This is a genomic window from Pseudoduganella aquatica (assembly GCF_009857595.1).
GTDB lineage: Bacteria > Pseudomonadota > Gammaproteobacteria > Burkholderiales > Burkholderiaceae_D > Rugamonas > Rugamonas aquatica_A.
Map to the genome: position 1 here is coordinate 1 of NZ_WWCU01000046.1, position 42,944 is coordinate 42,944.

At 65.4% G+C, this 42,944-nt stretch carries 41 protein-coding genes; 29 read left to right on the top strand and 12 right to left on the bottom strand.

The window, feature by feature from the left end:
- Together GTP77_RS26195 and GTP77_RS26200 are read right to left on the bottom strand one after the other, a co-directional pair.
- The coding region (locus tag GTP77_RS26195; protein ID WP_161075100.1) for a DEAD/DEAH box helicase at positions 1–1,293 on the bottom strand (1,293 nt) is incomplete at its 3' end.
- 206 nt (positions 1,294–1,499) lie between these two features.
- Positions 1,500–2,282, bottom strand: a complete 783-nt coding sequence (locus tag GTP77_RS26200) for an inositol monophosphatase family protein (protein WP_161075139.1) — start codon at positions 2,280–2,282, stop codon at positions 1,500–1,502.
- A gap of 169 nt (positions 2,283–2,451) precedes the next feature.
- On the opposite strand from GTP77_RS26200, the gene GTP77_RS26205 reads away from it, so the two are divergent.
- Positions 2,452–3,237 (top strand): RNA methyltransferase, encoded by a 786-nt coding sequence (locus tag GTP77_RS26205; RefSeq protein ID WP_161075101.1) that lies wholly within the window; start codon positions 2,452–2,454, stop codon positions 3,235–3,237.
- Here the strand turns inward: GTP77_RS26205 and GTP77_RS26210 are convergent.
- Positions 3,234–3,932, bottom strand: coding sequence for a DUF8198 family protein (locus GTP77_RS26210; RefSeq protein ID WP_161075102.1), 699 nt, complete (start codon positions 3,930–3,932; stop codon positions 3,234–3,236). The genes GTP77_RS26205 and GTP77_RS26210 overlap by 4 nt on opposite strands.
- Before the next feature lie 178 nt (positions 3,933–4,110).
- On the opposite strand from GTP77_RS26210, the gene GTP77_RS26215 reads away from it, so the two are divergent.
- The 7 genes from GTP77_RS26215 to GTP77_RS26245 all read left to right on the top strand — a co-directional run bounded on the left by GTP77_RS26215 (position 4,111) and on the right by GTP77_RS26245 (position 13,837).
- Complete coding sequence (locus GTP77_RS26215) at positions 4,111–4,629, top strand: hypothetical protein (protein ID WP_161075103.1); 519 nt, start codon at positions 4,111–4,113, stop codon at positions 4,627–4,629.
- Complete coding sequence (locus GTP77_RS26220) at positions 4,629–6,290, top strand: GMC family oxidoreductase (protein ID WP_161075104.1); 1,662 nt, start codon at positions 4,629–4,631, stop codon at positions 6,288–6,290. The genes GTP77_RS26215 and GTP77_RS26220 overlap by 1 nt, the downstream gene beginning before the upstream one ends.
- Positions 6,291–6,297: 7 nt before the next feature.
- On the top strand, positions 6,298–7,248 hold the full coding sequence (locus GTP77_RS26225; protein ID WP_161075105.1) for an esterase/lipase family protein: 951 nt from the start codon (positions 6,298–6,300) through the stop codon (positions 7,246–7,248).
- Positions 7,249–7,404: 156 nt separating this feature from the next.
- Positions 7,405–8,520 (top strand): PAS domain-containing sensor histidine kinase, encoded by a 1,116-nt coding sequence (locus tag GTP77_RS26230; protein WP_161075106.1) that lies wholly within the window; start codon positions 7,405–7,407, stop codon positions 8,518–8,520.
- A gap of 14 nt (positions 8,521–8,534) precedes the next feature.
- A complete protein-coding gene (locus GTP77_RS26235) occupies positions 8,535–12,167 on the top strand; it encodes an EAL domain-containing protein (RefSeq protein ID WP_161075107.1) in 3,633 nt (1,210 codons plus the stop codon).
- Between the two features lie 4 nt (positions 12,168–12,171).
- Positions 12,172–12,984 (top strand): substrate-binding periplasmic protein, encoded by an 813-nt coding sequence (locus tag GTP77_RS26240; protein ID WP_228895870.1) that lies wholly within the window; start codon positions 12,172–12,174, stop codon positions 12,982–12,984.
- 85 nt (positions 12,985–13,069) lie between these two features.
- Positions 13,070–13,837, top strand: a complete 768-nt coding sequence (locus tag GTP77_RS26245) for a substrate-binding periplasmic protein (RefSeq protein ID WP_229202379.1) — start codon at positions 13,070–13,072, stop codon at positions 13,835–13,837.
- Position 13,838: 1 nt separating this feature from the next.
- Here the strand turns inward: GTP77_RS26245 and GTP77_RS26250 are convergent, their stop codons facing one another.
- Positions 13,839–15,824, bottom strand: coding sequence for an SDR family oxidoreductase (locus GTP77_RS26250; RefSeq protein WP_161075109.1), 1,986 nt, complete (start codon positions 15,822–15,824; stop codon positions 13,839–13,841).
- Positions 15,825–16,017: 193 nt separating this feature from the next.
- Here GTP77_RS26250 and GTP77_RS26255 point away from each other — a divergent pair, with 193 nt between their 5' ends.
- From GTP77_RS26255 to GTP77_RS26275, 5 genes are all read left to right on the top strand, one after another.
- Positions 16,018–16,725, top strand: a complete 708-nt coding sequence (locus tag GTP77_RS26255) for a phasin family protein (protein ID WP_161075110.1) — start codon at positions 16,018–16,020, stop codon at positions 16,723–16,725.
- An 85-nt stretch (positions 16,726–16,810) separates the two neighbouring features.
- A complete protein-coding gene (locus tag GTP77_RS26260) occupies positions 16,811–18,025 on the top strand; it encodes a patatin-like phospholipase family protein (protein ID WP_161075111.1) in 1,215 nt (404 codons plus the stop codon).
- A 70-nt stretch (positions 18,026–18,095) separates the two neighbouring features.
- On the top strand, positions 18,096–18,761 hold the full coding sequence (locus tag GTP77_RS26265) for a TetR/AcrR family transcriptional regulator (protein ID WP_161075112.1): 666 nt from the start codon (positions 18,096–18,098) through the stop codon (positions 18,759–18,761).
- A 10-nt stretch (positions 18,762–18,771) separates the two neighbouring features.
- Positions 18,772–19,548, top strand: coding sequence for a tetratricopeptide repeat protein (locus GTP77_RS26270; RefSeq protein WP_161075113.1), 777 nt, complete (start codon positions 18,772–18,774; stop codon positions 19,546–19,548).
- Positions 19,549–20,082 carry a TIGR00730 family Rossman fold protein gene (locus GTP77_RS26275; protein WP_161075114.1) on the top strand — a complete coding sequence of 178 codons (534 nt, stop codon included), beginning with the start codon at positions 19,549–19,551 and terminating at the stop codon, positions 20,080–20,082.
- 27 nt (positions 20,083–20,109) lie between these two features.
- Here the strand turns inward: GTP77_RS26275 and GTP77_RS26280 are convergent, their stop codons facing one another.
- Positions 20,110–20,616, bottom strand: a complete 507-nt coding sequence (locus GTP77_RS26280) for a YgjP-like metallopeptidase domain-containing protein (protein WP_161075115.1) — start codon at positions 20,614–20,616, stop codon at positions 20,110–20,112.
- A gap of 94 nt (positions 20,617–20,710) precedes the next feature.
- Here GTP77_RS26280 and modA point away from each other — a divergent pair, with 94 nt between their 5' ends.
- From modA to GTP77_RS26300, 4 genes are read left to right on the top strand one after another with little or no spacing between them, the layout of a single operon-like run.
- On the top strand, positions 20,711–21,457 hold the full coding sequence (gene modA, locus GTP77_RS26285) for a molybdate ABC transporter substrate-binding protein (RefSeq protein ID WP_161075116.1): 747 nt from the start codon (positions 20,711–20,713) through the stop codon (positions 21,455–21,457).
- 3 nt (positions 21,458–21,460) lie between these two features.
- A complete protein-coding gene (gene modB / locus GTP77_RS26290; RefSeq protein WP_161075117.1) occupies positions 21,461–22,126 on the top strand; it encodes a molybdate ABC transporter permease subunit in 666 nt (221 codons plus the stop codon).
- A 1-nt stretch (position 22,127) separates the two neighbouring features.
- Entirely contained in the window at positions 22,128–22,820 is a 693-nt protein-coding gene (locus tag GTP77_RS26295) for an ATP-binding cassette domain-containing protein (protein WP_161075118.1), read from the top strand.
- Positions 22,813–23,637, top strand: a complete 825-nt coding sequence (locus GTP77_RS26300) for a TOBE domain-containing protein (protein ID WP_161075119.1) — start codon at positions 22,813–22,815, stop codon at positions 23,635–23,637. Before GTP77_RS26295 ends, GTP77_RS26300 begins: the two co-directional genes overlap by 8 nt.
- Before the next feature lie 21 nt (positions 23,638–23,658).
- Here GTP77_RS26300 and GTP77_RS26305 read toward each other — a convergent pair whose 3' ends face one another.
- Positions 23,659–23,979 (bottom strand): KGG domain-containing protein, encoded by a 321-nt coding sequence (locus tag GTP77_RS26305; protein ID WP_161075120.1) that lies wholly within the window; start codon positions 23,977–23,979, stop codon positions 23,659–23,661.
- A 100-nt stretch (positions 23,980–24,079) separates the two neighbouring features.
- Positions 24,080–25,096 (bottom strand): NADP-dependent oxidoreductase, encoded by a 1,017-nt coding sequence (locus GTP77_RS26310; protein ID WP_161075121.1) that lies wholly within the window; start codon positions 25,094–25,096, stop codon positions 24,080–24,082.
- Positions 25,097–25,244: 148 nt separating this feature from the next.
- Between GTP77_RS26310 and purU the strand changes: the two genes are divergently transcribed.
- From purU to GTP77_RS26350, 8 genes are all read left to right on the top strand, one after another.
- Positions 25,245–26,114, top strand: a complete 870-nt coding sequence (gene purU / locus GTP77_RS26315) for a formyltetrahydrofolate deformylase (RefSeq protein WP_161075122.1) — start codon at positions 25,245–25,247, stop codon at positions 26,112–26,114.
- Positions 26,115–26,140: 26 nt separating this feature from the next.
- Positions 26,141–26,683, top strand: coding sequence for a YaeQ family protein (locus tag GTP77_RS26320; RefSeq protein ID WP_161075123.1), 543 nt, complete (start codon positions 26,141–26,143; stop codon positions 26,681–26,683).
- A gap of 28 nt (positions 26,684–26,711) precedes the next feature.
- Positions 26,712–27,434, top strand: coding sequence for a M48 family metalloprotease (locus GTP77_RS26325; RefSeq protein WP_161075124.1), 723 nt, complete (start codon positions 26,712–26,714; stop codon positions 27,432–27,434).
- 32 nt (positions 27,435–27,466) lie between these two features.
- Entirely contained in the window at positions 27,467–27,859 is a 393-nt protein-coding gene (locus GTP77_RS26330) for a DUF2946 domain-containing protein (RefSeq protein WP_161075125.1), read from the top strand.
- Between the two features lie 55 nt (positions 27,860–27,914).
- A complete protein-coding gene (locus GTP77_RS26335) occupies positions 27,915–28,370 on the top strand; it encodes a copper chaperone PCu(A)C (RefSeq protein ID WP_161075126.1) in 456 nt (151 codons plus the stop codon).
- A gap of 8 nt (positions 28,371–28,378) precedes the next feature.
- On the top strand, positions 28,379–28,891 hold the full coding sequence (locus tag GTP77_RS26340; RefSeq protein WP_161075127.1) for a YcnI family copper-binding membrane protein: 513 nt from the start codon (positions 28,379–28,381) through the stop codon (positions 28,889–28,891).
- Positions 28,892–28,898: 7 nt separating this feature from the next.
- Positions 28,899–31,178 (top strand): TonB-dependent receptor, encoded by a 2,280-nt coding sequence (locus tag GTP77_RS26345; protein WP_161075128.1) that lies wholly within the window; start codon positions 28,899–28,901, stop codon positions 31,176–31,178.
- 109 nt (positions 31,179–31,287) lie between these two features.
- On the top strand, positions 31,288–32,358 hold the full coding sequence (locus tag GTP77_RS26350; protein ID WP_161075129.1) for an Rpn family recombination-promoting nuclease/putative transposase: 1,071 nt from the start codon (positions 31,288–31,290) through the stop codon (positions 32,356–32,358).
- Between the two features lie 50 nt (positions 32,359–32,408).
- Here GTP77_RS26350 and GTP77_RS26355 read toward each other — a convergent pair whose 3' ends face one another.
- Positions 32,409–33,194: a head GIN domain-containing protein gene (locus GTP77_RS26355; protein ID WP_229202380.1), complete on the bottom strand. Its 786-nt coding sequence runs from the start codon at positions 33,192–33,194 to the stop codon at positions 32,409–32,411.
- 169 nt (positions 33,195–33,363) lie between these two features.
- On the opposite strand from GTP77_RS26355, the gene GTP77_RS26360 reads away from it, so the two are divergent.
- Positions 33,364–34,011 (top strand): class I SAM-dependent rRNA methyltransferase, encoded by a 648-nt coding sequence (locus tag GTP77_RS26360; RefSeq protein ID WP_161075131.1) that lies wholly within the window; start codon positions 33,364–33,366, stop codon positions 34,009–34,011.
- A 40-nt stretch (positions 34,012–34,051) separates the two neighbouring features.
- A complete protein-coding gene (locus GTP77_RS26365) occupies positions 34,052–35,167 on the top strand; it encodes a type IV pilus twitching motility protein PilT (RefSeq protein WP_161075132.1) in 1,116 nt (371 codons plus the stop codon).
- A gap of 66 nt (positions 35,168–35,233) precedes the next feature.
- Here the strand turns inward: GTP77_RS26365 and GTP77_RS26370 are convergent, their stop codons facing one another.
- Together GTP77_RS26370 and GTP77_RS26375 are read right to left on the bottom strand one after the other, a co-directional pair.
- Positions 35,234–36,508: a c-type cytochrome gene (locus tag GTP77_RS26370; protein ID WP_161075133.1), complete on the bottom strand. Its 1,275-nt coding sequence runs from the start codon at positions 36,506–36,508 to the stop codon at positions 35,234–35,236.
- Positions 36,505–37,242 (bottom strand): c-type cytochrome, encoded by a 738-nt coding sequence (locus GTP77_RS26375; RefSeq protein WP_161075134.1) that lies wholly within the window; start codon positions 37,240–37,242, stop codon positions 36,505–36,507. Before GTP77_RS26375 ends, GTP77_RS26370 begins: the two co-directional genes overlap by 4 nt.
- A 103-nt stretch (positions 37,243–37,345) precedes the next feature.
- Here GTP77_RS26375 and GTP77_RS26380 point away from each other — a divergent pair, with 103 nt between their 5' ends.
- A complete protein-coding gene (locus GTP77_RS26380) occupies positions 37,346–38,764 on the top strand; it encodes an aminotransferase-like domain-containing protein (protein WP_161075135.1) in 1,419 nt (472 codons plus the stop codon).
- A gap of 7 nt (positions 38,765–38,771) precedes the next feature.
- On the opposite strand, the gene GTP77_RS26385 is transcribed toward GTP77_RS26380, so the two are convergent.
- Positions 38,772–39,452 carry a 3'-5' exonuclease gene (locus GTP77_RS26385; RefSeq protein ID WP_161075136.1) on the bottom strand — a complete coding sequence of 227 codons (681 nt, stop codon included), beginning with the start codon at positions 39,450–39,452 and terminating at the stop codon, positions 38,772–38,774.
- Positions 39,452–39,910, bottom strand: coding sequence for a ProQ/FINO family protein (locus GTP77_RS26390; RefSeq protein ID WP_161075137.1), 459 nt, complete (start codon positions 39,908–39,910; stop codon positions 39,452–39,454). The genes GTP77_RS26385 and GTP77_RS26390 overlap by 1 nt, the downstream gene beginning before the upstream one ends.
- A gap of 343 nt (positions 39,911–40,253) precedes the next feature.
- Between GTP77_RS26390 and rpoD the strand changes: the two genes are divergently transcribed.
- Positions 40,254–42,782 (top strand): RNA polymerase sigma factor RpoD, encoded by a 2,529-nt coding sequence (gene rpoD, locus GTP77_RS26395; protein ID WP_161075138.1) that lies wholly within the window; start codon positions 40,254–40,256, stop codon positions 42,780–42,782.
- The last annotated feature ends 162 nt before the right edge of the window (positions 42,783–42,944 follow it).

Here is a 42,944-nt window from a genome sequence, read left to right on the forward strand (position 1 = left end):
TGCGCTGCGCGGTTTGCCGGCGCCTGCCGCGCCTGCGGCTGGCTTGTTGCGGCCGTTGCCGCCGCCACCGCCGCCCTGGCGCGGGTTGCGGTGCTGGCCGGCGCCGCTGCGCAGCTGGATAGGCTGGGCGCGCGCGTTCGGGTCCGGCTCGAAGCCGGGTATCACTTCACGCGTCAGCGTCTGCTTGATCAGCTTTTCGATGTCTTTCAGCATGCCGTGCTCGTCCACGCACACCAGCGAGACCGCTTCGCCGGTGGCGCCGGCGCGGCCGGTGCGGCCGATGCGGTGCACATAGTCTTCCGGCACGTTGGGCAGGTCGTAGTTCACCACGTGCGGCAGCTGGTCGATGTCGATGCCGCGCGCGGCGATGTCGGTGGCCACCAGCACTTGCAGCGTGCCGTCCTTGAACTCGGCCAGCGCGCGGGTGCGCGCCGCCTGGCTCTTGTTGCCGTGGATGGCCATGGCGCCGATGCCGTCGCCGCCCAGCTGTTCCACCAGCTTGTTGGCGCCGTGCTTGGTGCGGGTGAACACCAGCACTTGCGTCCACTTGTGGGCGCGGATCAGGTGCGACAGCATGGGGTGCTTCTTGTCGCGGTCGACCGGGTGGATCTTCTGCGCGATCACTTCCACCGTGGAGTTGCGGCGCGCCACTTCGATGGTGGCCGGGCTGTCCAGCAGAGTGTCGGCCAGGGCCTTGATCTCGTCCGAGAAGGTGGCCGAGAACAGCAGGTTCTGGCGCTTCGGCGGCAGGGCGGCCAGCACTTTCTTGATGTCGCGGATGAAGCCCATGTCCAGCATGCGGTCGGCTTCGTCCAGGATCAGGATCTCGACCTTGCTCAGGTCTATGGTCTTTTGCATCATGTGGTCCAGCAGGCGGCCCGGGGTGGCGACCAGGATGTCGACGCCATGCTTGAGCTGCTTGATCTGCGGGTTGATGCTGACGCCGCCGAAAATCACGGCGGAGTTCAGATTGGTGTACTTGCCGTACACGCGCACGCTTTCCTCAACCTGGGCCGCCAGCTCGCGGGTCGGGGTCAGGATCAGCGCGCGGATGGGACGGGCGGCGGTGCGGTTGCCCAGCTTGGCGCCATTCGCGTCGGTGGACAGGCGGTGCAGGATGGGCAGGGTGAAACCGGCGGTTTTGCCGGTGCCGGTCTGTGCGCCGGCCAGCAGGTCGCCGCCGTTCAGTACAGCCGGAATCGCTTGGGTCTGGATGGGCGTCGGCGTGGTGTAACCGGTTTCGGCGACAGCGCGAACGATGGCGTCAGACAGGCCAAGAGTAGTAAATGACATAGTAACTTTGTGTGAGGATCGGCTCATCGCCTTGTGGGCGCCAGTCAGAGGCAATCTGTAATTTCTCGGGGTGGCGGCCGTGGACTGGTTGAGTTGCCGCACCGCCGAGTATAACAGCTAGTTGTCATTCAAGTTGCGTTGCGGAAATGAAAAAGGGGCCGCAGCCCCTTTTATTTTGTAACAAACTTTGTTGACTTGTGTCTATATCATGCAAACTCAGCAAGCAGGCCGACCATCTGGCCGAAGACCTTCGGGCTGCCGGCGATGATGTTGCCTTTGTGCAGGTAATCGGACTCGCCGTTGAACTCGGCGATAATGCCGCCCGCTTCCGCCACCAGCAGCGCGCCGGCGGCGATATCCCAAGGCTTCAAGCCTTTTTCGTAGAAGCCGTCCAGGCGGCCGCAGGCCACGTAGGCCAGGTCGAGCGCGGCCGAACCGGCGCGGCGCACGCCCTGGCTGCGTTCGGCCATGATGCCGTACATTTTCAGGTATTCGGTCAGCGCGCCCGGGTTGCCGGCCTGGTAGCCGGTGCCCAGCAGGGCTTTGGCGATGCGGTCCAGCTTGCCCACGCGGATGCGCTTGTCGTTCAGGAAGGCGCCGGAACCTTTTTCAGCGGTGAACAGGTCGTTGCGCACCGGGTCGTAGACCAGGGCCAGCGTGATCACGCCGCGGTGCTGCAGCGCCATGGAGATGGCGTATTGCGGGAAGCCGTGCATGAAGTTGGTGGTGCCGTCGAGCGGATCGATGATCCACACGTACTCGCTCTCGTCGTTCACATTGGCCGATGCGCCGGATTCTTCGGCCAGGAAACCGTGGTCGGGGTAGGCTTTGCTCAGCACCTCGATGATGGCCTGTTCAGCAGCGGTGTCGACATCGGTGACGAAGTCGTTGTGTTGCTTTTCATTAACAATGACGCGATCCAGGTCGAAACTGGCGCGGTTGATGACGGCGGCGCCGCGGCGGGCGGCTTTGATAGCCGTGTTGAGCATTGGGTGCATGTAAGCTTCCGATTTAAAAAACGCTGCTGCCCGCCGGGCGCATTGCATCCAGGCAGGTTGGCGTGTGAACAATTATGAGAAAGAGCGGTGCGGGAACGGGTTGGAATGGTTAGAATGCCACCGAAATCCACCTCAGACGCGCGTAATGGCGCTATTTTAAATGAAGCAGCCCGAAAACACAGCGACTCTTTTTCAACGCCTACGAATAATTTTGGTGGAAACTAGTCGTCCTGGCAACATTGGCTCGGTGGCGCGCGCCATGAAGACCATGGGTTTTGCCGAGCTGGTGCTGGTCACGCCGCGCTTCGAAGGCATGCTGGAGCACGAGGAGGCGGTGGCCTTTGCCAGCGGCGCGCAGGACATCCTGGCGTCGGCGCGCATCGTGGGCAGCATGGCCGAGGCGCTGGAGGGCATCAACTTCGCGGCGGCCGTGTCGGCCCGGCTGCGCGAATACTCGCCGCCGGTGCTGGCGCCGCGCCAGTTCGCCGAGCAGGCGGCGGCCGGCGCCGAGCTGAACGCGGCGCTAATCTTCGGCAACGAGCGCTTCGGGCTGCCGAACGAGATCGTGGAAAAGTGCAATGCGCTGATCAATATTCCGGCCAATCCGGATTATTCCTCGCTCAATCTGGCGCAGGCGGCGCAGGTGCTGGTGTATGAATGCCGCATGGCCGCGCTGGCGGCCCAGGGGGCCTCGAAGGCGCCGGTGGCCGCCGAGGCGCCCGCCATCGGCTTCCAGGGCGAGGCGGCCAGCCTGGCGCAGATCGACGGCATGTACGCCCATCTCGAGGAGGCGCTGGTGGCGATCGGCTTCCTGGACGCGAACAATCCGCGCAAGCTGATGCCGCGCCTGAAACGCATGTTTTCCCGCGCCCAGCTGGAGACCGAGGAAGTCAACATCCTGCGCGGCATTGCGCGCAAGATCATGGACGCGAAGTCCAAAAGCTAGTCCAGCTCGAACGGCGCCGCATGGCCGGCGTAGATCCGGTCCATGATGGCCTGTTCGCGCCCCACCACGGCGGCCACGAAGGCGCGCGCCTGCTTCATGCGCTTGAAGGACGAAAATCCCCGCTCCAGGAATTGCTGCAGGCTGCCCAGTCCGGCCAGCTTGGCCGGGCCGCGCATGAGCATCAGCGTGGTGCTCAGCATGGGCACGCGCACCAGCTGGCTGAGCGACTCCCCCAGCGCCTGCACCAGCTCCAGCTGGCGCGCGCGGTCGTCCGGGGCGAGGGCGCCGCGGTAGGCCTGGATGTAGTCGTCCTCCGTGAATTGCGGGCCTAGCAGGCGGGCCATGGCCGTGTCCAGGCGCTCGGCCAGCGCGTCCAGGCGCATCGCTTCGGTGATGGTTTGCAGGGCGTCTGCCGGCAGCACGCGCTGCATGGTGGGGGCGATGCGCTCGAGGTCGGTGTCGCGCTGGCTCAGGTCGTGGGTGCCGTATAGTTCTTCGAGGAAAAACAGCGCCGCGTCGCGGGTGTCCGGCGCGGCCAGCAGGTCGGCGTGGGTGCGCGCCAGGCGGGCGGCCTGGAAGGTTTTCAGCGCCAGGCGGGCCGACGCCAGCGCCGGATCGCGCCCGGCGGCCTGGCGTTCCAGCCGGGCGGCGCGCAGCTGCTGTTCCAGCGGACTTGGGTTGGCTTGTGTCTTCATGCATGCGTTTTTACCAGAAGCAAATAGATGCGTGGCTCTATTTTTGCACGCGGGGCGGGCGGGGGCTTTGGCGTACACTGGGTTTGGCGGTGCATTGGATTCGGCGGGTTACGCTTCGCTAACCCGCCCTACGCCGCGCACGCCGCCCTACGAAAATATTCAGGATATAAATAGAGACATGCTGAAACGCAGAACCTTTTTGAAGACCGGCGTGCTGGGCGCGCTGGCGCTGGCGGCCGGGGGCGCGCTGTACCGCTCGGTGCAGGGCGCCGCGCCGCTGCAGCGCTACGTGCTGGACGGCGAGGCGCGCGCCGTGCTGGTGGCGATTATTCCGGCCATTGTCGGCCCCATGCTGCCGCCGGCGGGCGCGGCGCGCGACGCCGCCGTTTCCCGCACCACGGACGGGATTCAGCAGGCGGTTGCCAGCTTGCCGCTGAGTACGCAAAAGGAAGTGCAGGACCTGTTCGGCCTGCTGGCGCTGGCGCCCGCGCGGCGCTTGCTGGCGGGCGTGCCGGCCTGGCGCGACACCACGCCCGAGCAGGCCGCCGCCTTCCTGCAGGACTGGCGCCTGCACCGGCTGGAGATGCTGCAAACGGCTTACCACGCGCTGCATGACCTGGTGCTGGGCGCCTGGTATGCCGACCCGGCCAGCTGGGCCGGCGCCGGCTATCCCGGCCCCATCAAGGAGCTGAGCTGATGAGCGCAACGCATAACATCATCCCCGACCCTATCCGCGCCGGCCTGGCGGCGGGCTGGGATGTGGTGGACTGCTCCGCCCTGGAGCGCGACCGCGGCTTCGACGCCGACGTGGTGGTGATAGGCAGCGGCGCGGGCGGCGGCGTGACGGCCGAGCTGCTGGCGATGGCGGGCCTGAAGGTGCTGATCCTGGAGGAGGGCGCGCTGAAGTCGTCCAGCGATTTCAAGATGCGCGAGGCGGACGCCTATCCCACGCTGTACCAGGAGGCCGGCGCGCGCAAGACGCGCGACAAGGGCGTCAACATTCTGCAGGGCCGCACGGTGGGCGGTTCCACCACCGTGAACTGGACCTCCAGCTTCCGCACGCCGCCGTCCACGCTGGGGTACTGGCAGCGCAATTTCGGCCTGACGGACTACTCGCCGGAAGCGATGGCGCCCTGGTTCGCCATGATGGAGCAGCGCCTGCACGTCACGCCCTGGGAGGTGCCGCCCAACGAGAACAACGACTTGCTGCGGCGCGGCGCGGCCAGGCTGGGCATACCCACGGCGGCCATCCGGCGCAATGTGAACGGCTGCTGGAACCTGGGCTATTGCGGCATGGGCTGTCCCACCAACGCCAAGCAGTCCATGCTGGTGACCACCATTCCGTCCGCGCTGGAGAAGGGCGCCACCTTGCTGACGCGGGTGCGCGCCGAGCAGCTGGTGTTCCGCAACGGCCAGGTGGACCATTTGCTGGCCACGCCGCTGTCGGCCAGCGGGCAGGCGCCCACCGGCAAGCGGGTGATGGTAAAGGCGCGCCATTATGTGGTGGCGGGCGGCGCCATCAACACGCCGGCCCTGCTGCTGCGCTCGGGAGCGCCCGATCCGCACGGCTTGCTGGGCAAGCGCACCTTTTTGCATCCCACCGTGATTTCGGCCGGCCTGTTCGAGCAGCGCGTGGACGGCTACGCGGGTGCGCCGCAGTCGATTTATTCGGACCACTTCCTGGAAACCCAGGCCATCGACGGCGCCGTCGGCTACAAGCTGGAAGCGCCGCCGCTGCATCCGCTGCTGCTGTCGACCACCATGGCCGGCTTTGGCGAGCAGCACGCGGCCATGATGCGCCAGTTCCCGCACGCGCAAGGCCTGCTGGCGCTGCTGCGCGACGGTTTCCATGCCGAAGCGCCGGGCGGCACCGTGGCGCTGAACCGGCATGGCGAGCCGGTGCTGGACTACCGCATCACGCCGTTCATGTGGGACGGCGCGCGGCGCGCCTTGCTGTCCATGGCCGAGATCCAGTTCGCCGCCGGGGCGCGCAGCGTGCTGCCGGTGCACGAGCTGGCGCAGAGCTACACCAGCTGGAGCCAGGCGCGCGAGGCCATCAACGCGCTGCCGTTCAAGAATTTGCTGATGCGGGTGGTGTCGGCGCACGTGATGGGCGGCTGCGGCATGGCGGCCGATGCGCGCCACGGCGTGGTGGACGGCAAGGGGCGCTATCACGGCGTGGGCAATCTGTCCGTGCATGACGGCTCGCTGTTCCCCACGTCGATCGGGGCCAATCCGCAGTTGTCGATCTATGGCATCACCGCCCGCCTGGCCAGCGGCCTGGCCGAACAGCTGACCGGCAAGCCTGCGCCTAAGTATGCAGCGGGCGCCGCCGTGCCGCTGGTGCGGGCTGCCTGAGGCTGCCATGCTGCGCCGCCTGCTCTTCGCCATCCTGCTGCTGCAGCTGTGCTTTGGCCTGGCGGTGGCCGGCCTGGCGGTGTTCGCGGGTGTGCTGCTGGGCTGGTCCGGTCCGGGCTGGCCGGCCGCGCTGCTGCTGGGCCTGGCCAGCGTGGTGCTGGTCCGACTAGTGATTTCTAGTAACAATTTCCGCATGGCGCGCCGCGCCGGCGGGCCGGTTCCGGCGCCGCACGCGCTGTCGCCGGCCGCTTCGCTGCGCATGTTTTGCCGCGAATTTTCCTCCTCCATGAAGCTGTCCTCGTGGACGGTGTTGCGTCCGCGCAGCACCTTTCATCTTGCTGCCGGCAATGCCGAACTGCCGGTGCTGCTGGTGCACGGCTATGCCTGCAACGGCGCCTATTGGGGCCGGCTGGCCGCGCTGCTGCGCCAGGCCGGGCGCAGCTACCTGGCGGTGGACCTGGAGCCGCTGGGCGCGGGCATAGACGACTACGCGCCGCAAATAGAAGCGGCGCTGCAGCGGCTGTGCGCCGCCACGGGCCAGCCGCAGGCCGTCGTGGTGGGCCACAGCATGGGCGGCCTGGTGGCGCGCGCGCATCTGCGCGCTTTCGGCAGTGCGCGCGTGGCCCGCGTGATCACCGTGGGCACGCCGCACCACGGCACCGCGCTGGCCGGATTCGGTCCCGGCCTGAATGCGCGCCAGATGCGCCGCGGTTCGCCTTGGCTGGCGCAGCTGGCCGCGTCCGAAGCGCCTTCGCTGCGCGCGCTGATCGTTTCAGTGTGGTCGCATCACGACAACATCGTGGCGCCGCAGAATTCCGGCCATTTGCCGGGCGCCCGCAATGTGGAACTGGGCGGCATAGGCCACGTTGAACTCGGCTACCACCCCCAGGTACTGCGTTTTGTTCTGGACGAAATCACCCAAATTTCACCAAATTTTGCAGTTTCAGAAACAAAATAGACAGCCCGCCAGTCCTTAGGTAGACTGCATTGGATAGAGGCAATCCATAGCGTGCTCATCTTGCCCTGGCTGTCCGGGTGCTTGTGACTATTGGTGAGATTCCGCGCGCCCGGTTGCTGTATGGTTATGCATGCATGCCCAGCACAAGGCAAGACGATGCCAACTGACTTCGCTAAGCTGATTCTGGAGGAGTTGCCCGACGCGGTTATCGTAACCAGGGAGGGCGGGGAGATAGTATGCTGGACGCGCCGCGCGCAAGCGATGTTCGGTTACACGCAGCAGGACGCGCTGGGCCGCCGGCTGTATCAGTTGCTGCTGCCGGCCGGGCAGGACGACGATGGCCTGGCCATCGAGCAGCACATCACGCAGCATGGCCACGCGCGCTACGAGGCGCTGTGGCAGCATCAGAACGGCACGCCGCTGCCAGTCGATTGCGCGGCCCAGATCATCAACGCCGACGGCTGTACCCTGATACTGAGCACCGTCCGCGACCGCCACGACCGCCAGCGCCTCGACCTCGCGCTGGCCGCAAAGAATGCAGAACTGGACCATGCCCGGCGCGTCACGGATACCTTCCTGGCGAGCATGTCGCATGAGCTGCGCACGCCGCTCAACGCCATTATCGGCTTTGCCGGCACGCTGCTGATGAAGCTGCCCGGCCCGGTGACGCAGGAACAGGACCGCCAGTTGCGCACCATCCAGGCCAGTGCGCGCCAGTTGCTGGCCTTGATAAACGATTTGCTTGACCTGAGCAAGATCGCTTCGGGTAAAGTGGAGTTGACGCTGGAGCAGCTGGAGTGCCACGCGCTGATCGCGGAGCTACTTCCAGTATTCCAGCCGCAAGCGCACCAGAAGGGATTGCAGTTCGATTTCAACGCACCGAAGGACGCGCTGCATGTATGCTGCGACCGGCGGGCCATGCAGCAGATCGTGAGCCGGCTGGTGAACAACGCCATCAAGTTCACCGACAGCGGCGCGGTGCACATCGAGCTTGGTATGGCCGACGTGGACGGACGGGCTTGCGCCACCGTCAGCGTCAGCGATACCGGCGCCGGCCTGGCCCCGGACCACCAGCGCATGCTGGCGCAGGCGTTCAGCCGGCTTGGCGGCGGGGGGCAGTTCGAGGGCACGGGCCTGGGATTGCAGTTGAGCTTGCAGCTGGCGCAGCTACTGAATGGGCGGATCAGTGTGGCCAGCCACCTGGGGCAGGGCAGCGTGTTTACGCTGGCCGTGCCGCTGGCGGCGGCCCAGTCTGCCGTAAGAATGACTTAACCGGGAGTGCAAACGTGTCCGCACGCATCCTTATCATAGAAGACAATCCGACCAATATGGAGCTGATGGTGTATCTGCTCAACGCCTTCGGCTACACGCCGCTGATTGCGCATGACGGCGAGGAGGGCGTGGCCACCGCGCGGCGCGAGCTGCCCGATCTGATCATCTGCGACGTGCACCTGCCCAAGCTGGACGGCTACGGCGTGGTGGCCCAGCTCAAGCAGGATCCTGCGCTGCGGCCCATTCCGGCGCTGGCCGTGACCGCGCTGGCCATGGTGGGCGACCGCGAGCGCCTGCTGGCGGCCGGCTTCGACGGCTATATCGGCAAGCCCATCGAGCCGGACACCTTCGTGGCGCAAATCGAGTCTTTCTTGCCGGGGGAGATGTCGCCCCCGGTTAAAAACGACATCGCCACCATCCTCATCGTGGACGACCACGTGCTCAACCGCGAGTTCCTGATGACGCTGCTGGGCTACGGCGGCCACCGCCTGCTGGAGGCCTCCAACGGCGCCGAGGGCCTGAAGATGGTCAGCGCCGAACGGCCCGACCTGGTCATCTCCGACATCCTGATGCCGAATATGGACGGCTACGAGTTCGTCACCCGCATGCACAGCAATCCGGACACGGCGCATGTGCCCATCATCTTCTACACCGCCACCTACCGCGAGCGCGAGGCGATGGCGGTGGCCGAGGCCTGCGGCGTGCGCTGGGTGCTGCCCAAGCCGTCCGACCCGGACGTGATATTGCGCACCGTGCGCGAGGCGCTGGGCGTGCTGCCGGACGGCGAGGACGACGTGCCGCAGTTCTCGCCCGAGCCGCCCAGCGGCGGGCGCTATCTCGGCATCGACAACAAGGTGGCCGAGTATCTGGGCGAGCTGGAGTCGAGCAGCGCGCTGCTGTCGCAGATCGCCAGCAACGGCGAGTCGCCGCACGCCAGCGCCGAGCCGCTGACGTCGATGACCGAGCGCCTGTCGCGCTCCCTGTCCAGCCTGCAGGCGGTGAGCCTGCGCCTGACCGCGCTGATCGAGCTGGGCATAGAGCTGGGGGCCGAGCGCGACCCGCAGGCGCTGATCGAAGTGGGCTGCCGCGTGGCGCAGAATATCTGCGTATCGAAGTACGCCTGCATCGGCGTGCTGGAAGCGGGCGCGCAGGAGCTGAGCCATTTCGCCGCCTGCGGCGTGGGCCAGCAGGCGCGCCTGATCGCCTCCACGCCGCGCGCCGGCGTGCTGGGCGGGCTGCTGGAGCAGCGCCAGCCGGTGCGCATCGACGCGCTGGCCGGCGACCCGGCCGCCATCGGCCTGCCGCCCAGCCATCCGCCGGTGCACTCCTTCCTCGGCGTGCCGATCGCCTCGCGCGAACGCATCCACGGCTGGCTCTACCTGGTGGACAAGCTGGGCGCGGACAGCTTCAGCGAAGTGGACGAGCGCGTGGCCGCCACGGTGGCGGCGCAGATTTCGGTGGCTTATGAAAACCTGCTGCTGTACGACCAGATCCGGCGCCACCACGCCCAGCTGCAGCTGGACATGAACGCCCGCATCCGCCTGGACGAGGACCTGCGCCGCTTCCGCCTGGCCATGGACGCCACCGCCGACGCCATCTTCCTGGTGGACCGCGCCGGCATGTGCTTTGTGGACGTGAACGCGACCGCCTGCCGCATGCTGGGCTATTTGCGCGAGGACTTCCTCAAGGTAGGTCCGAACAAGTCGGTGGACGGCGACCTGCGCCGCCTGGAGGACTTGTACGACAAGCTGCTGGCCGGCGACCAGAGCGGCGCCATGGCCGAGCTGCTGCTGCAGCGCAAGGACGGCTCGCCGCTGTCGGTGGAAGTGCAGCGCCGCACGCTGCGCTCGGGCCAGAGCTGGATCCTGGTGGCGGTGGCGCGCGACATCACCGAGCGCAAGGAAGCCGAGCAGCGCCTGCTCAAGCTGGCCCACTTCGACACCCTGACCGGCCTGCCCAACCGCAGCCAGTTCTACGACTCGCTGACGCACTCGCTGCACCAGGCGGCCGAGCACAAATGGGCGCTGGCGGTGCTGTTCCTGGACATGGACCGCTTCAAGAACATCAACGACACGCTGGGCCACACCATAGGCGACGAGCTGCTGCGCCAGTTCTCCAGCCGCCTGGTCGACTGCCTGCGCGTGCGCGACACCATAGGCCGTTTCGGCGGCGACGAATTCGCCGCCATCCTGATGCTGCCCGAGGGGGCGCAGAACGCCATCGCCGTGGTCGACAAGATCCGCGAATCGATGCGCAAGCCCTTCGACCTGAAGGGCCACGAGGTGACGGTGACGGCCAGCATCGGCATCTCCGTCTTCCCCGACGACGGCGCCGACGCCGATACGCTGATACAGTACGCCGACACCGCCATGTACCGCGCCAAGGCGGCCGGGCGCGACGCCTTCCGCTTCTTCACGGCGGAGATGAACGCGCAGTCGCTGGCGCGGCTGGACCTGGAGAACGCGCTGCGGCGCGCCATCGACAACGACGAGTTCGTGCTGTACTACCAGCCCAAGATCGATATCGGCAGCGGCCGCGTGAGCGGCGCCGAGGCGCTGATACGCTGGAAGCGGCCCGGCCACGGCATGGTGTCGCCGGCGCTGTTCATCCCCATCCTGGAGGAGACCGGGCTGATTGTGCGGGTGGGCACCTGGGTGCTGAACGAGGCCTGCCGCAAGATCGCCGAATGGGGCAGGACCCGCATCGGCGCGGTGCACCTGTCGGTCAACGTGTCCGGCATCCAGTTCTTCGTGGGCGGGCTGGAGGAGGAGGTCATGCGCGCCATCAAGCAGCACGATATCGCGCCCGAACTGCTGGAGCTGGAGCTGACGGAAAGTTCGCTGATGTCGAACGCCGAGGAAACCATCACGGTGCTGCAGAACCTGAAGAAGCTCGGCATCCAGATTTCCATCGACGATTTCGGCACCGGCTATTCCTCGCTGGCCTACCTGAAGCGCTTCCCGATCGACAAGCTGAAAATCGATATCGCCTTCGTGCGCGAAGTGACCAGCAATCCGGACGACGCGGCCATAGTGCTGGCCATTATCAACATGGCGCACAGCCTGAAGCTGCAGGTGATCGCCGAGGGCGTGGAGCGCGACGCGCAGCTGGCCTATCTGCGCCGCCACAATTGCGACGAGATGCAGGGCTATTACTTCAGCCGCCCGCTGCCGGAGGACGAGTTCGAGGCCATGATGAGGGAAGGCAAATACCTGCAGGCGCCGGTGGACGAGGTCCAGGCCGACCAGCAGACCTTGCTGATCGTCGACGACGACGCCTTCATGCTCGACGTGCTGAGCGACTTCCTGGCCCAGGACGGCTACCGCATCCTCACCGCGCAGACGGCGGCCGAGGGCTTCGACGTGCTGGCGCGGCACAAGGTGCAGGTGATCCTGTGCGACCAGTGCATGCCTTTGATGAGCGGCACCGAGTTCATGGAGCGGGTGAAAAACCTGGCGCCGGACACCTTCCGCATCATGCTGTCGGCCTATGCGGACCTCACGCCCATCATGGCCGCCATCAATCACGGCGCCATCGACCGCTTCTACACCAAGCCGTGGAAAGGCGCGGTGCTGCGCGAGAACATCAAGGAAGGCTTCCGCCTGCACAGCCAGGTGCACGGCGGGCCTTCGCAAGCGGCGGCGTAAGCCGGTGTGCGCGCAGCGCCTTTCGCGCAGGACGGCGCTGCGGGCGCTGCCGCTGGTACTGTGCCTGGTGCTGCTGGCCGCCGGCGCGGCCAGGGCGCAGGAAGCGCCGCTGCGCATCTACGGCATGGAGAGCAAGCCGGTCAGCTTCATGGGCGCGTCCGGCCCCTCCGGTATCGTGGTGGAGGTCGCGCAGCACATCCAGCAGCGGCTGGGACGCCGCGATCCGATAGAAATCGTACCCTGGGCGCGCGCCAACACGGTGGCCATGAACCAGCCCAATGTCCTGCTGCTGTCCATCATCCGCACGCCGGAGCGCGAACGGCGCCTTACTTTTGTCGGCCCGATTTTTGTCGGCTATATCTCGGTCTTCACCCGCAAGGGCGAGGCGGCCAGGATAGCCGCCATGGGCGACGGCATCTACCAGCTGCGCGGCGGCGCCCGGCGCGGCAGCGTGTTTGTGGAGCGCGCGCGCGGCATGGGCTACACCGTGACCGATGAACCCGTGAGTTCGGAGCTGGCCGCGCGCATGCTGATGAGCCGCCGTTTCGACCTGTGGTTCGACGGCGAGGAAATCATCGGCCATGCGCTGGAACAGGCGGGCTACACGCGGGCCGACGTGGAACTGGTTCGCCAGCTCAGCATGGACGATGTGAATTTCGCCTTTTCCGCCGGCACCGCGCCCGCCACCGTGCAGGCCTGGGACGCTGCGTTGCGCGAGATGAAGCGCGACGGCAGCTTCCAGAAGATCCACCGCAAATGGCTGCCGCACTATCCGCTGCCGGCCGACGCCCGGGGCGGCGAACTCAAACATCCCTGAACGGAAAGAGTAATATTGCGGCTAGGGCGATCACTCTACTGGCGGGAATATGCATGCATCGGGAAGACTATCGCGGTTACTGATTATGCTGGCGCTGACGGCCGGCGCGGCCCGCGCTGCGGACCACGAACCCGCGCTGGTCATCTACGGCATGGAGAGCAAACCTATCTGCTTTACCGAGAACGGCAAGCCGGCCGGCTTTGCCGTTGAACTTGCCCAGCAGGTGACATACCGTTTGAACCGGCACGACGACATCAAGGTGGTGCCCTGGGCACGCGCCAGCGCCATGGCGCTGGCGGCCCCGAATGTGATGGCGCTGACCATGGTGCGCACGCCCGAGCGCGAGCTCACGATGCGCTTTGTCGGCCCCATTTTCAATTCCTATATCGCCATTTTCGCCAGCAAGTCCCAGGCGCCGCAACTGCGCGCGCAGGGCAGGGGGGCCTGGCTGGCGCTGCGCGGCGCCGCCCGGCGCGGCAGCGCTTTTATCGCCATCGCGCAGCGTCATGGCTACCGCATCACGGACGAGACCAACGGCTCCGAATCGGCAGCGCGCATGCTGGTGCAGGGAAGGTTCGACCTGTGGTTCGAGGGAGAGGAAATCGCCATGGAGGCCGCCCGGGCGGCGGGCCTGCGCGATGGCGAGGTGGAACTGCTGCAGCGCCTGGAAACGCAGGAAGTGAATTTTGCCTTTTCCAGGGCCACGCCGGTGGCCACGGTGCAGGCCTGGGAGGCCGCGCTGCGCGACATGAAGCGCGACGGCACCTTCCAGAAGCTGCACCGCAAGTGGCTGCCCGGCTACCCGCTGCCGGGCGAGGCCAAGGCCGGCGTGCCGGCCAAGGCGGGCCACTAGCTTAGAAGTGCACGCCCCGCAGAAGCTGCTGCATGGCGATCTGCTCGGACGACATCTGCGGCGCCTTCTTGCCTTCGCCTTTGGCCGCGTCCGAATCCGGGAACATGCGGAAGCTGGTGTTCAGCACGATCTGCGCCACGCGCGGCATGATGGCGTGCAGCACCTGGCCGAAGATGCCCACGCGGGTGGCGATGCGCACCGGCTTGTACACGATGGCGTTGGCGACCAGGTCGGCCGCTTCCTCCGGCGACAGGGTCGGCACGTTCTGGTAGATCTTGGTCGGCGCAATCATCGGCGTGCGCACCAGCGGCATATTGATGGTGGTGAACTTGATGCCCAGATCCTGCAGCTCCGACGAGGCGCAGCGCGTCCACGCGTCCAGCGCCGCTTTCGAGGCCACATAGGCCGAGAAGCGCGGCGCATTGGTCAGCACGCCGATGGACGAGATGTTGATGACGTGGCCGCGCTTCTTGGCCGTCATCGACGGCAGCAGCGCCATGGTCAGGCGCAGCGCGCCGAAGTAGTTCAGCTGCATGGTGCGCTCGAAGTCGTGGAAGCGGTCGTAGCTCGCTTCGATCGCGCGGCGGATGGAGCGGCCGGCGTTATTCACCAGCACGTCCACGCCGCCGTGGTTGGCGATCAGCACCTGGGCGAAGCGGTCGCAATCGGCCATGTCCGACAGGTCGGCAGGGTAGGTGATCAGCTCGAAGCCGCGCGCTTCCACTTCCTTCTTCGCTTCCAGCAGCTTGTCCTCGTCGCGGCCGCAGATGATGGTGATGGCGCCCGCTTCGGCCAGCTTGTGCGCCGCCGCCAGGCCGATGCCGGACGAGCCGCCCGTCACCAGCACCACCTTGCCGGCCACCTGGCCGCGCAGCGTGTGGTCGATGAACAGGTCCGGATCCAGGTTGCGCTCCCAGTAGTCCCACACCGGCGCGGCGTATTTTTCCAGCGGCGGGCAGGCGATGCCGGTGCCCTTCAGCGCTTGCGCGGTGTCGCGGTTGTCGAAGCGGGTAGGGTAGTTCACGAAGGTCATCAGGTCCGGGGGCAGGCCCAGGTCCTTCATCACGGCGTCGCGCACGCGGCGCACCGGCGACAGCGCGAACACGCCTTTCTTGATCGACTTCGGAATGAATCCGAACAGCGCGGCGTTGATGCGGATGCTCATCGTCGGCGCGTGCGCGGCGCGGCAGAAGGTGTTCAGCACTTCGCCCACGCGCATAGGCTCGGGGTCGGTCAGGTGGAAGGCACGGCCGTCCAGCTTGGGCAGGTGGGAAATGTGGTCCATGGCGTTGACCACGTAGTCCACCGGCACGATGTTGATGCGGCCGCCTTCGATGCCGATGGTGGGCATCCACGGCGGCAGCAGCTGGCGGATGCGCTGTATCAGCTTGAAGAAGTAATAGGGGCCGTCGATCTTGTCCATTTCGCCGGTCTTGGAATCGCCCACCACCAGGCCGGGGCGGTACACCCGCCACGCGCCCTTGGTTTCATTGCGGACGATTTTCTCGGATTCGTGTTTGGTGGCGAAATAGGGATGGTCGAGATTCTCTGCTTCGTCGAACATGTCTTCGCGGAAGATACCTTCGAACATGCCGGCGGCGGCAATCGAGCTCACATGGTGCAGCGTGCCGGCCTGGATGGCGTTGGCGAAATCGACGGTATTGCGCGTGCCTTCCACATTCACCGCGATCTGTTCCCCGGCGTCCGCCAGCATGTCGTAGACGGCGGCCAGGTGATAGAAATGGTCGATGGTTTTGGCTAGCTTCTTGATATCGTCCTTGGAGACGCCGAGCTTGGCGCTGCGCAGGTCGCCGAATACCGGAATGGCGCGGGCTTTGGTGGTGCCCCAATATTCATACAGGCCGGCCAGCTTGTCGCGGCTGCTTTCGCGCATCAGGAAATAGACGACGCTGCCTTTGCGCGCCAGCAGTTTTTTCACGAGGCGCTTGCCGATAAAACCGGTGGCTCCGGTAACAAAATATTGCATCAAGTCTCTCCTTTATTCTTAGGTATTTGCTGCGGACAATCATTACAGGATGGGCAACAAATGGCAAGCGCTGTTGCATAGTTGATTAGAACCGGCGCTCTACCCCATTAGAAGCCCATCTCTAGAAATGGGGCCTAGAATGATTTCATCAAAAGTAACGATCCAACCCAACGAAGTCCCACTGGAGCCCACTATGGTAAAGAAATTGAAATCCCTGGCGAACGCCGACGACAAGCAATTGGCCAGCGCAGTGCGCAATTCGGCCCAGCAAATCTGGCAAGCCGGCCTGGGCGCTTTTGCCAAGGCACAGGAAGAAGGCGGCCGCGTGTTCGCCAAGCTGGTCAAAGAAGGCAATGCGCTGCAGCAGCGCACCCGCGACCTGGCGGAAGACAAAGTATCGGAAGTGCGTGAAACGGTGTCCGGCGTGGGCAAGCAAGCCGCCGGTTCGTGGGACAAGCTGGAGCAGGTGTTCGAAGACCGCGTGTCGCGCGCCCTGGGCACCATCGGCGTGCCGACCCAGAAGGACGTGCAGGAACTGAACGCCCGCGTTGAGGCGCTGACCAAGGCCGTGGAAGCACTGACCGGCAAGAAGCTGGCCCCGGCCAAGGCCGCGCCGAAAGCCGCTGCAAAAACCGCCGCTAAACCAGCAACCAAGCCAGCAGCCAAGCCAGCCGCCAAGGCCGCGCCGAAAGCCGCCAAGCCAGCCGCTAAAGCCGCCAAGCCTGCAGCAAAAACCGCTGCCAAGCCAGCCGCCAAGGCCGCCAAAGCCGCAGCCAAGCCTGCTGCCAAAGCCGCCAAGCCGGCAGTGAAGGCCGCTCCAAAAGCCAAGGCTGCCCCCAAGGCCCCGGCGATTGCCTTCCCAACCGCTGAATCGGTAAGCGCCGCCAATAAAGCCGCTTAAGCAAGCCGGCTGTAACAGTTCCCTCGGTCCTCCTCCCCCGGTCCGTTCGCGGACCGGGTCCGAGGGAAAGCTGCAATGAAAGTCTATGCCTAGAAAACCCGCTGCCGCGCCTGCCGTGGCACCCAAGGTCGGCCTGGCCCTGGCCGGCGGCGGACCGCTGGCCGTCGTCTACGAGATAGGCGCCCTGGCCGCGCTGGCCGAAGCCATTGAAGGCCTGGACCTGAACGACGCCGAAATCTACGTCGGCGTCAGCGCCGGCGCCATCATCAGCGCCGCCCTGGCCAACGGCTACACCCCGCACCAGATGTGCCGCCTGTTCGTCGAGAGCGATGTGGACGATCCGCACGCCCCGGCCGGCGCCATGCTGTTCAAACCCGAAACCCTGCTGCGTCCCGCCCTGCGCGAGTTCGGCCGCCGCGCGCGCATGCTGCCCGGCCTGCTGGCCGGCGGCGCGCTGCACTATGCGCGCCAGCGCGGCAGCCTGGCATCGTCCTTCGAGCGCCTGACCGAAGCGCTGCCGGCCGGCTTCCTGTCCGGTGACGCCATAGGCAATTTCCTGAAGGCCGCCTTCGCCGCCCAGGGCCGCAGCAACGACTTCCGCCAGTTGCCGCGCAAGCTGCGCATCGTCGCCACCGACCTCGATACCGGCAAAGCCGTTTGCTTTGGCGAGCCCGGCTGGGACGACACGCCGATCTCGGTCGCCGTGCAAGCCAGCTCCGCCGTGCCCGGCTTGTTCCCGCCGGTGGAAATCGGCGGCCACCATTTTGTCGACGGCGCGCTGCGCAAGACCATGCACGGCTCCATCGCGCTCGAGCACGGTGTGGACCTGCTGTTGTGCGTGAATCCCATCGTGCCCTACAACGCCCGCTTCAGGCAGGGCGCGCGCAAGCTCACCAACGGCGGGCTGATCGACGTGCTGTCGCAGACCGTGCGTTCCATCCTGCACTCGCGCCTGGAGACCGGGCTGGCCAGTTACCAGGTCAGCCATCCGGACGTGGACATCCTGCTGTTCCAGCCCAGCGAGGACGATGCCGAGCTGTTCTTTACCAATATGTTCAGCTATAACAACCGCCGCCGCACCTGCGAGCAGGCCTACCAGAACACGCGGCTGATGCTGTGGCAGCAGCGCCACGAGCTGGGCCCCAAACTGGCGCGGCACGGCATGCGGCTGAAGCTGAACGTGCTGGAAGACAGCAGCCTGACCCTGGTGCGCCAGCGGCCGCGCCGCAAGGCGCTGGGACGGCTGGATGCGGCCCTGTCCGACCTGGAGCGCTACCTGAAAGTAGCGCATGGGCGCTGACCGGTACGCCGTTTCTAAAAGCGCATCATCGGTGTTATCCTTGCGGGAACAAAAACAAAGATCATCCGCCATGCTACAGAAAGCACCTCGCCGTACCCGCGAACGAATTCTCGAATTATCCCTGCGCCTGTTTAATGAATTCGGCGAGCCCAATATCACGACGACGGTGATCGCCGAGGAGATGAATATCTCGCCCGGCAATCTGTACTACCACTTCCGCAACAAGGACGACATCGTCAATTCCATCTTCACGCAATTCGAAGGGGAGATAGAACGCATACTGCAAGTGCCGGACGGCCGCCGCTCCAATATTGAAGACGTGTGGCTGTATCTGCATTTGATGTTTGAACTGATCTGGCGCTACCGCTTTTTCTACCGCGACCTGAACGACCTGCTGTCGCGCAACCGCAAATTGGAGCTGCATTTCAAGCAGATCCTGGCGCACAAGATCAAGGTCGCCAAGCAGCTGTGCGAAGACCTGCGCAGCGAAGGCTCGCTGGAAGCGTCGGACGCGGTGATCGAGGCCATGTCCACCAATATGGTGGTGGTGGCGACGTATTGGCTGTCCTACGAATATGTGCGCAACCCGCGCAAGTACAGCGAGCAGCAATCGATGGCGGACGCGCTGGCGCGCGGCTGCTACCAGGTGCTGTCGCAAATCGGCCCCTACCTGCGCAATGAAACGCAGCTGCTGTTCCAGAAACTGTCGGAAGAATACCTAAAAAAGATAAGCTAAGGAGATAAGCATGGCATGGAAGACCTTCCCGCATCCTGAAGACACTTACGTCTACACGGCAGCCAGCCTGAAAAAAGCCTGGCCGCGCCTGCACGCCAACGACGCCGAACCTTATCCGGCCAAGGCGGAACTGGTGCAGGCCTGGATCGCCTACCATGCCGGCGAGTTCGAGAAAGCCGCCGAGCTGGGCCTGGCGCTGGGCGCGGACGGCTACTCGGTAGCGCACCGCGCCACCTGCATCTACGCCACCTATCTGGAACCGAGCGAAAAGAAAAAGCTCGCCATCTTCCAGGAAGTGGCCGAGCGCTGCGAACAGCAGCAGCAAGAGCAGCCCAAGAACGCCGCCGCCTACTACTGGCACGCCTACTCGCTGGGCCGCTACGCGCAGGGCATCTCGGTGGTCAAGGCGCTGGCGCAGGGCATAGGCGCCAAGGTCAAGAACAGCCTGGACATGGCCATCAAGCTGGCGCCCAAGCACGCCGACGCGCACATTGCGCTGGGCAGCTACCACGCCGAGATCGTCGACAAGGTGGGCGCCATGATAGGCGGGCTGACCTACGGCGCGAAAAAGGAAGAAGGCTACAAGCTGTTCAAGAAGGCGCTGGAGCTCAATCCCGACAGTGCTATAGCGCGCATCGAATACGCCAATGCGCTGGCCATGCTGGACGGCAAGAAGAAAATGGACGAAGCTGTCGCCTTGTACGAAGAGGCAGCCGCATTCGAGGCGCGCGACGCGAACGAGCGGCTGGACGTGGAACTGGCGAAGGCCGAGATCGAGGAAGAATAAGTGAAATCGTTGTGTGTGTACTGCGGCGCCAATAGCGGCGCCACGCCGCGCTATGCGGAAGCGGCCAGGGCGCTGGCGCGCGGCATGGTGGAGCGCAACCTGTCGCTGGTGTACGGCGGCGGCAATGTCGGCCTGATGGGCGTGATCGCGGACGAAGTGCTGCGCCTGGGCGGCGAAGTGACGGGCGTGATTCCCACCGCCCTGGTCGAGCGCGAAGTGGGGCACACCGGGCTGACGCGCCAGTTCATCGTCAAGGACATGCACGAGCGTAAAGCCATGATGGCGCAGCTGTCGGACGGCTTTATCGCCATGCCCGGCGGCATGGGCACGATGGAAGAACTGTTCGAGATGCTGACCTGGTCGCAGCTCGGCATCCACAGCAAGCGGGTAGGGTTGCTGAATGTGGATGGCTTCTACGACAGCCTGGTAGGCTTCATCGGCCACGCCACCGGGCAAGGCTTCATCCGTCCCCAGCACGCCGAGCTGATGATGGTCGAATCGGTGCCCGGCACGCTGCTGCAGCGTTTCCTTTAACCCTGACCCCTTTTTGCATTTCAGCAGCTACCAGAGCTTGCTGCCGCTGATGTCGAGCTGCGTCAGGTAGAGGCGCAGGTCGAACTCGTATTGGTGGTAGTTCGGTTCCATATAGGTGCACAGCTTGTAGAAGGCTTTGTCGTGCTGCTTTTCCTTCACGTGCGCCAGCTCGTGCACGGCGATCATGCGCAGGAATTCCAGCGGCACTTCCTTGAACATGGTGGCCACGCGGATTTCGTGCTTGGCTTTCAGCTTGCCGCCCTGCACCCGCGAGATGGACGTGTGCAGCCCCAGCGCGTGGTTGATCACGTGGATCTTGCTGTCGAACGCCACCTTGTCGATCGGCGAGGCGTTGCGCAGGTGCTCGGTCTTTAAATCCTGCACGTACTGGTACAGCGCCTTGTCGGTGCGGATGTCGTGCGCGCTCGGGTAGCGTTTTTTCAGCACTTCGCCCAGCCTGTCCTGCGCAATGAGTTGCTGGACTTGCTGCTGCATTTGCTCGGAATAGGCGCTGAGGTACTTCAGGGGCTGCATATACGGACTGCCGGATAGGTGGGGAGGCGAGAATGTATCATATTCCGCTATATAATCAGGTATATTGCGGTTTTCCATCCAGAAGGAGTACTTGATGCTGAAGAAGATTTGTCTCGCCGCCGCGCTCGCGTCGGCCATGGGCGGCGCCTTCGCTGCGGATATCACCGTGTCCGCCGCCGCCAGCCTGACCAACGCCTTCAAGGAGCTGGCGCAGGCTTATGAAGCCGCGCATCCGGGCGACAAGGTGCTGCTGAACTTCGCCGCCTCGGACGCTCTCGTCGCCCAGATCGCCAAGGGCGCGCCGGTGGACGTGTTCGCCTCCGCCGACCAGGATGCGATGGACAAGGCCACGCAGCAGCAGTTGCTGGCCGCCGGCAGCCGCAAGAACTTCGTCAGCAATACGCTGGTGCTGGTGGTCCCGTCCGCCAGCACCTTGCCGCTGAAAACCCTGGCCGACCTGCGCCTGCCCGCCGTGGCCCGCATCACCATGGGCAACCCGGCCGGCGTCCCGGTGGGCCGCTACAGCAAGGAAGCGCTGGAGGCGGCCGGCCTGTGGGCCGCGGTCGAGCCCAAGCTGGTGTTTGGCACTTCGGTGCGCCAGAGCCTGGACTATGTGGCGCGCGGCGAAGTGGACGCCGGTTTCGTCTATGCCACCGATGCGCTGGTGATGAAGGACAAGGTGAAGGTCGCGCTGCCGGTGCCGACCACCACGCCGGTGCTGTACCCCATCGCCGCCATCCGCACCGCGCCTAACGCGGCCGGCGCAAGCGCCTTCCTGGCGTTCGCGCAGGCGCCGGCCGGGCAGGCCATCCTGGCGAAATACGGCTTCGGGCGTCCGTAATAGATGCAGTCCGCATGGATCGCCCTTGCCCTGTCGCTGAAGGTGGCGCTGTGGGCCACGCTGCTGGACGTGGTGTGCGGCGTGGCCTTCGGCTACCTGCTGGCGCGCTGCCGTTTCCCCGGCCGCGACATGCTGGACGCGCTCCTGACCCTGCCCATGGTGATGCCGCCCACGGTGCTGGGCTACTACCTGCTGGTGCTGATAGGCCGCAACGGCCCGATAGGCCACTGGCTGCAGCAGCACTTCGGCATCAACCTGATTTTCACCTGGCAGGCGGCGGTGATCGCCGCCGCCGTGGTGGCGTTTCCGCTGGTGCTGAAGGCGGCGCGCTCCGCTTTTGAAACGGTGGACACGCAGCTGGAGGACGCCGCGCGCGTGCTGGGCGTCTCGGCCATCGGCGTGTTCCTGCGCGTGACCTTGCCGCTGGCCTGGCGCGGCGTGCTGGCCGGCACCTTGCTGGCGTTTGCGCGCTCCATGGGCGAGTTCGGCGCCACGCTGATGGTGGCCGGCAGCATCCCCGGCAAGACGCAGACGCTGTCCATCGCGGTCTACGAGGCGGTGCAGGCGGGGCAGGACGACACGGCCAACCTGCTGGTCATTATCACCTCCGTCACCTGCGTCGCCGTGCTGGTGCTGGCCAACAAGCTCACGCCCAAGCGGGAAGCCTGATATGCAGATCCAGATCGACATCGCCAAGACCCTGCGCGCCGGCACGCGCGAATTCACGCTCAAGGCGCGCCTGCGCTCGGACAGCCGCCGCATCGTCATCTATGGCGCGTCGGGAGCGGGCAAGAGCATGCTGCTGAAAGCCGTGGCTGGCCTGATTACGCCGGACGCGGGCAGCATAGAACTGGGCGGACGCCGCCTGTTCGACAGTGCGGTGCGCGTCAACCTGCCGGTGCAGCGTCGCCGCGTCGGCTATCTGTTCCAGGACTATGCGCTGTTCCCGCATCTGAACGTGCGGCAGAATATCGTATTCGGGCTGAAGCAGGGCTGGTTCAATCCCTCGCCGCGCGCGCACGGCGAACAGCTGGAATACTGGCTGGAGGCTTTCCAGCTGCAGGCGGTGGCGCACCAGTTTCCGTCGCAGCTGTCGGGCGGGCAGCGGCAGCGCGTGGCGCTGGCGCGCGCGCTGATCGCCGACCCGGCCGCACTGCTGCTGGACGAACCCTTTGCCGCGCTGGACCCGGTGCTGCGCGTGCGCATGCGCGCGGAGCTGGACGCCTTGCTGGCGCGCCTGGGCATCCCCATGCTGATGATTACCCATGATCCGGAGGATGCGCGCATCTTCGGCGACCATGTGCTGACGATGGCCGACGGCGCCATTGTCGAAGAAAATAGGGAGGGAGGCCGCCATGGCTGACAAAGATCAAGAACAAGGGCAGGAACTGGCTCTGCAAGGCAAAGTCTGGATGACGGTGGGCGGCCAGCAGCTGGGCGGTACGGACCGCGTGGCGCTGCTGGCCAGCATTGCCGAGCACGGTTCAATCACGCAGGCTGCCAAGGCCGTCAAGATGAGCTACAAGGGCGCGTGGGACGCCATCGAGGCGATGAACAATCTGGCCGGCGAACCGCTGGTGGAACGCCTGGCGGGCGGCAAGGGCGGCGGCGGCACGCGCCTGACCCGGCGCGGTGCGCAGCTGGTGGAGAATTTCCGCAAGATAGACCGCGAGCACCGCCTGTTCGTCGAGCACCTGAGCAGCCAGTCGCATGCGCTGGCCGATGATTTCCTTTTGATCCAGACCATGAAAATGAAGACCAGCGCGCGCAACCATTTTGCCGGCACCGTGGCCGCCATCAAGGCCGGTGCGGTGAATGATGAAGTGAGCATAGACATAGTGGGCGGGCAGCGCATCGTCGCCATCATCACGCGCGAGAGTACGGAAGCGCTGCGGCTGGCGGTGGGCTCGGCCGCGTTCGCGCTGGTGAAGGCGACCTCGGTGATCGTGGCGGTGCACGCCGACGGGACGCGGCTGTCGGCGCGCAACCAGCTGAAAGGCGTGGTGTCGCGCCTGGTGCCGGGCGCCGTGAATGCGGACGTGAGCATCGCCTTGCCGGGCGGCGGCACCATAGGCGCCACCGTGACGCTGGAAAGCTGCGCGGCCCTGGCACTGAAGGAGGGCATGGAAGTGACCGCCTTGTTCAAGGCCTCCAGCGTCATCGTCGGCGCACCGGGCTAGCAGCCGGGCCGGCCGGCGCCCTCATTTTTCTTCTGGTTTGTCGGCGCCCTGGCGGTTGCCGGCAGCGCGGCTGGCTGATTGGCGGCTGGCGGACTGGCGGCTCTCACCGCCCTTGCGGCCGATTTCCGCCATGTGCTCGCGGTCGCGGCTGACTGCTTCGCCGCCTTTCTGGCCGGCGCGGCGCGCTTCTTCGGAATCGAACTCGTGCGCCGTGCCTTTCTGGTGCGCGGCCTGGCCGCCCTTGCTCGCGATGCTGCGCTGCTGCGCTTCATCCATTGCCGCAAAGCCCCGTTTTGCCGTGCCCTTGGTGGTGCTGCTTTTGCCTTGTTCGCTTGTAGCCATGACCTTCTCCTTGATCTTAGTGAGTGTTGGACGGGCAGCCTAGCTGGCTGCTCCGTCAATTAGAGAAGTGTCGCGGCGCTTAGTTCCGCGAGTTTGAGGTTCAGGCGACTTTAAGCACAAGTTTGCCGAAGTTTTTGCCTTCGAACAGCATGGTCAATGCTTGCGGGAAGTTTTCCAGGCCTTGCACCACGTCTTCCTTGCTCTTGATCTTGCCTTCCTTCAGCCAGCCCGCCAGCGCGGCCACGCCCAGGTGGTAGCGGTCGGCGTAGTCGAACACCACCATGCCTTCCATGCGGGCGCGGTTGACCAGCAGCGACAGGTAGTTGGCGGGGCCTTTTACCGGCGTGGTGTTGTTGTATTGCGAGATGGCGCCGCAGATCACGATGCGCGCCTTCATGTTGATGCGCGTGAGCACCGCGTCCAGGATGTCGCCGCCCACGTTGTCGAAATACACGTCCACGCCTTGCGGGCAGTGTTCTTTCAGGCCGTCGCGCACCGAGCCGGTCTTGTAGTCGATGCAGGCGTCGAAGCCCAGTTCCTTGACCACGAAGTCGCATTTCTCTTTGCCGCCGGCAATGCCCACCACGCGGCAGCCCAGCTGCTTGGCCACCTGGCCCACGGTCTGGCCCACGGCGCCGGCCGCGCCGGACACCACCACCGTTTCGCCGGCTTTCGGCTGGCCCACTTCCAGCAGGCCGAAGTAGGCCGTCATGCCGGGCATGCCCAGGGTGTTCATCCAGGTGGTCAGCGGCGCGAGCTTGCTGTCGATCTTGAAGAAGGACGCGGTCTTGTCGGTGGCCGCGCCTTGCCAGTAGGCCTGCACGCCGATGCCGCCGGAGACCACATCGCCCACCGCGAATTTGGGGGACTTGGAGGCCACCACTTCGCCCACGCCGCCGGCGCGCATCACTTCGCCGATGGCCACCGGGCGGATGTAGGATTTGGCGTCGTTCATCCAGCCGCGCATGGCCGGGTCCAGCGACAGGTACAGCGTCTTGACGGTGATCTCGCCGTCGGCCAGCTCGCGCAGCGCTTCGGCCGCTTGCTGGAAGTCGGTGTCTTTCGCCATGCCCACGGGGCGGCTGGCCAGGCGGAATTGCAGGTTCTCCAAGGTCATTTGTATGTCTCCAGATAGGTGAGGTTCTTAACTGCTTTGCTAACTATAGCGCAGAATTGAACGACCGTGCTATTTTTAAAATTCAGGGCGCGGCCGCGCAAGCGTGCGACAATAGCGGGTTGATATTCGTCTAACCTTACAAATTGACATGACGCATCCAGAATACATCCTTACTTTATCCTGCCTGGACCAGCGCGGCATCGTGCATCGCGTGTCGGGCTTCCTGGCTGAACACGGTTGCAACATCATAGACTCCGCGCAGTTCGGCGACGCGGAATCGCAGCTGTTTTTCATGCGCGTGCATTTTTCGCGCGACGAGCCGGGCGTGAGCGACGAGCAGCTGCGCGCCGATTTTGCCCAGCTGGCCGAGAGCATGAAGCTGGACTGGCAGCTGCGCGACGCGCACGCCAAGCCGCGCGTGATGCTGATGGTATCGAAAATCGGCCACTGCCTGAACGATTTGCTGTTCCGCTACAAGAGCGGCCTGCTGCCGGTGGAGATTCCCGCCATCGTGTCCAACCACATGGACTTCTACCAGCTGGCGGCCAGCTACAACATTCCTTTCCACTACCTGCCGCTGGCGGCCGGTGCGACCCAGGAGGCCAAGCTGGCGCAGGAAACGCGCATTATCGAGCTGATGGACAACCACCAGATCGACCTGGTGGTGCTGGCGCGCTATATGCAGATCCTGTCGCCGCAGCTGTGCGCGCGCCTGAAGGGCAAGGCGATCAATATCCACCATTCCTTCCTGCCGAGTTTCAAGGGCGCCAAGCCATATGCGCAGGCACACCATCGCGGCGTGAAGCTGATCGGCGCCACGGCGCACTTCGTCACCAGCGACCTGGATGAAGGCCCTATCATCGAGCAGGACGTGGAGCGCGTGGACCACTCCATGGACGCGGACACGCTGTCGGCCATCGGCCGCGACGTGGAGTGCGTTGTGCTGGCGCGCGCCGTGAAATGGTTCGTCGAACACCGCGTGCTGCAGAACGGCGCCAAGACCGTCGTCTTCAAATAACCCTTTAGAATTTAGTGAAGTAAGCAATGGCACTCAAGGCAACAATCTACAAAGCAGAACTATCGATTGCGGACATGGACCGCAATTACTACGACACGCATGTGCTGACGCTGGCGCGCCATCCGTCCGAGACCGACGAACGCATGATGGTGCGCCTGCTGGCGTTCGCCATCCACGCGCACGAGCACCTGACCTTCACCAAGGGCCTGTTCGACGTGGACGAGCCGGACCTGTGGCAGAAGGACCTGACCGGCGCCATCCAGCTGTGGATCGAAGTGGGCCAGCCGGATGACAAGAAGCTGCTGAAAGGCGCGGGCCGTTCGGAGCACGTGGTGGTGTACAGCTACAACGCCACCAGCCATATCTGGTGGAAGGCGCTGGCGAACAAGGTGGAGCGCGCGAAGAACCTCAGCGTGATCAACCTGCAGTCCGAGGCGACCGAGCAGCTGGCCAAGATGGCCCAGCGTACCATGCAGCTGCAATGCACCATCCAGGACGGCCAGATCTGGCTGACCGACGGCGCCGACACGGTGCTGATCGAGCGCGAAACCTTCAAGGACGAGCGCTAACCCGCCGGCACTGTGGCACAATAACTGCATGCACCGCTTTCTGTTCGGATTGCTGCTTCTCCTCTCTGCGGGCGCCGCCTCGGCGCTGTCGCATGCCGAAGTCATGGCCGGCGCCGAGCGCCAGTATCGCGGCTATCTGCGCGAGCTCCAGGCCCAGCACCAGCTGGATTCCGATCCGGTTTTCCACGAACGCGTGCAGCGCATCGTCAAGCCCCTGATCGCGCAGGCCATGCACGACTATCCCGAATCGGCCGGCTGGCAATGGGAAGTCCACACCACGCCGGAAGGCGACGACAATGCCTATGCCATGGCGGGCGGCAAGCTGCTGGTCAGCCGCGCCTACGTGGACAAGCTGCTGCTCGGCGACGCAGAACTGGCCATGCTGCTGGCGCATGAGATTGCGCACGCCGTGCTGCGCCACAATCTGCTGGAGTACGAGGAAGCCATGCGCCTGGAGCCGGCGTGGCGCGAGCGTCCCTTCGCCGAGCTGGAGGACGCGGTCGACAACGACTCGGCGCTGATGCGCAAGCTCGCGCCGCTGGGCCTCAAGCAGGAGGCCGAGGCCGACCGCGAAGGGCTGAAGCTGGCCTGGCGCGTGGGCTGGCCAGGCGCGGCATTGGCGCGCTACTACCTGAAGCTGGTGCGCGCCAGCCACGCGCCCAATTTCGAGCAGCACGTCCATCCGGCGCCGTCCCAGCGCTGGAAGGCGGCGCAGGAGCTGGCCGGCATCCTTGAAGCAGCGGGGCGCTAGCTAATGTATAATTTCGCACCATGCAAACGAGATTGACCAAACGGTGGAAACACCAGGCGCTGTGGATCTGGATCGCGCTTACCGCGGTGCTGATGAACGCGCTCGCGCCGTCGATCTCGCACGCCATGGCCTACGCCGAGGGCAACCCGGCAGCCTTTGAAATCTGCCGCGCCGACAAGAGCAAGCCGCTGTCGCTCTCTTTCCTGCAGCTGGAGGACGTGGGCGGCAAGAAGGCCATGTCCATGGGCGAGGATTGCGGCTATTGCCTCAACCACGCCGGTACGCTCGGCATGCCGCCTTCGCTGGTGTCCGGCCTCCCATACGCCGCGCCGTCCCGGCTGCACCCATTCCTGTTCTATCGCGCACCGCAGCCGCTCGCGGTGTGGTCGGCCGCGCGCCCGCGCGGGCCGCCCGCGCAAGTCTGATACTGCTTTACACCTGCGCCTTAGTGCGCATCCCGTAATCGTTTCAGAGGTAGATATGAAAACCACTTTCTTTACCGGCGCGGCCCTGGCATGCGCGCTGCTGTTCTCCACCGCCTGCGCCCAGGCCCAGGTCACCGTCAAAGATCCCTGGGTGCGCGCCACCGTTCCCGCCGCCAAAGCCAGCGGCGCTTTCATGCAGCTGCAGTCGGCGCAGGATGCGCGCCTGGTGGCGGTGCGCTCCAGCGCGGCCGGCATGGCCGAAATCCATCAGATGGGGATGGAAAACAATATGATGAAAATGCAGCCGGTCGATGGCGTGGACCTCCCGGCCGGCAAGACCGTGGAGCTGGCCTCCGGCGGCTACCACATCATGCTGATGCAGCTGAAACGCCAGCTGAAAGAGGGCGAAACCGTGCCGCTCACGCTGGTGGTGCAGAAGAAGGACAAGAAGCTTGAGACCATCGAGCTGAATGTGGCCGTGCGGCCGCTGACCTATTCCGCCGCGAAGTGAGGCCCGCCATGAAGAAAACCATCTTATGCGCCGCCCTGTTCGTGGCCGCGCAGGCGCAGGCCCACGTCACGCTGGAGCAGACCACCGCGGTGGCGGACAGCTACCAGAAGCTGACCTTCCGCGTCGGCCATGGCTGCGACGGCAGTCCGACCAAGTCCATCACCGTCATGCTGCCGGAGGCGGTGACGGGCGCCAAGCCCATGCCCAAGCCGGGCTGGAAAATCCGCACCGTGGAAGGTCCGCTGTCGGTGCCGGTGGAGTCGCACGGCCGCAAGATAGCCACCTCCGTGCGCGAGGTGACGTGGACCGGCGGCCCGCTGGAGGACGCGTATTTCGACGAGTTCACCATGCAGGTCAAGTTGCCGGCCGAACCGGGCAAGCAGTATTTCAAGATAGTGCAGCAGTGCGTGAAGGGTAGTGTGGCCTGGGATGAGCTTCCCGGCGAGGCTGGCGTCAAAGTCAAGGCGCCCGCACCCATACTGAACGTCCTTCCGGCCGAAGGCCCCGTACACCAGCACTGAGAACGCCATGAACAATTTGAAATGCAAGCCGCTGGCAGTGATGCTGGCGGCGATGGGCGCTGCTGCGTCCGTGATTTGTCCTGCGCACGCCGATCATGCCGTGGTCACCGTGAACGGCGGCCGCCCAAGCTCGCTGCCGACGCAGATTCCCACCACCATAGAAGGCATCACCGGCGCGCAGGTGGAGGACCGCATCAACGCCAGCGACAGCGAGGACGCGCTGAAATACCTGCCCAGCCTGAACGTGCGCAAGCGCTACATCGGCGACTATGACCATGCGGTGCTGGCCAGCCGGGCGTCCGGCACCGGCAACAGCGCGCGCTCCATGGTGTATGCGGACGGCATACTGCTGTCCAACCTGCTGGGCAACGGCGCCACGTACACGCCGCGCTGGGGCCTGGTCACGCCGGAGGAAATCGAACGCGTGGATGTGCTGTACGGGCCGTTTTCGGCTGCATATCCGGGCAACTCGGTGGGCGCGGTGGTGGACTTCCAGACCCGCATGCCGACGCGCCTGGAAGCGCACGTCAAGCTTTCCGGCTACGGCCAGGGCTTCAAGCAGTACGGCAGCGATACCCATCATTACGGCAAGCAGGGCAGCGCCTCCATCGGCGACCGCCAGGGCGCGTGGTCGTGGTGGTTGGATGTGTCGCGCCTGGACAGCAACGGCCAGCCCATCGCCTTCGCCAACAAGCTGCTGTCGCAAGGGACGGTTGGCGGCGGCGGCGTGCCTGTGACGGGCGCCATCGCAGACCGCAACCCGGCCAACAAGGACTGGCTGATACTGGGCGCCACCAACCAGATCCATACTGTGCAGGACCACGCCAAGGTGAAGCTGGCTTACGACGCGTCGCCGATACTGCGCGCCAGCTACACGCTGGGCTGGTGGAAGAACGATGCGGAGCGCTCGTCGCAATCGTATCTGCGCGACGCGGCAGGGAATCCGGTCTACCGGGGCGACATCAATGTGGGGGGCGTGAAATACAGCCTGCTGCCGTCGGATTTTGCGCCCAGCCGTGGGGATCTTGAACACGTCATGCACGGCTTCTCGCTCAAGCAGCACAGCAAGGGCGAGTTCAGCTGGGAAGTGGCGGCCAGCCTGTACGACTACGCCAGGGACCGCGTGCGCACCCCCACGGTGGCGGTGCCGGACCTGAATACGAATGGACAGGGCAACATCACGGACATGGGCGGCAGCGGCTGGAATACGCTGGCGCTGAAAGGCACGTGGCGGCCGGGCGTGGACGCACAAGGCGGCGCGGCGCCGCATGTGCTGGACTTCGGCGTGCAGCGCGACAGCGCCAAGCTGCGCACCCGCGTCTTCAGCAGCGCCGACTGGATAGGCGCCGGCGATGGCAAGCACGTGTCCACCTTCAACGGCGAGACGCGGCTGGACAGCCTGTATGCGCAGGACACCTGGCGCATACACGAACTGTGGAAAGCCACGCTGGGCTTGCGCTTCGAGCGCTGGCAGGCGTTCGGCGGCGAAATATCGAATGCGGCGGGCTTGCTGTATTTCCCGGGGCGCTCGGAAAGCAGCTGGTCGCCCAAGGCGGCGTTGGCCTATCGCGCGTCCGAGCTGTGGACGCTGAAAGCCTCCGCCGGCCGCGCCGTGCGCAATCCCACGGCGGCGGAACTGTTCCAGGGCTCCATCGTGGACGGCAAGATCATCAACACCGATCCCACGCTGCGCGCCGAGCGCTCGTGGACCAGCGAGCTGACCGCCGAGCGCATGCTGGACCATGGCAGCCTGCGCGCCACCGTGTTCCACGAGAACACGCGCGACGCGCTGTATTCGCAGGCCTTGACGCCCACGGTGAACACGGTGCAGAACGTGGGCGAGATCCGCACCACGGGCCTGGAGCTGTCCTACCAGGCAGACCATGTGCTGGTGCACGGCCTGTCGCTGACCGGCAGCGCAACCTACGCCGATTCGGAGATCGTCCGCAACGCCAGGCTGCCGGCCAGCGTGGGCAAGCGGCAGCCGCGCGTGCCGGACTGGCGCGCGACGCTGCTGGCGTCCTACCACCTCGGGGACAAATGGACCACCAGCCTGGGTGCGCGCTACAGCGGGCGCCAGTACGGCACGCTGGACAACAGCGATCCGAACGGCGCCACCTACACCGGCGTGTCGGACTATTTCGTGGCCGACCTGCGGGTGCGCTACCGTTTCTCGCCCCAGTGGACCGGTGCGCTCGGTATCGACAACCTGAACAACCGCAAGTACTGGGCCTTCCACCCGTACACCCAGCGCACGCTGATCGCGGAACTTAAGTTCGACCTGTAAGTTCCCCTCGCCCGGCCACTGGCCGGGCTTTTTCTCCCTTGCTTGAGGCCGGTCAAAGCCGGTACCGGTAGCGCGGCCGTGCTCCGGCGCGGCGACCTAGAATCAGGCCATGAAGGCCAAGCACGATACCGGATACAAGCAGCTGTTTGGGCATCCTGAGCTGATGCTGGACTTGTTGCGCGGGTTTGTTTTCTACCCGTGGGTCAAGAACCTGGATGTATCCGCGCTGGAGCGCATCAATGCCAGCTATGTCGGCAGCAACGGCGAGCAGCGCCATGACGACATGGTGTGGCGCTTGCGCGTCGGCGGCCAGTGCATCTATGTCTACCTGCTGCTGGAATTCCAGTCGACTTGCGATTACTGGATGGCGCTGCGCATGCAGGTCTATACGGGCTTGCTATACCAGGATCTCATCAAGCAGCACAAACTTGGCCGGCGCGGCAAGCTGCCGCCGGTATTGCCCATCGTGCTCTACAACGGCAGGCGCCGCTGGAGTGCAAGCCACACCCTGTCGGGTTTGAGATTGCCGCAGCCCGAGGGCTTGGCAGCCCTTCAGCCGGAACTAAAATACCTGTTGATAGATCAAAACAAGGTGGCGACTACGCTGGATGATACCGAGCGCAATATGGTCGCGGCGCTGTTTGCCCTGGAGCGCTCGCGGTCGCGGCAAGCTTGCGTGGAAGTCCTGAGGTCGCTGGCCAGATGGCTGCAAGCCGGCAGCACCGAGCCTTTCCGCGACAGCCTGCTGCGCTGGTTGTCCGGATGTGTTCAGCGCAAGGAATATATGACGGACTTTGTGCCTGATGAGGAGATTGTCATGGGGAATTTGACTCTGGATGAATGGACCGCGTCTATCGTTCGTGAAGCGAAGCAGACGCGCAAGCGCGAGCGTGCAGAGGCCAGGGCTCTCGGACTGGCGGAAGGTAAAGCGGAGGGTAAAGCGGAGGGTAAAGCGGAGGGTAAAGCGGAGGGTAAAGCGGAGGGTAAAGCGGAAGGGTGCGCGCTGGGCCGGGCGGAAGCGCTGCGGCAGATGGTGGCGCGGCTGCTGGTGCGGCAGGCCGGGACGGTGCCGCCCCGCCTGGCGGCGCGGATCGCCGCTGCGCCGGCGCCTCAGCTGGATGAGTGGATCGAGCGCCTGCTCGACGGCGCCGCCGCGCAGGACGTGTTCAACACCAAATAGTGCAGCCCGGCGGGGTGTGCGCCTGCCGGGCTGGAGTGATCTGCGCAGGATTATTGCGGGCTGCCGCCCAGGCGCTTGACGCTGCCCGAACCCATGATGGATTTGCTGATCTGCGGGTCGCCGTAGTAGCCGATGTCGCCGGAACCGGCCACGCTCAGGCTGAGCGACTGCTTGGCCCACACCGTCGCCTGGCCCGATCCGCCTATGCTCACGGAGGCGTCGCGCGCTGCCAGCTGGCCGATGTTGACCTTGCCCGAGCCGCCTATCGACACCTTGAGCCGCTCGGTGCTGCCGCTTGCCTTCAGGCTGCCGCTGCCGCCCAGCGACACCGACACCGATTCGCTTTCCATGCCGCGCACATTGATGGCGCCCGAACCGCCGACGTCGAATGTCAAATTGGCGCCCTTCAGGTTCTCCGCGTCCACCGTGCCCGAGCCGCCCACGGCGATGCGGTCCATGCTCCTGGCCTGCACGATGATTTTCATACTGCGCGTATCGAGCCGCATATTGCGCTTGACGGGGCGCACGCGCAGGGTGCCTTCCTCCACGACGGTTTCCACCAGCGGCAGGATGTTGTCATCGGTTTCTATGGTCACGCTTTCGGTATTGCCTATGCGTACTTCCGCCTCGCCCGGCAAGGACAGCGCCAGGCCGGTGAAGTGGCCCACGTCGCGCGTCTGCTTGCTGGCCTTGCCGCTGCCTTGCACGCGCTCGCCGTTGGTTAGCCAGCTCAAAGGGCCGGCCTGCACGCTGACGGCCGGCAGCACGATGGCCAGGGCGCTGGCGGCCAGCAAGGTGGTGCTCAGGAAGGTGCGGACGGTCGGTTTGATTGCCATGGTGTGATCTCCTTGTATGATCTGCTTCGATGTTGGAGATAGTACGGAATCGCCGCGGCGGACGCCCCCGCCGTGCGACAGACTGCGCCGAAGGCGGAATAGAATGCATTCCTCCGGGGGCGGCGCGTGCCATGCGGTATCATGGCGGCTGCAACTACATTGGAAATACATGCTTATCATCACCATCAAACAGGGCAAGGAAAAGAGCTTGCTGGCCGGCGACCCCTGGATCTATCCGACCGCCATCGAGCGCGTCGAAGGCCGTCCACAGGAAAAAGGCAAGGCCGGCGCCACCGCCACCGTGCAGTCGTCGTCGCGCAAATTCCTGGCGCGGGCCGCCTACAACGCGCACGCCAAGCAGATCAGCGCCCGCGTCTGGACCTTCCGTGAAGACGAGCCGGTCGACCACGCTATGATGAAGCGCCGCGTCAAAGCCGCCATCGCCAAGCGGGCCGCCGCCGTTGCCAAGCTCGGACCGGAAGACCTGATGCAGCTGATTAACGCCGAAGAAGACGGCCTGCCCGGCCTGGTGGTGGACTATTACGGCGGCGCGGCCGGCTTTTTGCTGTGCAGCTTCCAGTCCGGCGCCGCCGACGCCTGGAAAGTGCCCATCGTGCAGGCCTTGCTGGCCGAAACCGGCTGCCCCAATGTGTTCCAGCGCGCCGACGAAGACCTGCGCAAGGGCGAGGGCCTGCAGGTGTTTACGCGCGAACTGGCCGGCGTTCCACCACCGCCCAAGTCGGTTGTCAACAAGAGTGGCGTAAAGGTCTACATGGACCTGAAAACAGGCTTTGAATTCCCCAAGCGTCCCGTATAATCTTTCCAGGCGACATTTATTACCCGGAGAGTAGAGTACGATGGACAACCACCAGTCTTCGCAGATCCGCACCCTCAGCTATGAAGAAAACGAAGACCATCCGGTCTTCGGCACCCTGGTCGAGCAGATCCTGCATCTGCTCAATTCCAGGCTGAGCTTCAGCGACATCCTGATCCACCAGAACAGCCCCTTGCTGTTGCGCCAGCCCAAAGGCCTGGTGGCGGTGACGGATTCGCCCATTACGCGCGAGGAGCTGGAGGAATTCTTCGAAGTGGTGGAACCAAACTGGCGCGAGCGCATCCAGGACCGCGCTTTCGACCGCTCCATCGACCTGCACACGGCGCGCATCCGCGCCAACTGCTTCACCTTCCAGGGCAAGAAACGGCTGGGCTGCGTGATCCGCCGCTTCCCCAAGGAACCGCATGCGATGGCGCAGTTGGGCCTGCGCGCCAACGAGCAGAAATTCTCCAAGCTGACCAGCGGCCTGGTGCTCATCATCGGCGACACCTGCCAGGGCAAGTCCACCACCATCGCGTCCATGCTGGACGAGATCAACAAGACCCGATCCGGCCACATCATCACCATTGAAGACCCGGTGGAAACGCTGATACCGCAGCGCCGCTGCATCGTCACCCAGCGCGAAGTGGGCTTCGACGGCGACGTGGAAAGCTTCTACCTGGGCGCGCTGGACGCGCTGCGCGAGCGGCCGGACGTGATCGTCATCGGCGAGATCCGCGACGCGCAGACGGCGCAGGAAGCGCTGGCGCTGGCCGAATCCGGCCCGCTGGTGCTGGCCACGCTGCACGCGCGCTCCACCGAGCTGGGCCTGCAGAAGATGCTGCGCATGCTGGGCAACAGCGAGCCGCAGCAGCAGGCGCTGGCGCACGCGCTGCGCGGCGTGCTGTGCCAGGCGCTGCTGCCGTCGGTGGAGGGCAACCGCTACCACCTGGCCACGGAATGCCTGACCATGAACCCGGAAGTGGCGCGTCTGATCGAGAACGGCAGCATCAACGCCATCCGCGACTGGATGGAAACCAAGGGCGGCGAAGGCTGCCACACCATGAACGCCGCGCTGCGCGTGCTGCTGGGCGAGGGCAAGATCGCGGCCGAGGATGCGCGCAACGCCACCACCGACCGCCTCGGTTTGGCCGTGTAGCGGGCCAGTGCAGCCCCTATGCCACGCAGGGCGGGTTAGCGCGGAGCGCGTAACCCGCCATGCCGGCTAGTCCAGCGGCACGGTGCGATAGCGGTTCACATCGTTGCCGTTCACCGGCGGCGCGTTGTTGCCCCATTCGCTGCGCAGATAGGACACCACGGCCGCCACCTCCACGTCGTTAAGCTTGTGGCTGAACGGCGGCATGCCGTAGGGGCGCGGGTTGCCCGTCGTGCCGGGCGCGAAACCACCATTGAGCACGATGCGTATCGGATTGACCGCCTCGTCCATCAGCAGCGCGCGGTTGCCCGCCAGCGGCGGATAGTGCGGCGGCAGTCCTTTGCCCGTCACACCGTGGCACTCCACGCAATGCGCCGTGTACAGCCGCGCCCCCGCTTCCAGCTGGGCGCGCGCTTCCGGCGCCTGGCTGCGCTCGTAGCGCTCGGCCGCCTCCTTGCGCGGCAGCGTCTTCAGGTACACCGCCATGGCCTTCACATCGCCGTCGCTCAGGTGCTGCAGGCTTTCGCGCACCACCTCGGCCATCGGCCCGAAGACGGTCGCGCGCGGCGACACGCCCGTCTTCAGCAACTGTTCCACATCCTGCTGTGCCCACTCGCCCAGGCCCGCTTCGCGATCCGAAGTCAGCGACGGCGCGTACCATCCCAGCACCGGTATCAGCCCGCCCGACAGGCCGTCGGCGGAGGCGCCCAGCGCGTTGCGCGTGCTGTGGCAGGCGCTGCAATGGCCCAGTCCCTGCACCAGGTAAGCGCCCCGGTTCCAGTCGGCGCTCTGGGCGCTGTCGGTGCGGAAGGCGGCAGGGCGGAAGTACAGCGCGCGCCAGAACGCCAGGCCGAGCTGCTGGTTGTAGGGGAAGCGCAGCTGGTGCGGCTGGTTGGCTTGCTTCACCGGCGGCAAGCTCTGGAAGTAGGCGAACAGCGCGTCCGCATCGTCGCGCGTAATATGGGTGTAGCTGGTGTAGGGGAAGGCCGGGTACAGCATGCGGCCGCCGCGCGACTTGCCGTTGTGGAGCGCGCGCCAGAAGTCGTCCGCATTCCACTGGCCGATGCCGGTTTCCCGGTCGGGGGTGATGTTGGGTGAGATCACGCTGCCGAACGGCGTTTGCAGCGCGCGGCCGCCCGCGTAAGGCGCGCCGCCGCGCGGCGTGTGGCAGGCCATGCAGTCGCCCGCCTTGGCCAGGTAGGCGCCGCGCGCCACGCGCTCGGCTTGCGGCAGGGAGGCGGTCCTGCTCAGCGCCGGCAGCGGGTCGTCGGCCGGATACAGCATGAAGCCGGCGCCGGCCGCCAGCGCCAGTGCAGCGATGGCAATGATGGGCATCTTCTTCATGGCTTGGCCTCCGCAGGAACGCTGCCGCAAGCCAGCGGCAGCGGCAGGGCGATGGATGCGGCCGGGCGGGCGTCGGCGTCGGCCGGCTGCGAGGCCAGCCAGCCGGAGACGGCGGCCACGTCGGCGTCCGGCAGGCGCGCCGTGATCTCGGCCATGCAGTCGGGCGCGTGGGCGCGGCGCATCTTGTTGCGCCAGGCGCCGAACTGCGCATTGATGTAATCGCGCGGCAGGCCGAGCAGCCCCGGAATGGCGGGCGCCACGCCGGTCAGCTGCTGGCCGTGGCAGGCCATGCAGGCCGGCACCTTGAGCGCCGGGTCGCCCTGCTGCGCCAGTACGCGGCCGCGCTCCAGCATGGCCGGCGTTGCCGCGTTCGGCGCGGGCGCGGGGTAGGGCGGATGCAGCTCGGAGAAGTACTGGGCGATCTCGCGCAGATAGGCGTCCGGCAGATGGTCGACCATATACGTCATCATGGGATACTTGCGGCGGCCTTCGCGGAAGTTGACCAGCTGGTTGTACAGATAGCCGGCCGGCTTGCCCGCGATGCGGGGGAAGTAGGCGTCGCTGCGTTCCTTGGCCGCGTGGCAGGCGGTGCAGGCGGCCACGCGCTGTTCCAGCGTGTCGGGCAGGGCTTTCAACGCCGCTGGAGTTGCAGGAGCTGCACCTGCGCGGGTTGCGGCGGCCAGGCCGCAGGCCAGCAGCGCAGCGGCGCAGACTTTCGATAGGGTGGTAGGCATGGCTGTCCCGTTAAAATAGCTTTTGGATGGGAATCAGGGGACAGGATACGCCTGAGTTGCCAAGTTTGACAGGCTCAGATTCGCAATAAAACCAAGGATCAGATTGAAACTGTACGAAGCGCTGGCGCAGGAAATCGAGGACATGGTGGCGCAGCAGGTGCTGCGGCCGGGCGAGCGGCTGCCGTCGGTGCGTCAGCAGCACGCGCGGCGCGGCGCCAGTCCCAGCACGGTGTTCCAGGCCTACTACCTGCTGGAGGCGCGCGGCGTGATCGAATCGCGGCCGCGCTCGGGCTACTACGTGGCGCCGGGCCGCGCGCCGACGGCCGCTCCCGAACCGGAACCCTCGCGGCCGGACGGCGCGCCGCGCAGCGTCGACGTCAGCGAACTGGTGTTCGGCGTGCTGGAGGCGGCCCGCTCGCGCCGGGTGGTGCCGTTCGGCTCCGCCTTCCCCAGCCCGGAGCTGTTCCCCTTGCCCAAGCTGGCGCGCGCGCTGGCCTCCAGCACGCGCCGGCTGGACCCGTGGAGCACGGTGGCGGACCTGGGCGCCGGCAACGGCGAGCTGCGGCGCCAGATCGCGCTGCGCTACCAGCTCGACGGCGCGGCGGTGGCGGCGGACGACATTGTGGTCACCAATGGCGCGCTGGAGGCACTGAACCTGTGCCTGCAGGCGGTGGCGCGGCCGGGCGACACGGTGCTGGTGGAGTCGCCCAGTTTCTATGCGGCCTTGCAGGCGCTGGAGCGGCTGGAGCTGAAGGCGGTGGAGGTGGCCACGCATCCGCGCGAAGGAATGGAGCTGGGCGCGCTGGCCGCAGCGCTGGAGCGCCACCGTCCCGCAGCGTGCTGGCTGATGACCAGCTTCCAGAACCCGCTTGGCAGCCTGATGGCGCCGGATAAAAAGCAGGCGCTGGTGGGCCTGCTGGCGGCGCACGGCGTGCCGCTGATCGAGGACGATGTTTATGGCGAGCTGTATTTCGGCGCGCGCCGTCCCGCGCTGGCCAAGCGCTACGACGCGCCCGGCGCGCAGGGCCTGGTTCTGCACTGCAGTTCGTTTTCAAAATGCCTGGCGCCGGGTTTCCGCGTGGGCTGGGCGGCGCCGGGGCGCTACGCGCGGGCGGTCGAGCGGCTCAAGCTGACCACCAGCCTGGCTGCCGCCATGCCGTCGCAGCTGGCGCTGGCCGAATACCTGGGGCAGGGCGGCTACGACCGCCATCTGCGCCAGCTGCGCGCCGCGCTGATGGGCCAGCAGGCGCAGATGCTTGCCGCGCTGGCCGAGCACTTCCCGCCCGGCACGCGCGTGACGCATCCGGAGGGCGGCTATTTTCTGTGGGTGGTGCTGCCCGAGGGCGCGGATGCGCTGGCCTTGCATGCGGCGGCGCTGGAGCGCGGCATCAGCATCGCGCCGGGGCCGATGTTCTCGGCCAAGCGCGAATTCCGCAATTGCCTGCGATTGAATTATGGGCATCCGTGGAGCACGGAACATGCGGCCGCCATCGCCACGCTTGGGGAGCTGATACGCGGGTAGTATCGCCCTACACTTCCTGTGCGGGTGCGCGGGGACGGGGCGGGCGGCGCTGCTTGGCCGGGCGCTGCGGCGGCAGTGCGTTGCCGGCGGCGATCCAGTGGCGGTACACGCGCAGCGCCACCTGGGCGTCGTCGGCCGCGTACAGGATCTGGCGTTCGCTGAGGCGGGCGCTGGCCCAGTTGGTGGTGGAAATCTTCTTGGACTTTTGCAGTTTCTGGCCAAAGAACTTGGCCACCGCGCTTTTCGCGCCCAGGTCATTGCGCTGGCCGCCGCGCAGGGCCACCGACAGATCGACCACGCGCGCCGGCTCGATGCCGAGCTTGGCGCGCAGGCGCCGCACGTCGTCGGACAGGCCGAAGCCCACTTTCATGGTCAGCTCGGATTCCAGCACCGCCTTCAGCGCGTGCAGGGCGGGCGAGGGCGTGGCGCCGATCTGGAACAGATAGGCAAGCCGGTCAGTGGCAAGCTGGATCAGGTGCGGGCCGTCGGAACTCTGGCCCTTCTGGAAGGTCGGCTTGGACTCGGTGTCGAAACCCACCACGTCGGCCGCCAGCAGGGCAGCCTGCGCTTCTTCCACGTCGGCAGCGGTTTTCACCAGCCGCACTTCAGCCAGCGTAATGCCGATGTACGGGGGGAGTTCGGGCGCCGGCGCGGCGGCGGTGCTGGCCGGGCCGGCGGTGTCGCTCATCAGCCTTTTTTGGAGAACTTGGCCGTCAGCTGGGCCAGTTTGTCCTGGCGCAGGCGGGCCGCTTCTTCGGCGGCGGCAGCTTCGCGCTCGGCCTTCTTGCGGTCGGCTTCCTTCTTCAGGCGTTCTTTCAGGACTTCCTTGGCGTGCTTGCGGTGCACATCGGTCACTTCGGCGCCGGCCGTGCCGTCCAGGTCGTAGCGCACGGTGGCTTTTTCCATCACGCGCAGATAACGCTGCGAGCCGGTGTGGATGCCCAGCGCGGTGCGCATGAGCTTTTTGTCGATGCCTGGCAGCTGGGCCAGGATCTGCTTGTCGATGCCGATCGACAGGGGCAAGCAATCGCGGAATGGAGGGAATTGCTGCTGCAGCTGCTTCAGCAGGGTGCGGGCGGTCAGCGCCGGCGCGGTTTCCGAAGGGGTAACGGCAGCCGCTGGCTCAGGGGTAAGGCTAGTGTTCATCGACATCACAGGTTAAGCAAAGAGCCGCCAGCATATCACGCTGGGGAAGGGAGTGCATTGCCAGATCCGCTAAAATGTTATTTCAACCACAATTTTGCGCGTGCGCGCCGGCCTGAAACGCGCTATAATTGCCGACGCACCAAATGAAGCACGTACTCAGCAGCTCGAAACAGGAAGTGAACATCCCTTGCCAGCTCCGCACTGATACATAGTTGCCAGCCCGTCAATGCGGGCTTTTTTCATTCCAGCACACCTAAGCGCCATCGGACCCTTGCCGGCCCGGGTGGCATTGTTTTCACTACGCGCCGCCGGCCCTTGGGTCTGCTATTGAGAGATATTTGTAATGACGAAAACGCCGAAAACCCTCACGCTGTCCGCCAAAGCCCCACGCAGTTCCGCGGCCCAACTGGCTGTACCTAAGACCACTCTATCTTATGTCATCGACAATGCGCAAGAGGCTGCCGGCAAAGTTACCGTTGTAAAAAAGACGCGCTCCCGCCTGGCCGCCGTCGCGTCCGACATCGTCGAGACGGATGGCGCGGCTGAACTGGCGACCCCGGCGCTGGTGGAAGCCACCGCCGTGGCCGACGTGGCGGCGGAAGAAAAGAAAGCCACCGTGAAGGTGGCGCGCAAGGCCGGCGCCGCTTCGGCCGCCGTTTCGCTGGCCGCGCCTGCCGGTCCCAAGCCGGTGGTGGTGAAAACCCGCGCCGCCAAGAGCAAGATTGAAGCTGCGCCGGTCACCGTGGTTGCGCCGGGCACCGCCCCGGCCGTGAGCCAGGTCACCGACGCCGCCACCCTGGCCACCATCGACACCTCGGGCTACCTGCTGCCGGGCGTGAAGGTGCCGGGCCGCCGTGGCCGTAAGCCGAGCGAATTCACGCCGGAAAACGACGAAGTGGCAGCGCTGAACGCCGTTGAGCGCGCCGAACTGAAAGCCGTGTCCAAGGCGCGCGAGCGCAAGGCCAAGGGCCTGGACGCGCTGAGCACCGAAGGCGTGACCGCCGAGGACCTGGAACGCCGCCGCCTGCAGATCAAGAACCTGATCAACATGGGCAAGGACCGCGGCTTCCTGACCTATGCCGAGATCAACGACCAGTTGCCGGAAAACATCATCGATCCGGAAGCGATCGAAGGCATTATCGCCACCTTCAACGACATGGGCATCGCCGTCTACGAGCGCGCCCCGGACGCTGAAAGCCTGTTGTTGACCGACAACGTTGCCGCCGTGACCAGCGATGACGAAGTGGAAGCGGCCGCCGCCACCGCGCTGTCGACCGTGGATTCCGACTTCGGCCGCACCACCGACCCGGTCCGCATGTATATGCGTGAAATGGGCGCCGTGGCGCTGCTGACCCGCGAAGGCGAAATCGAAATCGCCAAGCGCATCGAAGGCGGCCTGAAAGACATGATCCAGGCCATCTCCGCCTGCCCGACTACCATCGCCGAGATCGTGGCCCTGGCCAAGAAGATTGAAAACGACGAACTCAAGGTGGACGAAGTGGTGGACGGCTTCGTCGACCTGAACGAGGCGAGCAACGCGCCGGCCCCGGCTCCTGCCGCCCAGCACGCCGCGTCCGATGAGGACGAGGAAGAGGAAGAAGAAGTGGAAGAGGAAGACGGCGACGCCAATGGCGGCGCGGCCGGTTTCTCCACCGAGCAGCTGGTGCAGCTGAAAAAAGGCGCGCTGGAAAAGTTCGAAGTGATCGAAGTGCAGTTCGAGAAAATGCGCAAGGCCGCCGGCGGCTACGGTTCGCCGGCCTACAACAAGGCGCAGGAAGTGATTTCCGCCGAGCTGCTGGGCATCCGCTTCACCGCCAAGGTGGTGGAAAAGCTGTGCGACACCCTGCGCGGCCAGATGGAGCAGGTGCGTTCCATCGAGCGCGCCGTGCTGGAACTGTGCGTGAACCGCTGCGGCATGCCGCGCGCCCACTTCATCAAGGTCTTCCCGGGCAATGAGACGGACCTGGATTGGGTGGACGGCGAAGTCGATTCGGCCTACCCCTACAGCGCCGTGCTGGGCCGTAACGTGCCGGCCGTGAAAGAGCTGCAGTCGAAAATGATAGACCTGCAGGCGCGCGTGGCGCTGCCGCTGGCCGACCTGCGCAAGATCAACAAGCAGATGGCTGCCGGCGAGAAGCGCGCCCGCACCGCCAAGCGCGAAATGACCGTGGCCAACTTGCGCCTGGTGATTTCGATCGCGAAGAAGTACATCAACCGCGGCCTGCAGTTCCTGGACCTGATCCAGGAAGGCAACATCGGCCTGCTGAAGGCGGTGGACAAGTTCGAATACCGCCGCGGCTACAAGTTCTCGACCTACGCCACCTGGTGGATACGCCAGGCCATCACGCGTTCCATCGCTGACATGGCGCGCACCATCCGCGTGCCGGTGCACATGATCGAGACCATCAACAAGATGAACCGCATCTCGCGCCAGATCATGCAGGAAACCGGCAGCGAGCCGGATCTGGCCACGCTGGCGGTGAAGATGGAAATGCCGGAGAACAAGGTCCGCGAAATCATGAAGATCGCCAAGGAGCCGATTTCCATGGAAACCCCGATGGGCGAGGACGGCGATTCGCAGCTGGGCGACTTCATCGAAGACAACACCACGCTGGCGCCGCTGGACGCCGCGCTGCACGCCTCGATGCGCAATGTGATCAAGGAAGTGCTGGACTCGCTGACCCCGCGCGAAGCGAAAGTGCTGCGCATGCGCTACGGCGTGGAAATGTCGAACGACCACACGCTGGAAGAAGTGGGCAAGCAGTTCGACGTGACCCGCGAGCGTATCCGCCAGATCGAAGCGAAGGCCATGAGCAAGCTGCGCCAGCCGTCGCGTTCGGACAAGCTGAAGACTTTCCTGACCACGCATTAAGCGGTGGCGGTGGCGGGTTACGCGGGGCGTGCCCCGCTAACCCGCCCTTGTATTATTCCATCTGCCCCGAAAACGGAACGTCGGGGCAGAGCAACTGGATGCCGTACCCGCCCTTGGTCGCCAAGATCGTGATGTAGATTTCGCAGCAGTTGCTCTTATTCC

What these genes read in the sequence shown, in the direction of transcription:
- GTP77_RS26200 (WP_161075139.1), bottom strand. Translation starts at nt 2,282, where the DNA reads ATGCTCAACACGGCTATCAAAGCCGCCCGCCGCGGCGCCGCCGTCATC.
- GTP77_RS26205 (WP_161075101.1), top strand. Translation starts at nt 2,452, where the DNA reads ATGAAGCAGCCCGAAAACACAGCGACTCTTTTTCAACGCCTACGAATA.
- GTP77_RS26210 (WP_161075102.1), bottom strand. Translation starts at nt 3,932, where the DNA reads ATGAAGACACAAGCCAACCCAAGTCCGCTGGAACAGCAGCTGCGCGCC.
- GTP77_RS26215 (WP_161075103.1), top strand. Translation starts at nt 4,111, where the DNA reads ATGCTGAAACGCAGAACCTTTTTGAAGACCGGCGTGCTGGGCGCGCTG.
- GTP77_RS26220 (WP_161075104.1), top strand. Translation starts at nt 4,629, where the DNA reads ATGAGCGCAACGCATAACATCATCCCCGACCCTATCCGCGCCGGCCTG.
- GTP77_RS26225 (WP_161075105.1), top strand. Translation starts at nt 6,298, where the DNA reads ATGCTGCGCCGCCTGCTCTTCGCCATCCTGCTGCTGCAGCTGTGCTTT.
- GTP77_RS26230 (WP_161075106.1), top strand. Translation starts at nt 7,405, where the DNA reads ATGCCAACTGACTTCGCTAAGCTGATTCTGGAGGAGTTGCCCGACGCG.
- GTP77_RS26245 (WP_229202379.1), top strand. Translation starts at nt 13,070, where the DNA reads ATGCTGGCGCTGACGGCCGGCGCGGCCCGCGCTGCGGACCACGAACCC.
- GTP77_RS26250 (WP_161075109.1), bottom strand. Translation starts at nt 15,824, where the DNA reads ATGCAATATTTTGTTACCGGAGCCACCGGTTTTATCGGCAAGCGCCTC.
- GTP77_RS26255 (WP_161075110.1), top strand. Translation starts at nt 16,018, where the DNA reads ATGGTAAAGAAATTGAAATCCCTGGCGAACGCCGACGACAAGCAATTG.
- GTP77_RS26260 (WP_161075111.1), top strand. Translation starts at nt 16,811, where the DNA reads ATGCCTAGAAAACCCGCTGCCGCGCCTGCCGTGGCACCCAAGGTCGGC.
- GTP77_RS26265 (WP_161075112.1), top strand. Translation starts at nt 18,096, where the DNA reads ATGCTACAGAAAGCACCTCGCCGTACCCGCGAACGAATTCTCGAATTA.
- GTP77_RS26270 (WP_161075113.1), top strand. Translation starts at nt 18,772, where the DNA reads ATGGCATGGAAGACCTTCCCGCATCCTGAAGACACTTACGTCTACACG.
- GTP77_RS26280 (WP_161075115.1), bottom strand. Translation starts at nt 20,616, where the DNA reads ATGCAGCCCCTGAAGTACCTCAGCGCCTATTCCGAGCAAATGCAGCAG.
- modA (WP_161075116.1), top strand. Translation starts at nt 20,711, where the DNA reads ATGCTGAAGAAGATTTGTCTCGCCGCCGCGCTCGCGTCGGCCATGGGC.
- modB (WP_161075117.1), top strand. Translation starts at nt 21,461, where the DNA reads ATGCAGTCCGCATGGATCGCCCTTGCCCTGTCGCTGAAGGTGGCGCTG.
- GTP77_RS26295 (WP_161075118.1), top strand. Translation starts at nt 22,128, where the DNA reads ATGCAGATCCAGATCGACATCGCCAAGACCCTGCGCGCCGGCACGCGC.
- GTP77_RS26300 (WP_161075119.1), top strand. Translation starts at nt 22,813, where the DNA reads ATGGCTGACAAAGATCAAGAACAAGGGCAGGAACTGGCTCTGCAAGGC.
- GTP77_RS26305 (WP_161075120.1), bottom strand. Translation starts at nt 23,979, where the DNA reads ATGGCTACAAGCGAACAAGGCAAAAGCAGCACCACCAAGGGCACGGCA.
- GTP77_RS26310 (WP_161075121.1), bottom strand. Translation starts at nt 25,096, where the DNA reads ATGACCTTGGAGAACCTGCAATTCCGCCTGGCCAGCCGCCCCGTGGGC.
- purU (WP_161075122.1), top strand. Translation starts at nt 25,245, where the DNA reads ATGACGCATCCAGAATACATCCTTACTTTATCCTGCCTGGACCAGCGC.
- GTP77_RS26320 (WP_161075123.1), top strand. Translation starts at nt 26,141, where the DNA reads ATGGCACTCAAGGCAACAATCTACAAAGCAGAACTATCGATTGCGGAC.
- GTP77_RS26325 (WP_161075124.1), top strand. Translation starts at nt 26,712, where the DNA reads ATGCACCGCTTTCTGTTCGGATTGCTGCTTCTCCTCTCTGCGGGCGCC.
- GTP77_RS26335 (WP_161075126.1), top strand. Translation starts at nt 27,915, where the DNA reads ATGAAAACCACTTTCTTTACCGGCGCGGCCCTGGCATGCGCGCTGCTG.
- GTP77_RS26340 (WP_161075127.1), top strand. Translation starts at nt 28,379, where the DNA reads ATGAAGAAAACCATCTTATGCGCCGCCCTGTTCGTGGCCGCGCAGGCG.
- GTP77_RS26345 (WP_161075128.1), top strand. Translation starts at nt 28,899, where the DNA reads ATGAACAATTTGAAATGCAAGCCGCTGGCAGTGATGCTGGCGGCGATG.
- GTP77_RS26350 (WP_161075129.1), top strand. Translation starts at nt 31,288, where the DNA reads ATGAAGGCCAAGCACGATACCGGATACAAGCAGCTGTTTGGGCATCCT.
- GTP77_RS26355 (WP_229202380.1), bottom strand. Translation starts at nt 33,194, where the DNA reads ATGGCAATCAAACCGACCGTCCGCACCTTCCTGAGCACCACCTTGCTG.
- GTP77_RS26360 (WP_161075131.1), top strand. Translation starts at nt 33,364, where the DNA reads ATGCTTATCATCACCATCAAACAGGGCAAGGAAAAGAGCTTGCTGGCC.
- GTP77_RS26365 (WP_161075132.1), top strand. Translation starts at nt 34,052, where the DNA reads ATGGACAACCACCAGTCTTCGCAGATCCGCACCCTCAGCTATGAAGAA.
- GTP77_RS26370 (WP_161075133.1), bottom strand. Translation starts at nt 36,508, where the DNA reads ATGAAGAAGATGCCCATCATTGCCATCGCTGCACTGGCGCTGGCGGCC.
- GTP77_RS26375 (WP_161075134.1), bottom strand. Translation starts at nt 37,242, where the DNA reads ATGCCTACCACCCTATCGAAAGTCTGCGCCGCTGCGCTGCTGGCCTGC.
- GTP77_RS26385 (WP_161075136.1), bottom strand. Translation starts at nt 39,452, where the DNA reads ATGAGCGACACCGCCGGCCCGGCCAGCACCGCCGCCGCGCCGGCGCCC.
- GTP77_RS26390 (WP_161075137.1), bottom strand. Translation starts at nt 39,910, where the DNA reads ATGAACACTAGCCTTACCCCTGAGCCAGCGGCTGCCGTTACCCCTTCG.
- rpoD (WP_161075138.1), top strand. Translation starts at nt 40,254, where the DNA reads ATGACGAAAACGCCGAAAACCCTCACGCTGTCCGCCAAAGCCCCACGC.